At 61.6% G+C, this 55,949-nt stretch carries 56 protein-coding genes, 1 other RNA gene and 1 riboswitch (2 of these 58 cut by a window edge); of the genes, 38 read left to right on the top strand and 19 right to left on the bottom strand.

Annotation, left to right across the window (positions count from 1 at the left end; all coding sequences use genetic code 11):
- On the top strand, positions 1-17 hold the end of the coding sequence (locus tag ACN5AZ_RS02420; RefSeq protein WP_419427247.1) for a class II 3-deoxy-7-phosphoheptulonate synthase. The gene continues 1,354 nt to the left of window position 1, outside the view; only the last 17 of its 1,371 coding nucleotides appear in the window; its start codon lies beyond the left edge, outside the window; its stop codon occupies positions 15-17.
- An 88-nt stretch (positions 18-105) separates the two neighbouring features.
- Here the strand turns inward: ACN5AZ_RS02420 and ACN5AZ_RS02415 are convergent, their stop codons facing one another.
- Positions 106-600 carry a lactoylglutathione lyase family protein gene (locus ACN5AZ_RS02415; protein WP_419427246.1) on the bottom strand — a complete coding sequence of 165 codons (495 nt, stop codon included), beginning with the start codon at positions 598-600 and terminating at the stop codon, positions 106-108.
- A 94-nt stretch (positions 601-694) separates the two neighbouring features.
- Here ACN5AZ_RS02415 and ACN5AZ_RS02410 point away from each other — a divergent pair, with 94 nt between their 5' ends.
- Positions 695-1,597 carry a LysR family transcriptional regulator gene (locus ACN5AZ_RS02410; RefSeq protein WP_419427463.1) on the top strand — a complete coding sequence of 301 codons (903 nt, stop codon included), beginning with the start codon at positions 695-697 and terminating at the stop codon, positions 1,595-1,597.
- Positions 1,598-1,606: 9 nt separating this feature from the next.
- On the opposite strand, the gene ACN5AZ_RS02405 is transcribed toward ACN5AZ_RS02410, so the two are convergent.
- Complete coding sequence (locus ACN5AZ_RS02405) at positions 1,607-2,329, bottom strand: PAS domain-containing protein (protein ID WP_419427245.1); 723 nt, start codon at positions 2,327-2,329, stop codon at positions 1,607-1,609.
- A 242-nt stretch (positions 2,330-2,571) separates the two neighbouring features.
- On the opposite strand from ACN5AZ_RS02405, the gene ACN5AZ_RS02400 reads away from it, so the two are divergent.
- From ACN5AZ_RS02400 to phoB, 11 genes are all read left to right on the top strand, one after another.
- Entirely contained in the window at positions 2,572-3,462 is an 891-nt protein-coding gene (locus ACN5AZ_RS02400; RefSeq protein WP_419427244.1) for a YicC/YloC family endoribonuclease, read from the top strand.
- Between the two features lie 3 nt (positions 3,463-3,465).
- Positions 3,466-4,116 (top strand): guanylate kinase, encoded by a 651-nt coding sequence (gene gmk / locus ACN5AZ_RS02395; RefSeq protein ID WP_419427243.1) that lies wholly within the window; start codon positions 3,466-3,468, stop codon positions 4,114-4,116.
- Entirely contained in the window at positions 4,113-4,634 is a 522-nt protein-coding gene (locus tag ACN5AZ_RS02390; protein WP_419427242.1) for a gamma carbonic anhydrase family protein, read from the top strand. Before gmk ends, ACN5AZ_RS02390 begins: the two co-directional genes overlap by 4 nt.
- Positions 4,635-4,696: 62 nt before the next feature.
- Positions 4,697-5,872, top strand: coding sequence for a trans-sulfuration enzyme family protein (locus tag ACN5AZ_RS02385; protein WP_419427241.1), 1,176 nt, complete (start codon positions 4,697-4,699; stop codon positions 5,870-5,872).
- Positions 5,872-6,909, top strand: a complete 1,038-nt coding sequence (locus ACN5AZ_RS02380) for a sensor histidine kinase (protein ID WP_419427462.1) — start codon at positions 5,872-5,874, stop codon at positions 6,907-6,909. The genes ACN5AZ_RS02385 and ACN5AZ_RS02380 overlap by 1 nt, the downstream gene beginning before the upstream one ends.
- A gap of 338 nt (positions 6,910-7,247) precedes the next feature.
- The gene (locus tag ACN5AZ_RS02375; RefSeq protein ID WP_419427461.1) at positions 7,248-8,288 is read left to right on the top strand and encodes a substrate-binding domain-containing protein; all 1,041 of its coding nucleotides are present in this window, start codon (positions 7,248-7,250) and stop codon (positions 8,286-8,288) included.
- Between the two features lie 115 nt (positions 8,289-8,403).
- Positions 8,404-9,867, top strand: coding sequence for a phosphate ABC transporter permease subunit PstC (pstC, locus tag ACN5AZ_RS02370; protein ID WP_419427240.1), 1,464 nt, complete (start codon positions 8,404-8,406; stop codon positions 9,865-9,867).
- A complete protein-coding gene (gene pstA / locus ACN5AZ_RS02365) occupies positions 9,867-11,219 on the top strand; it encodes a phosphate ABC transporter permease PstA (protein ID WP_419427239.1) in 1,353 nt (450 codons plus the stop codon). The genes pstC and pstA overlap by 1 nt, the downstream gene beginning before the upstream one ends.
- Positions 11,220-11,246: 27 nt before the next feature.
- Positions 11,247-12,047: a phosphate ABC transporter ATP-binding protein PstB gene (pstB, locus tag ACN5AZ_RS02360; RefSeq protein WP_419427460.1), complete on the top strand. Its 801-nt coding sequence runs from the start codon at positions 11,247-11,249 to the stop codon at positions 12,045-12,047.
- Between the two features lie 3 nt (positions 12,048-12,050).
- The gene (phoU, locus tag ACN5AZ_RS02355; RefSeq protein WP_419427238.1) at positions 12,051-12,791 is read left to right on the top strand and encodes a phosphate signaling complex protein PhoU; all 741 of its coding nucleotides are present in this window, start codon (positions 12,051-12,053) and stop codon (positions 12,789-12,791) included.
- Between the two features lie 3 nt (positions 12,792-12,794).
- Complete coding sequence (gene phoB / locus ACN5AZ_RS02350; RefSeq protein WP_419427237.1) at positions 12,795-13,484, top strand: phosphate regulon transcriptional regulator PhoB; 690 nt, start codon at positions 12,795-12,797, stop codon at positions 13,482-13,484.
- Positions 13,485-13,566: 82 nt separating this feature from the next.
- Here phoB and ACN5AZ_RS02345 read toward each other — a convergent pair whose 3' ends face one another.
- Positions 13,567-14,088 carry a GNAT family N-acetyltransferase gene (locus ACN5AZ_RS02345; RefSeq protein ID WP_419427236.1) on the bottom strand — a complete coding sequence of 174 codons (522 nt, stop codon included), beginning with the start codon at positions 14,086-14,088 and terminating at the stop codon, positions 13,567-13,569.
- Positions 14,089-14,285: 197 nt separating this feature from the next.
- On the opposite strand from ACN5AZ_RS02345, the gene aroQ reads away from it, so the two are divergent.
- Both aroQ and ACN5AZ_RS02335 read left to right on the top strand, forming a co-directional pair.
- Positions 14,286-14,723: a type II 3-dehydroquinate dehydratase gene (gene aroQ, locus ACN5AZ_RS02340; protein WP_419427235.1), complete on the top strand. Its 438-nt coding sequence runs from the start codon at positions 14,286-14,288 to the stop codon at positions 14,721-14,723.
- Between the two features lies 1 nt (position 14,724).
- Positions 14,725-15,486 (top strand): helix-turn-helix transcriptional regulator, encoded by a 762-nt coding sequence (locus ACN5AZ_RS02335; RefSeq protein WP_419427234.1) that lies wholly within the window; start codon positions 14,725-14,727, stop codon positions 15,484-15,486.
- A gap of 507 nt (positions 15,487-15,993) precedes the next feature.
- Here the strand turns inward: ACN5AZ_RS02335 and tsf are convergent.
- On the bottom strand, positions 15,994-16,869 hold the full coding sequence (gene tsf / locus ACN5AZ_RS02330) for a translation elongation factor Ts (RefSeq protein ID WP_419427233.1): 876 nt from the start codon (positions 16,867-16,869) through the stop codon (positions 15,994-15,996).
- Between the two features lie 134 nt (positions 16,870-17,003).
- Complete coding sequence (gene rpsB / locus ACN5AZ_RS02325; protein ID WP_419427232.1) at positions 17,004-17,768, bottom strand: 30S ribosomal protein S2; 765 nt, start codon at positions 17,766-17,768, stop codon at positions 17,004-17,006.
- A 279-nt stretch (positions 17,769-18,047) separates the two neighbouring features.
- Between rpsB and ACN5AZ_RS02320 the strand changes: the two genes are divergently transcribed.
- Positions 18,048-18,590, top strand: coding sequence for a helix-hairpin-helix domain-containing protein (locus ACN5AZ_RS02320; protein WP_419427231.1), 543 nt, complete (start codon positions 18,048-18,050; stop codon positions 18,588-18,590).
- 34 nt (positions 18,591-18,624) lie between these two features.
- On the opposite strand, the gene ACN5AZ_RS02315 is transcribed toward ACN5AZ_RS02320, so the two are convergent.
- Both ACN5AZ_RS02315 and ACN5AZ_RS02310 read right to left on the bottom strand, forming a co-directional pair.
- The gene (locus ACN5AZ_RS02315) at positions 18,625-19,935 is read right to left on the bottom strand and encodes a HupE/UreJ family protein (protein WP_419427230.1); all 1,311 of its coding nucleotides are present in this window, start codon (positions 19,933-19,935) and stop codon (positions 18,625-18,627) included.
- Between the two features lie 102 nt (positions 19,936-20,037).
- Positions 20,038-21,258: an acyl-CoA dehydrogenase gene (locus tag ACN5AZ_RS02310; protein WP_419427229.1), complete on the bottom strand. Its 1,221-nt coding sequence runs from the start codon at positions 21,256-21,258 to the stop codon at positions 20,038-20,040.
- Positions 21,259-21,343: 85 nt separating this feature from the next.
- Here ACN5AZ_RS02310 and ACN5AZ_RS02305 point away from each other — a divergent pair, with 85 nt between their 5' ends.
- The 4 genes from ACN5AZ_RS02305 (at position 21,344) to ACN5AZ_RS02290 (ending at position 24,966) form a co-directional block, all read left to right on the top strand.
- Positions 21,344-22,225: a LysR substrate-binding domain-containing protein gene (locus ACN5AZ_RS02305; protein WP_419427228.1), complete on the top strand. Its 882-nt coding sequence runs from the start codon at positions 21,344-21,346 to the stop codon at positions 22,223-22,225.
- 40 nt (positions 22,226-22,265) lie between these two features.
- Positions 22,266-23,159, top strand: a complete 894-nt coding sequence (locus ACN5AZ_RS02300) for a PfkB family carbohydrate kinase (RefSeq protein WP_419427227.1) — start codon at positions 22,266-22,268, stop codon at positions 23,157-23,159.
- Entirely contained in the window at positions 23,156-24,064 is a 909-nt protein-coding gene (locus tag ACN5AZ_RS02295) for a pseudouridine-5'-phosphate glycosidase (protein ID WP_419427226.1), read from the top strand. The genes ACN5AZ_RS02300 and ACN5AZ_RS02295 overlap by 4 nt, the downstream gene beginning before the upstream one ends.
- A gap of 119 nt (positions 24,065-24,183) precedes the next feature.
- Positions 24,184-24,966 carry a DUF502 domain-containing protein gene (locus ACN5AZ_RS02290; protein ID WP_419427225.1) on the top strand — a complete coding sequence of 261 codons (783 nt, stop codon included), beginning with the start codon at positions 24,184-24,186 and terminating at the stop codon, positions 24,964-24,966.
- A gap of 4 nt (positions 24,967-24,970) precedes the next feature.
- Here ACN5AZ_RS02290 and ACN5AZ_RS02285 read toward each other — a convergent pair whose 3' ends face one another.
- Positions 24,971-26,005 (bottom strand): patatin-like phospholipase family protein, encoded by a 1,035-nt coding sequence (locus tag ACN5AZ_RS02285; RefSeq protein ID WP_419427224.1) that lies wholly within the window; start codon positions 26,003-26,005, stop codon positions 24,971-24,973.
- 80 nt (positions 26,006-26,085) lie between these two features.
- A complete protein-coding gene (locus ACN5AZ_RS02280) occupies positions 26,086-26,859 on the bottom strand; it encodes a 3-hydroxybutyrate dehydrogenase (RefSeq protein WP_419427223.1) in 774 nt (257 codons plus the stop codon).
- 509 nt (positions 26,860-27,368) lie between these two features.
- Between ACN5AZ_RS02280 and ACN5AZ_RS02275 the strand changes: the two genes are divergently transcribed.
- From ACN5AZ_RS02275 to ACN5AZ_RS02255, 5 genes are all read left to right on the top strand, one after another.
- The gene (locus tag ACN5AZ_RS02275; RefSeq protein ID WP_419427222.1) at positions 27,369-29,186 is read left to right on the top strand and encodes an extracellular solute-binding protein; all 1,818 of its coding nucleotides are present in this window, start codon (positions 27,369-27,371) and stop codon (positions 29,184-29,186) included.
- 82 nt (positions 29,187-29,268) lie between these two features.
- Positions 29,269-29,385: an entericidin EcnA/B family protein gene (locus ACN5AZ_RS02270; protein ID WP_419427221.1), complete on the top strand. Its 117-nt coding sequence runs from the start codon at positions 29,269-29,271 to the stop codon at positions 29,383-29,385.
- Between the two features lie 97 nt (positions 29,386-29,482).
- Positions 29,483-30,157, top strand: coding sequence for a response regulator (locus ACN5AZ_RS02265; RefSeq protein WP_419427220.1), 675 nt, complete (start codon positions 29,483-29,485; stop codon positions 30,155-30,157).
- An 85-nt stretch (positions 30,158-30,242) separates the two neighbouring features.
- Positions 30,243-31,394 (top strand): FIST N-terminal domain-containing protein, encoded by a 1,152-nt coding sequence (locus ACN5AZ_RS02260; protein WP_419427219.1) that lies wholly within the window; start codon positions 30,243-30,245, stop codon positions 31,392-31,394.
- A 10-nt stretch (positions 31,395-31,404) separates the two neighbouring features.
- Positions 31,405-33,612: a PAS-domain containing protein gene (locus ACN5AZ_RS02255; protein ID WP_419427218.1), complete on the top strand. Its 2,208-nt coding sequence runs from the start codon at positions 31,405-31,407 to the stop codon at positions 33,610-33,612.
- Here the strand turns inward: ACN5AZ_RS02255 and ACN5AZ_RS02250 are convergent.
- Positions 33,609-34,484: a MurR/RpiR family transcriptional regulator gene (locus ACN5AZ_RS02250; protein ID WP_419427217.1), complete on the bottom strand. Its 876-nt coding sequence runs from the start codon at positions 34,482-34,484 to the stop codon at positions 33,609-33,611. The genes ACN5AZ_RS02255 and ACN5AZ_RS02250 overlap by 4 nt on opposite strands.
- A 147-nt stretch (positions 34,485-34,631) precedes the next feature.
- On the opposite strand from ACN5AZ_RS02250, the gene ACN5AZ_RS02245 reads away from it, so the two are divergent.
- From ACN5AZ_RS02245 to ACN5AZ_RS02215, 7 genes are all read left to right on the top strand, one after another.
- Entirely contained in the window at positions 34,632-35,387 is a 756-nt protein-coding gene (locus ACN5AZ_RS02245; protein ID WP_419427216.1) for an N-formylglutamate amidohydrolase, read from the top strand.
- Entirely contained in the window at positions 35,380-35,976 is a 597-nt protein-coding gene (locus ACN5AZ_RS02240; protein ID WP_419427215.1) for a TRAP transporter small permease subunit, read from the top strand. The genes ACN5AZ_RS02245 and ACN5AZ_RS02240 overlap by 8 nt, the downstream gene beginning before the upstream one ends.
- On the top strand, positions 35,976-37,298 hold the full coding sequence (locus ACN5AZ_RS02235) for a TRAP transporter large permease (protein WP_419427214.1): 1,323 nt from the start codon (positions 35,976-35,978) through the stop codon (positions 37,296-37,298). Before ACN5AZ_RS02240 ends, ACN5AZ_RS02235 begins: the two co-directional genes overlap by 1 nt.
- A gap of 49 nt (positions 37,299-37,347) precedes the next feature.
- The gene (locus tag ACN5AZ_RS02230; protein WP_419427213.1) at positions 37,348-38,382 is read left to right on the top strand and encodes a TRAP transporter substrate-binding protein; all 1,035 of its coding nucleotides are present in this window, start codon (positions 37,348-37,350) and stop codon (positions 38,380-38,382) included.
- Between the two features lie 70 nt (positions 38,383-38,452).
- Positions 38,453-39,814 carry a glutamine synthetase family protein gene (locus ACN5AZ_RS02225; protein ID WP_419427212.1) on the top strand — a complete coding sequence of 454 codons (1,362 nt, stop codon included), beginning with the start codon at positions 38,453-38,455 and terminating at the stop codon, positions 39,812-39,814.
- A gap of 28 nt (positions 39,815-39,842) precedes the next feature.
- On the top strand, positions 39,843-41,225 hold the full coding sequence (locus ACN5AZ_RS02220) for an aldehyde dehydrogenase family protein (protein ID WP_419427211.1): 1,383 nt from the start codon (positions 39,843-39,845) through the stop codon (positions 41,223-41,225).
- Positions 41,222-42,367, top strand: coding sequence for an iron-containing alcohol dehydrogenase (locus ACN5AZ_RS02215; protein ID WP_419427210.1), 1,146 nt, complete (start codon positions 41,222-41,224; stop codon positions 42,365-42,367). The genes ACN5AZ_RS02220 and ACN5AZ_RS02215 overlap by 4 nt, the downstream gene beginning before the upstream one ends.
- A gap of 93 nt (positions 42,368-42,460) precedes the next feature.
- On the opposite strand, the gene ACN5AZ_RS02210 is transcribed toward ACN5AZ_RS02215, so the two are convergent.
- The 7 genes from ACN5AZ_RS02210 to ACN5AZ_RS02180 all read right to left on the bottom strand — a co-directional run bounded on the left by ACN5AZ_RS02210 (position 42,461) and on the right by ACN5AZ_RS02180 (position 48,930).
- Positions 42,461-45,250 (bottom strand): bifunctional aconitate hydratase 2/2-methylisocitrate dehydratase, encoded by a 2,790-nt coding sequence (locus tag ACN5AZ_RS02210; RefSeq protein WP_419427209.1) that lies wholly within the window; start codon positions 45,248-45,250, stop codon positions 42,461-42,463.
- Between the two features lie 299 nt (positions 45,251-45,549).
- A complete protein-coding gene (locus ACN5AZ_RS02205) occupies positions 45,550-45,939 on the bottom strand; it encodes a DUF983 domain-containing protein (RefSeq protein ID WP_419427208.1) in 390 nt (129 codons plus the stop codon).
- A gap of 122 nt (positions 45,940-46,061) precedes the next feature.
- Positions 46,062-47,114 (bottom strand): TonB family protein, encoded by a 1,053-nt coding sequence (locus ACN5AZ_RS02200; protein WP_419427207.1) that lies wholly within the window; start codon positions 47,112-47,114, stop codon positions 46,062-46,064.
- Positions 47,111-47,497, bottom strand: a complete 387-nt coding sequence (locus ACN5AZ_RS02195; protein WP_419427206.1) for an ExbD/TolR family protein — start codon at positions 47,495-47,497, stop codon at positions 47,111-47,113. The genes ACN5AZ_RS02200 and ACN5AZ_RS02195 overlap by 4 nt, the downstream gene beginning before the upstream one ends.
- Positions 47,497-47,871 carry an ExbD/TolR family protein gene (locus ACN5AZ_RS02190; protein ID WP_419427205.1) on the bottom strand — a complete coding sequence of 125 codons (375 nt, stop codon included), beginning with the start codon at positions 47,869-47,871 and terminating at the stop codon, positions 47,497-47,499. Before ACN5AZ_RS02190 ends, ACN5AZ_RS02195 begins: the two co-directional genes overlap by 1 nt.
- On the bottom strand, positions 47,864-48,514 hold the full coding sequence (locus ACN5AZ_RS02185; protein WP_419427204.1) for a MotA/TolQ/ExbB proton channel family protein: 651 nt from the start codon (positions 48,512-48,514) through the stop codon (positions 47,864-47,866). Before ACN5AZ_RS02185 ends, ACN5AZ_RS02190 begins: the two co-directional genes overlap by 8 nt.
- Positions 48,511-48,930 (bottom strand): hypothetical protein, encoded by a 420-nt coding sequence (locus tag ACN5AZ_RS02180; RefSeq protein WP_419427203.1) that lies wholly within the window; start codon positions 48,928-48,930, stop codon positions 48,511-48,513. Before ACN5AZ_RS02180 ends, ACN5AZ_RS02185 begins: the two co-directional genes overlap by 4 nt.
- A gap of 144 nt (positions 48,931-49,074) precedes the next feature.
- Positions 49,075-49,279, top strand: a riboswitch (cobalamin riboswitch).
- Between the two features lie 122 nt (positions 49,280-49,401).
- Between ACN5AZ_RS02180 and ACN5AZ_RS02175 the strand changes: the two genes are divergently transcribed.
- Positions 49,402-49,704, top strand: coding sequence for a hypothetical protein (locus ACN5AZ_RS02175; protein WP_419427202.1), 303 nt, complete (start codon positions 49,402-49,404; stop codon positions 49,702-49,704).
- Here the strand turns inward: ACN5AZ_RS02175 and ACN5AZ_RS02170 are convergent.
- Positions 49,701-50,996, bottom strand: coding sequence for a replication-associated recombination protein A (locus ACN5AZ_RS02170; protein WP_419427201.1), 1,296 nt, complete (start codon positions 50,994-50,996; stop codon positions 49,701-49,703). The two genes, ACN5AZ_RS02175 and ACN5AZ_RS02170, sit on opposite strands and share 4 nt — an antisense overlap.
- Positions 50,997-51,063: 67 nt before the next feature.
- On the bottom strand, positions 51,064-51,888 hold the full coding sequence (locus ACN5AZ_RS02165) for a hypothetical protein (RefSeq protein WP_419427200.1): 825 nt from the start codon (positions 51,886-51,888) through the stop codon (positions 51,064-51,066).
- 210 nt (positions 51,889-52,098) lie between these two features.
- Here ACN5AZ_RS02165 and ssrA point away from each other — a divergent pair.
- The 5 genes from ssrA to fumC all read left to right on the top strand — a co-directional run.
- Positions 52,099-52,451: a transfer-messenger RNA gene (gene ssrA, locus ACN5AZ_RS02160) on the top strand.
- An 88-nt stretch (positions 52,452-52,539) separates the two neighbouring features.
- Positions 52,540-52,896: a DUF4345 family protein gene (locus tag ACN5AZ_RS02155; protein ID WP_419427199.1), complete on the top strand. Its 357-nt coding sequence runs from the start codon at positions 52,540-52,542 to the stop codon at positions 52,894-52,896.
- Between the two features lie 90 nt (positions 52,897-52,986).
- Entirely contained in the window at positions 52,987-53,460 is a 474-nt protein-coding gene (locus ACN5AZ_RS02150; RefSeq protein WP_419427198.1) for an SspB family protein, read from the top strand.
- Positions 53,461-53,513: 53 nt separating this feature from the next.
- The gene (locus ACN5AZ_RS02145) at positions 53,514-54,575 is read left to right on the top strand and encodes an ATP-binding protein (RefSeq protein ID WP_419427197.1); all 1,062 of its coding nucleotides are present in this window, start codon (positions 53,514-53,516) and stop codon (positions 54,573-54,575) included.
- Between the two features lie 111 nt (positions 54,576-54,686).
- Positions 54,687-55,949, top strand: the 5' portion of a protein-coding gene (gene fumC, locus ACN5AZ_RS02140; RefSeq protein ID WP_419427196.1) for a class II fumarate hydratase. 135 nt of this gene lie beyond the right edge of the window; only the first 1,263 of its 1,398 coding nucleotides appear in the window; the start codon lies at positions 54,687-54,689; its stop codon lies off the right edge, out of view.

Below are 55,949 nucleotides of genomic sequence, written 5' to 3'. Positions count from 1 at the left end.
CAGTCGCCAACGGCTAAGATCCGGGTCCAGACCTGCGAGACACAGAAAACCGGCCCCTTGAGGGGGCCGGTTTTTTCGTTAACGGTGCAAGATCTGCGTTAAGACTTACGAATAAGCCCCTGCAGAATAAGTCAATTCATAGCTGTGGGAGTACAGTTCGAACACATTGCCAAAGGGATCCTCGACGTAGACCATGCGGTAGGGTTTTTCGCCGGGGAAGTATTCGCGCACGGGCATCCGTTGCTTGCCACCGGCGGCCACGATTTTGGCCAGCAGCCCTTCGAGATCGGGGTCCTGAATGGCAAAGTGGAACGTGCCGTGGCGGCGGTAGTCCAGATTGTCCTCGGGGGCATAGTTACCGGCAAATTCGAACAGCTCGATCCCTGTGCCGTCACCGGTGGACAGGTGCGCGATGCGCAGGCTTTGCCAGCCGGGGCCGAAAACATCCGTACACATCAAGCCGATCGCGCTGTCGTCCTCGACAACTTCGCTTGGCGGCATAAGTGTGTAGAAACCCAACACGTCAGAGTAGAATTTGACGGCGGCTTCGAGATCCGGAACGGACAGGCCGATATGAGAAAAAGTGCGGGGAGTTGTCATGTCTAACCTCATTGCTTGTGGCTTTGAGATAGGCGGAAAACTTGTGAACTATAAATTATCATTTAAGATAATTTTGATAACGTTTGGTATGAATATGCTGCACGCCACTTGGCTAGAGACTTTTACGACCCTCGCAGAGGAGGGGCATTTCACCCGCGCCGCCGCAAAGCTGAACATGACACAGCCCGGCGTGTCGCAACACCTGCGCAAGTTGGAAAATCAGGTCGGACGGCCGTTGATCGCACAGGACGGCAAGCGCTTTGCCCTGACAGAGGCGGGCGAAGCCGTCCGTGATCTGGGCCTGCGCCGCCGCCGCGAAGAATACAATCTGCTCGACCAGCTGTCCGAGGATCGCCCCGACAAGGGCTGTGTGCGCATCGCCTGTTCGGGCAGTTTCGCCACACTGATCCTGCCGCGTTTGATAGAGGTCATGAAAGACGCGCCGCAACTGGTCATCCATGTAGAGGCCGCCCCGCGTGGCTCGGTGCAACAAGGTGTGCTGGATGGCTCATACGACATCGGGATTTTGCAAGACGACCCCGGGCATCCGCGACTGGTGGCCCAGCATATCGCGAGAGAGGAGCTGTGCCTGATCCTGCCCACCGGTTTGCGCAACCAATCGGTCGATTTCGCCATGTTGCAGGAGCTCGGGCAAGTCGCGCATCCCGATGGTGCGGCCTATGCCGATGATCTGATGGGGGCTAATTTCCCCGAGGAATACACCGGCGCAGATCGTCTAAGACAGCGCTTTTTCGTCAACCAGATCAACCAGATACCGGCGCCGGTTGCTGCGGGTGCGGGATACGCCATTCTGCCGCGTAGTGGCATTGCCGCCTTTGTCGACCGCGATAAGCTCTGGAGCCCGCAACTGCCGCAACGCAGGTTCCATGACCTGTGGTGCATCGCGCGCAAAACGCGGCCACAGACGGCACGTTTTGCGCGGGTCGAGGCGATCTTGATGCAGGCCGCCAGCGAGCTGGAGCAGATGGCCTGCTAAGACGCGCGTTCAACCGTTGTCGACGACCAGTTTCAGATGGCCCCGTTCCGGCGCGCTGAGCGTGGGCGTGCTTGCGTCCCCTTCGACGGTTTTCGGGGTGAAGGCGGCAGGGCGTTCGCCAAAGCTGCGCACCGGCGCGTCATCGGTCAGCTTAATCGGGGTGCGGGCCGTGATGCCTGCATCGCCGCTCAGCGCCTTGGTGATCTGAAGCTCGGACACTTTGAACCGGCGCGGCGTGCGTCCGATGCGACCATGGGTGATCAGAACACCCAAGCCCCGTGTCAGGTCGCCAAAGTCCGACCGCAGTGGCAGCAGGATCAGCGAGGCGGAGATGTCCGGCTTACCAAAGCCGCTTTCGGCCTTCAGTTCCATGCGGATAATGGCGGGTTCAGCAAACAGCGCGGCCACACCTTCGCCAAATTTCTCGCGGTCTGCGGGGGTGATGATCGACGACAGCGGCATGCCGCCCACCTGCATTCCCATCAGATCGTTCAGATGCGATCCTGCGACACGGATCTTGGCCATGGTCGGCGCGATGCGTTCGATCAGGAATGCGTTTTCCAGCGATTGTTCGATCCCGCGCGGGTCAATCTGGCTGCGCAGGGGCACCGAAACCCCGTCGCACAGACCTTTCCAATAGGCTTCGACCTGCCGCAACGACGCCTCTCTGCGTGCTTTTTCGCGCTCGGTCATCGATACGATACCCTGTCCGTTTCCACCCTTGCCAAACATGCGTTCCGCTCCTTGATTGTCGGATGCGGCGTGACGGGCCCCCAGCCACCATGCCGTGAATGATAACACTTCTTATGAAATTATTACTATCAGAACTGCGTCCCAATTTCGCCCCAATTCGGGCGCAAGGGTTAACGCTGTGCAAAATCGAGCCACCAAGTCCGATGTCTCACGCGGGCGTGATGGCTTGCTTTGGGGGCGTCCAGCCGCTAGGCGAGTGCCAAAGCGGACAGGAGAGACAGATGCGCCAATCCATGACAGGTTTCGCCAGCGCCCAAGGGGCCGGTCTTGGGCTTGTATGGATGTGGGAGCTGCGCGGCGTCAACGGCAAGGGGCTGGATCTGCGGCTGCGGCTGCCCGATTGGGTCGAGGGGCTCGACCCTTTGGTGCGCGCGGAGATCAGTCGCCTTGTCAGCCGCGGGAACATCCAGATCAGCCTGAAACTCAACGCAGACGGGGCCGAAGGGGCGCTGCGCGTCGATGACCGGCAGCTGGCCGCGGTGCTGGACGCTATGGTGCAGATTGAACAGGAGGCGATGGATCGCGGCCTGTCGCTGGCCCCGTCGACCGCATCGGATATTGTCGCCCTGCGGGGCGTTCTGACGACCGAGAACGCAGAGGTCGACCAGAGCGCACTGCGCGCGCTCTTGCAGGCGGACCTGTCCCGCGCCGTCGCGGACTTCGTAGACATGCGTCAGACCGAAGGAGCGGCTTTGGCGGAGATCGTTAACCGTCAACTGTCAGAGATTGAGGCATTGATGGGGCAGGCCGAGGGCATCATTGCCCAGCGGTCTGACGCGCAGGCCAGCCGTCTGGCCGCCCAACTGGCGCGCGTGACCGACAACGCCGATGGCATCGACCCCGAGCGCATCGCGCAAGAGCTTGCCCTGATTGCGGTCAAATCCGACGTCACCGAAGAGATTGACCGCCTGCGCGCGCATATCACTGCGGCGCGCGATCTGCTGGCCAAACCCGAACCCGTTGGCCGCAAGTTGGATTTCCTGTGTCAGGAATTCAACCGCGAGGCCAATACATTGTGTTCCAAATCCGGTGACGCGGATCTGACGCGCATCGGGCTCGACCTCAAGACGCTCATCGACCAGATGCGCGAACAGATCCAGAATGTGGAGTAACCCATGACCGAACCCACACGCCGTGGCCTTTTGATCATCCTGTCCTCGCCGTCGGGCGCCGGTAAATCCACATTGGCCAAACGGCTGCGCGCCTGGGACCCGTCGGTGATGTTCTCTGTCTCGGCCACCACCCGCGCGCCCCGTCCGGGCGAGGTCGACGGCGAAGACTACCACTTTATGACCGAGAGCGATTTCAAAAAGGCTGTGGTCAACGGCGAGATGCTGGAGCACGCCCATGTGTTCGGCAATTTCTACGGCTCGCCCAAGGGACCTGTGCGTGATGCGATCATCTCGGGGAAGGATGTGCTGTTCGACATCGACTGGCAGGGCGCCCAGCAGATGACCAATTCCGAGCTGGCGCTGCACACGCTGTCGATCTTCTTGCTGCCGCCGTCGATTGCGGAACTGAAACGGCGTCTGGAATCGCGCGGTCAGGACGGGGCGGAGGTGATCTCCAAACGTATGCAGAAAAGCTGGGACGAGATTTCGCATTGGGGGTCTTATGACTTTGTGCTGGTGAACGATGATCTCGACGCCACCGAGGAACGTCTGAAAAGCATCATCACCGCGACCCGTCTGCGCCGCACCCAGCAGCCCGGCCTGCTGGACCATGTGCGCGGTCTGCAAGCGGAATTCGAGGAGGGCGAGGGATGACGCTCTACGCGCTTGACGGGTTCGCCCCGCAGCTGGGCGACAATGTCTGGGTCGCACCGGATGCCAATGTGATCGGGCGCATTGTGCTGGAGGCCGACAGCTCTGTCTGGTTTGGCTGCACCCTGCGCGGCGACAACGAGGAAATCCGCATAGGCCGCGGCAGCAACCTTCAGGAAAATGTGGTCTGCCATACGGATATGGGCTTTCCCATGGTGATCGGGGCAGGGTGCACCATTGGCCATAAGGCGATGCTGCATGGTTGCACCATTGGCGACAACAGCTTGATCGGCATGGGGGCGACGGTTCTCAACGGGGCGAAAATCGGGGCGAACTGCCTGATCGGGGCTGGCGCGCTGATCCCCGAAGGCAAGGAAATCCCCGACGGATCGCTGGTCATGGGCATGCCGGGCAAAGTGGTGCGCCCCTTGACGCAACAGCAGATCGACGGGCTCAAATTGTCCGCACTCGGCTATCAGCAGAACGCAAAGCGTTTCGCTGCCGGATTGCGCGCATTGTAAAGCGTTCCGAACCTCGTTAACCAAACGGTCAAATTCGTTGAAAACGACCAACAGGACATACCATGCGCCCCACCATCCAACGCCCCGTAGCCTTGCCCGACAGCCTGTCGACGCCGGTGATCACGCCGATCATGCCGTCGGTGGTCTATGCCTCCACCACGCCTGACGAGCTGGACAGCCAATACGAAGGCCGCGCCTCTGGCTACACCTACGCGCGTGAGGGGCACCCCAACGCCACCGTTCTGGCCCGTCGGATCGACGCGTTGGAAGGGGCGGAAAACGGGATTGTGCTGGGCTCTGGCATGGCGGCTGTGACGGCTGTGCTGATGGGGCTGACCAAGGCGGGCGATCACGTGGTGGGCGGCGACCAGCTGTATGGCCGGTCCTTGCGTCTGCTGGCCGAGGATCTGCCGCGCCTCGGGATCGAGACCTCGCTTGCGAATGTGTCCGATGTCGCGTCGGTCGAGGCAGCGTTGCGCCCGGAAACCCGCATGGTCCTGATCGAGGTGGTGTCGAACCCGACGCTGCGACTGGCGGATCTGGATGGCATCGCGGCGCTGTGCAAATCGCGCGGGGTGCTGCTGGTGGTGGACAATACATTCACCACGCCGCTGACGGTCAAACCCTTTGAGCACGGCGCAGACATCGTGCTGCATTCGGTGACCAAGCTGCTGGCTGGACACTCTGACGCGACGCTGGGCTGGGTTGCCGCCAAGGACCCCGAGCTTATGCAGCGGATGAACGTCTTCGCGGTGACCACCGGCATGACGGCCAGCCCGTTTGATTGCTGGCTGGCAGAGCGCGGCCTTGCGACCTTCCCGATCCGCTTTGAGCGCGCCCAAGAGACCGCGCGCCGTCTGGCGGATCATCTCGCCACGCAGTCCGGTGTGGCCAAGGTTCTGTACCCCACGCGGACCGATCATCCCGACATGGCGCGCGCACAGGCGCTTCTGCAAGGGCAGGGCGGTAACATGGTGTCCTTTATCCTTGAAGGCGGGCGCGCGCAGGCGAATGCCTTTGCCGAGGCGGCCAAGGGCATCGCATTCGCACCCACGCTGGGTGATGTGGGCACAACGCTGTCGCATCCCGCCTCAAGCTCGCACCGTGCGCTGACCGCCGAAGGACGGGCGGATCTGGGCATCACCGAAGGCTTCTTTCGCGTCTCTGTCGGTCTCGAAGACCCCGAGGCGCTGATCGCCTGCTTTGACGATGGCCTTGCCGCCGCACGAGGTGCATGATGCAGGTGGCCGCGGCAGAGATCATTGCGGCTCTGCCGTTGCCCTGCATTCTGATCCGCCGCGACGAGCGGATCGAAGCGGCCAATGCCCCCGCGCTGAGCCTTTTGGGGCAGGGGATCGTTGGCCGCCATTTCATCACCGCTTTGCGTGCGCCGACCCTGCTGGATGCGATTGAAAGCTGCCTGCGGGATGGCACGGCGCGAAGGCTGGAATTCCACAGCAGCGATGGCCGGCAAGAGACCAGCTATCAGACCAGTGTGGCAAGCATCACGCTGGATGGCGCGCCGGGCGTTCTGGTCACCTTCGAGGATTTCACCGAAAAGGCGCAGGCCGGACAGATGCGGCGCGATTTCGTGGCCAATGTCAGCCACGAGCTGCGCACACCGCTGACCGCCCTGATCGGCTTTATCGAAACGCTCAAAGGGCCTGCGCGCAATGACCCCGTCGGTCAGGAACGCTTTCTGACGATTATGGAGGCTGAGGCCGCCCGCATGAACCGGCTGATCGGTGATCTGCTGTCGCTCAGCCGGGTCGAGGCCGAGGAACGCGTGCGCCCCACGGACCGCATTGATCCCAGCGATATCATTCGGTCGGTTCTGGGCCGGTTGGAGACGCTGGCCGAACAGGCGGACGTGCGGCTGCAGGCGGTACTGCCGTCCGATCCGCTGACTATGATGGGCGACGAGGACCAGCTGCGGCAGGTGCTGACCAATCTGGTGGAGAACGGGATCAAATATGCCGGTCGCGGGGCCGAGGTCACGGTCAGCCTGACCGCCATCGACAACGAACCACGGCTGCGCGGGCCCGCGGTGCGCATCGTGGTGGCCGACACTGGCCCCGGGATCGATCCCTATCATCTGCCGCGCCTGACGGAACGCTTCTACCGCATCGACAACCACCGCTCGCGCGAGAAGGGCGGCACAGGGCTGGGGCTGGCGATCGTCAAACATATCGTCAATCGCCACCGTGGCCGCTTGCGCATCGACAGCACTCTGGGCGAGGGCACGCAGTTCATCATCTCGCTGCCGCGTGCCTGAGCATCCCTAACAGCCTGTCACATTCGCGGGTTTTCTGCGGCTGGTCGCGGCCTGACACCGCGCAGCGCGCCATCGAATCCCTGTGGACGAATCCGTTTCGTAACGGAAGCTGTCATAAAACTGGTAAAATGCCGCGCCACCGGCGCAGATGCGCTGAATTCACCATTCCGATTTCGACATTTGACCCCCTGTAATCCTTGCAAAATTTACCGAATTTCAACAAATGTGCAGACCTTCATAAAACCGTTACATAGCTGTCACAAAAGCATCGTGTAGCCCGCATAGGTCAGGGCGCAAGATCATCACGTCGATGATCGCATCCTAAAATCAGGGAGCACATTATGACCGTTAAATTGACCGCCTCCGCTCTGGCGATTGCCGCCGTGGCCGCATCCTCTGCCGCTGCACGTGACAACGTTCAGGTTGCAGGGTCCTCGACCGTTCTGCCCTACGCCTCGATCGTGGCCGAAGCGTTCGGCGAAAACTTCGACTTCCCGACACCGGTTGTCGAATCCGGCGGCTCCTCTGCTGGCCTGAAGCGCTTCTGCGAAGGCGTGGGCGAGAACACCATCGACGTGGCAAACGCATCGCGCGCCATCCGCGAAAAAGAGATCCAGGCCTGTGCCGAAGCCGGCGTGACCGACATCATCGAAGTCCGCATCGGCTATGACGGCATCGTGTTCGCGTCGCAGATCGACGGCCCCGACTACACCGCTTTCACCCAGTCCGACATCTTCAACGCTCTGGCCCCCAAGGTCATGGTTGACGGCGAACTGGTCGACAACCCGCACACCATGTGGTCCGACTTCAACGCCGATCTGCCCGAAGCAGAGATCATGGCGTTCATCCCGGGCACCAAGCACGGCACCCGCGAAGTGTTCGAAGAAAAGGTTCTGCTGACCGGCTGTGAAGAAACCGGCGCCATGGAAGCCATGGTTGCAGGCGGCATGTCCGAAGACGACGCAGAAGACGCCTGCCTGCACGTGCGCGCAGACGGCCGTTCCGTGGACATCGACGGTGACTACACCGAGACGCTGGCCTCCATCGACAGCAACCCCAACGGCATCGGCGTGTTCGGTCTGGCGTTCTACGAGAACAACACCGACAAGCTGAAAGTGGCAACGATGGCAGGCGTCGAGCCGACCACCGAATCCATCTCGACCGGTGAATACCCCGTGTCCCGCCCGCTGTTCTTCTACGTCAAGAAAGCGCACATCGGCGTGATCCCGGGCCTGAAGGAATACGCATCCTTCTTCGTTGCTGACGAGATCGCAGGCCCCGATGGCCCGCTGGCAGAGTACGGTCTGGTTTCCGACCCCGAGCTGGCAGACACCCAAGCCAAGATCGAGAACGAAACAACAATGGGCGAAGGCATGTAAGCCTTCTGCGATCATCCCGCACAGGGACCGATCGCACCCCGACGGGGCGGCATATTCCGCCGCCCCGTTTTCCTTTTAGGTTATTTCTTGACGGAACAACGACTTCGGGGGGCTCATGCCACTTCTTTGGATCATCGCGATTGTGCTGGTGCTGGCCGTCATCGGCTATGTGCTGGCGCGTCAGCGCGCGCTGGCCAGCGCGGAGGGCGACAGCCGCCATTTGCACAGCCTGCCGGTCTATTACGGATCGAATGCGGCCATCAAAACGGCGGTGCCTGCGCTGCTGGTTCTGATTTTGTGGCTGATTGCCCAGCCGCTGGTGATAAACAGCCAGATCGCCGGAATGATCCCCGAAAGCGAGATCGCCGAAGGATCGAGCATGAACCTTGTGATGTCCGAGGTGCGCCGCACCGCGACGGGCATTGAAAACGCCATCGCGGCGGGTACGCTGACCGAGGATCAGGTCGCAACCGCGGGGGATGATCTGACGGGCTTCACGCAAAGCCTGTCCGACGCCGGACAGATCGTGACCGGAGAGATCACCCAGACCACGCTGGACGCCGCGCAAAGCTACCGGCTGAAGACGGCTTTGGGCAAACTGCTGATGGGCGCTGTGGTGCTGGTGCTGGCGCTGGCGGGGCTGATCATGGCGCTGCGCGAGACCGACAAGGAATTCCGCGCCCGCAACACCGTTGAGAGCACCATCAAGATCCTGCTGATTGCAGCAGCCTCCATCGCGATCCTGACGACGCTGGGTATTGTGCTGTCGCTGATCGGGAACACGATCCGCTTTTTCAGCCTGTACCCCGCGTCTGACTTCTTTGCCTCGCTCACGTGGCAGCCGTCCTTTGGCGGGGGCTCCTCGCTGGGCATCTGGCCGCTGCTTTGGGGCACGCTGTATATCTCGGTCGTGGCGCTGCTGGTGGCGGTGCCCATCGGCCTGTTCGCGGCGATCTATCTGTCGGAATACGCAGGGCCGAAACTGCGCGCCTACGCCAAGCCCGCGCTTGAGGTGCTCGCCGGTATTCCGACCATCGTCTACGGTCTGTTTGCATTGCTGACCATCGGGCCGCTGCTGATGGAAGTCTTTGGCCCCGGTGGCACCGACTGGATGACGGGCACACGGTCGGTGATGACCGCAGGCATCGCCATGGGCATTATGCTGATCCCCTTCGTGTCCTCGCTGTCCGATGACATCATCAACGCGGTGCCGCAGGCGATGCGTGACGGGTCTTATGGTCTGGGCGCGACCAAATCCGAAACCGTGAAACAGGTGGTGCTGCCCGCCGCATTGCCGGGGATCGTTGGTGCGATCCTGCTGGCCGCCAGCCGCGCCATCGGGGAAACCATGATCGTGGTGCTGGGGGCAGGGGCCGCGGCCAAGCTGTCGCTCAACCCGTTCGAAGCCATGACCACCGTGACCACACGGATCGTGTCACAGCTGACAGGCGACGCCGACTTTGCCTCGCCCGAGGCGCTGGTGGCCTTTGCCCTTGGCATGACCCTGTTCATCCTGACGCTCGGGCTGAATGTCTTCGCCCTTTATATCGTGCGCAAATACCGGGAGCAGTACGACTAATGACCGACGCATCCATGCACGGCGCAACGCCGAAGGGCTCGAACTCCATCATGGTGGCCGATGCCCGCACGAAAAAGCGCAACGCTGCCGAAAAACGCTTCCAGTGGTACGGGCTCGGCGCGATCGGGGTTGGCGTGTTCTTCCTGATCGTCCTGCTGGTCTCGATCCTGTCCAACGGGCTGAGCGCGTTTCAGCAGACCTTTATCGAGGTGCCTGTCTATCTGGACGAAAGCAAACTGGACAAGAACGGCAACCGCGACATCGACGATATCAAAAAGGTCTCGACATTCGGGTACAATCCGTTGATCCAGAACGCCATTCTGGAGCAGGTGCAGGCCGCCGGGATCGACACCCCGCTGGAGAAAGCCAGCGAGATGAAGGCGCTGATCTCTGCCTCTGCGGCGGCGCAGTTGCGTGATTACGTGATCGCGAACCCCGACCGGATCGGCGAGACCATCGAATTCAAGGTGCTGGCGGCCTCGCGCGTGGACGGCTACCTCAAGGGCCGTGTGCAGCGCGAAGATCTGGCTCGCGACAAGAACATCGACGCCGAACACCTTGATATTGTGGACGGTCTGCGCGACGCGGGCATTCTGGCCAAGACCTTTAACAAGGACTTCATCTTTGGCGCGGATGCCTCTGAAAGCCGCCCTGAGCAGGCCGGTATCGGGATTTCCATGCTGGGGTCGTTTTTCATGATGCTGGTGGTGCTGGCGCTGGCGCTGCCCATCGGGGTCGCCGCGTCGATCTACCTTGAGGAATTCGCCCCCCAGAACTGGATCACCGACATGATCGAGGTGAACATCTCGAACCTTGCAGCAGTCCCGTCCATCGTCTTCGGTATCCTTGGCCTTGCGGTGTTCATCCAGTTCATGGGCCTGCCACAGTCCGCGCCGCTGGTGGGTGGTCTGGTGCTGACGCTGATGACCCTGCCGACGATCATCATCTCGACCCGCGCCGCGCTGAAGGCCGTGCCGCCGTCGATCCGTGATGCGGCCTTGGGCATTGGCGCCTCCAAGATGCAGTCGGTGTTCCACCATGTGCTGCCGCTGGCCGCACCGGGCATCCTGACCGGCACCATCATCGGTCTGGCACAGGCGCTGGGGGAAACCGCACCGCTGCTGCTGATCGGCATGGTGGGCTACATCGCCACCAACGCCCCCGATGGTATCGTCGAAGGCTTCATGTCGCCGAACTCTGCCATGCCGGCGCAGATCTACGAATGGGCGAAACGCGCCGATCCGGCCTATTACGAACGGGCCTGGGGCGGCATCATCATCCTGCTGGTGTTCCTGTTGAGCATGAACATCATCGCCATCCTCCTGCGCCGCCGCTTTGAGCGCCGCTGGTAATCCGCTGCGGAAAAAGGGAACATGAACATGTACGACGCACCGCACAGCACGGAGAGACACGTGACGCAGCAAGACATCAAGATCACCGCCCGCAATGTGCAGGTCTATTACGGTGACACCCACGCCATCAAAGACGTTGACGTCGATATCGAATCCAAGACGGTCACCGCCTTTATCGGCCCGTCGGGCTGTGGCAAATCCACCTTCCTGCGCACGCTGAACCGGATGAACGACACCATCGACATCTGCCGCGTCGAAGGCGACATCCAGCTTGATGGTGAAAACATCTACGACAAGCGGGTCGATCCGGTGCAATTGCGCGCCAAGGTGGGGATGGTGTTCCAGAAACCCAATCCCTTCCCGAAATCGATCTATGACAACGTGGCCTACGGTCCGCGCATCCACGGTCTGGCCAAAAACAAGGCCGATCTGGACGAGATCGTGGAACGCGCGCTGCGCCGTGGCGCCATCTGGGACGAGGTCAAGGACCGCCTGCACGCGCCCGGCACCGGCCTGTCCGGCGGCCAGCAGCAGCGTCTGTGCATCGCACGTGCGGTTGCCACCGAACCCGAAGTGCTGCTGATGGACGAGCCGTGCTCGGCGCTCGACCCCATCGCCACAAGCCAGGTCGAAGAGCTGATCGACGAGCTGCGCTCGCAGTATTCGGTTGTGATCGTGACACACTCGATGCAGCAGGCCGCGCGCGTCAGCCAGAAAACCGCGTTCTTCCACCTCGGCAACCTCGTGGAATTTGGCGAGACGGGAAAGATCTTTACCAACCCCGAAGACCCGCGCACCGAAAGCTACATCACCGGACGGATCGGATAAGTTATGAACGATACGGAAAGACATATCGCATCGGCCTTTGACCGCGATCTCGAAGGGATTCAGGCCCAGATCATGAAGATGGGCGGGCTGGTCGAACAGGCTATCATGGGCGCTGCCGTGTCGCTGGAAACCCGCGACGACGAGCTGGCCACCAAGGTTCGTGAAAACGACCGCGCCATCGACAAGATGGAAGAGCTGCTGAACGAAGAGGCGGCCCGCGTGATCGCGCTGCGTGCGCCGACGGCCTCTGACTTGCGGATCGTGCTGTCGGTCATGCGCATGTCCGCCAATCTTGAACGCATCGGCGATCTGTCGAAAAACATGGCAAAGCGCACCACGGTTCTGGTGCAGATGCAGCCCATCGGCAGCACCGCATCCTCGCTGCGGCGCATGGCGCGCGAGGTCGAGCTGATGCTCAAAGACGCGCTCGACGCCTATATCCAGCGCGATGCCGCGCTGGCGCAGGACGTGATCGAACGCGACGCCGATGTGGACCAGATGTACAACACGCTGTTCCGCGAATTCCTGACCTTCATGCTGGAAGATCCGCGCAACATCACCGCCTGCATGCACCTGCATTTCATCGCCAAGAACATCGAACGCATGGGCGATCACGTCACATCGATCTGTGAACAGGTGGTGTTCCTGACCACGGGCCAGCTGCCTGAGGAAACGCGCGCCAAGCTGGACAACACCTCGACCGATATGGGGCCGCGTCCCGATCTGGTCAAAGACGAGGGTTAAGCCATGGCCGCAGATCAGCCAACCGTTCTGGTGGTCGAGGATGAGGCCGCGCAGCGCGAGGTCCTGTCCTACAACCTCGAAGCTGAAGGGTTCCGTGTCGCCCGCGCCGAAAACGGCGAGGAAGCCCTGATCATGGTGGAGGAAGAGAACCCCGACATCATCGTTCTGGACTGGATGCTGCCAAATGTGTCCGGGATCGAGGTCTGTCGCCAGATCAAGACCCGTCCGGAAACCCGTGGCACGCCTGTGATCATGCTGTCGGCCCGCTCGGAAGAGGTGGACCGCGTGCGGGGGTTGGAAACCGGTGCGGATGATTACGTGGTCAAACCCTATTCGCTGATCGAATTGATGGCACGGGTGCGCGCGCAACTGCGCCGTGCGCGTCCATCGGCGGCCGGTCTGCGGTTGGAATACGAGGATATCATCCTCGATTCCGAGACCCATCGCGTGACCCGCTCGGGCAAGGCGCTGAAACTGGGGCCGACCGAATTCCGTCTGCTGTCGACCTTCATGGAAAAGCCCGGCCGCGTCTGGTCGCGCGAACAGCTTCTGGATCGGGTCTGGGGCCGCGACATCTATGTCGACACGCGCACTGTGGACGTGCACATCGGCCGGCTTCGCAAGGCTTTGGCCCAGCACGGCGGTGGTGATCCTTTGCGCACCGTGCGTGGCGCAGGCTACGCCTTGGGGTGATATGGTTGATGGGGTAGGGCGCTTGCCCCATTTTTGTTTATTAACACATTGTTAATCGCTCATCTTCACGTTTCAGATCTATTCACCACATATCCGGATTTCGGAACGGCGGCACGCACTCCGGTGTACCCTCTGCCGCCAATTCACGGCCATCCAGCGCCACCGCTTGCCACCCCATCGGCATCGACAACGTATAAGGCGCCGCGATCTGGTCGGCAGTGATCGGCTGAAACCCGAGACGTCCATAATAGGCCGGATCGCCATAGGTCACCACAAGCCCGATGTCCTGTTTCGCCAAGGTTTCCAAAGCGTTGCGGATCATCGTGCTGCCATGGCCAAGGCGCTGAACCTCCGGATGGACGGCCACAGGCGACAGCAACATCACGCGCCGCGACGCATCGGGAAACGTAAGCGGCGTGAACACACAGCCCGCAACCGGCGCGTCATCAACCCGAGAGGTGAACACATGCCGCAGGTCCACAGGCAATGCCAGCAGCGCGCGCACCAGTTGTTCGATCATGCGAGCCTCGTCCGGGCCTTCGCTTGCGCTGAAACTGTCGCGGAACAGCGCGGTAATCTGGGCAGCTTCGCTTTCGGGGATCATCTTAGCGTCCTGAACATTGTGAACCAGACGTTGATATCTAGTGCATAACCGCGTCGGGGGCGAGCTGGAAACCAGCATGCAGAATTCTGATAATCATGATTATGTTAATAGAAGATCCATAGAGGCGTTGTAATGCTGGACAATTGGCCCGTGCTGTCGGTAACTCGGCTGAAATCAATACCACGGAGCTTTTGCCGATGACCTCTATTCTCGTTCTGAACGGTCCCAACCTTAATCTGCTCGGGACACGCCAGCCAGAGGTCTATGGCCACACCACCTTGGCCGATGTCGAACAGATGTGCATTGACCACGGCAAGACCCGCGGCGCCGCTGTTACATGTCGCCAATCAAACCACGAAGGACAGCTGGTCGACTGGATCCACGAGGCCCGCGGACAGTTCGATGGCATCGTCTTTAACGCTGGTGCCTACACCCACACATCGATCGCCCTGCAGGACGCGATCAAAGGCACGGACGCCAAAATGGTCGAGCTGCATATCTCGAACACCCACGCCCGCGAAAACTTTCGGCATCATTCCTATCTGAGCGCCGTCGCTCTGGGCATCATCGCGGGCTTTGGCGTGCGTGGATATACTTTGGCGATTGATGCGCTGCTGGACACATTGGAGAGCTGACATGACGCCGTCGTTGCGCGATGCCATGATTGAATTGACCCATGTCGATCATGTCGAGGACCTGTGGCAACGGCATTGTGCGCGCATGGCGGAGTTCGGGTTTGACCGGCTGATCTACGGCTTTACCCGGTTTCTGACGCCGACCTCTATGGGCGATCCCAATGATTTCATCGTCTTGTCGAACCATTCTGCGGACTACCGCAAAGGGTTCGTCGAAGGCGGTTTGTATCGCCACGCGCCGATGGTTCGCTGGGCGCTGGCCAACGAAGGCCATTGTTCCTGGCGCGTACTGGCGGAACAGATCAGCAGCGGCGCGCTGGACAAGGAGGCGCAAAAGGTCGTGGCGTTCAACCTGACGCATAAGGTGCACGCAGGCTACACGATCAGTTTCAAATCCGTCTCTCGGCGGGCCAAGGGTGCGATTTCACTGACGGCGCGCGCGGACATGACGCAGGACGCTGTGGACGCGCTTTGGCAGAGCCATGGCAAGGACATCGTGCTGTTGAACAATCTCGTCCATCTCAAGCTGCTCACCCTGCCCGTTTCGCTGCAAAACCAGACACTCACACCACGCCAGCGCGAGGCCTTGGAATGGGTCGGTGACGGAAAAACGATGCAAGATATCGCGCAGATCATGGGGCTGACGCAGGCCACGATTGAAAAGCACCTGCGTCTGGCGCGCGAAACCCTGAACGTAGAGACCACAGCACAGGCCGTGGCCAAGGCGGCCTTTCACAACCAGATGTATATTCTGGAAGCGTGATTCGCGCAGGTATCGATTCGAGTGACTGAGCCCCAACACCCGAGTGCCGGATACAGATAGACCGAAAATCCACCTAAAGGTGTCTATGTCTGCTTGACACTATACGTTTGCGCCGGTCATCCGCTGCAAATACCAGATTGCGTTTCCCGATAGCGATATATAAGCGCCACAGTTCCGTGAATTTTCCGTTTTTGCATGATTACAGCATAATCTTCTCTTCCTTAACCGGCGGTAAATTGCCATCTTGGTGATGTTCCGTGAGTGGTGGCTTTGGCCATGGGACGAGGGAAAGGCACAGTCCGGTCGATTTAACGGGCGACGTCGTTTCTTGCTGGTGGATGCGGAAATTACCGCCGTGGACCCCAGCGCTTTTCAGACCCCTGAACCTGTTACGGGTTCAGGGGTCTTTTCATATCTGCCCCCTGCCCCGTCTCCGTCACGCCAAACATACGAAAAAGGCCGCTCCGAAGAGCGGCCTTACCGGCAAACCGGAGATGTCGCGCGGGCTTAGCCCTGAGCGGCCTTGGCCACTTCTGCTGCGAAATCTTCTTTTTCCTTTTCGATGCCTTCACCGACCTGCATGCGGACAAAGCCCACAACCTCGGCACCGTGATCAGCTGCGGCCTGCGCCACGGTCTTGTCGGTGTCCAGAGCGAACTGCTGGTTAACGAGGGTCACTTCGGCCATGAATTTCTTCATGCGGCCAACGATCATCTTTTCGATCACGGCGTCGGGCTTGCCGGATTCCTTGGCGATGTCGATCTGGACCTGCTTTTCCTTCTCGACGACGGCCGGGTCCAGCTCTGCTTCGTTCAGCGCCTGCGGGTTCATGGCTGCGATGTGCATGCCGACTTGCTTGCCGAACTCTTCGTTGCCACCCTTCAGGGCGACCAGAACACCGATCTGGCCCATGCCGTCTGCGGCTGCGTTGTGCACATATGCGGCCACAACGTCACCCTCGACGGACGCCATGCGGCGGAGGGACATGTTCTCGCCGATGGTGGCGATCTTGTCGGTGATCAGAGCGTCAACCGATTTGCCAGCAACCTCTGCGGTTTTCAGCGCTTCGACGTCAGACACGGTCAAAGCCGCTTTTGCGATACCGGCAACCATGGACTGGAAGTCAGCGTTTTTCGCAACAAAGTCGGTTTCCGAGTTCACTTCGACGGCCACGCCTTTACCGCCGTTGACTTCGACAGCCACCAGACCTTCGGCGGCGGTGCGGCCTGCCTTTTTGGCCGCTTTGGCCAGGCCCTTGGTGCGCAGCCAGTCAATAGCCGCTTCCATGTCGCCATCGGTTTCAACCAATGCCTTCTTGGCATCCATCATGCCCGCGCCAGTGGTTTCGCGCAGTTCTTTCACCTGTGCAGCAGTGATCGCCATCTCTTGGCTCTCCTATCTTCGAAAAACGGGTCCGAGTGGCCCTGTCAGCCACCCGCTTTTGTCACGGCTGTGTGTCGGGTTGACGACAGCCCAAAGACGGCCACGCGCGGGATCACCCGCACGTGGCGGAGCACTTACTGCTCTGCGCCTTCCAGCGCTTCTTCGGCGGGCGCATCTTCGAGCGCGCCGAGGTCGACACCGGCAGCTTCCATCTGGCCGGTCATACCGTCCAGAGCGGCGCGGGACACCAGATCGGTGTACAGAGCAATGGCGCGCGCGGCGTCATCGTTGCCCGGGATGATGTAGTCGATGCCGTCGGGCGAGCAGTTGGTGTCGACGACAGCCACAACCGGGATACCCAGCTTGTTGGCTTCGGCCACGGCCAGCGCTTCTTTCTTCACGTCGATGACGAACAGCATGTCCGGCACGCCGCCCATTTCACGGATCCCGCCAAGCGAAGCCTGCAGCTTCTCCTGGTCACGTTCCATGTTCAGGCGCTCTTTCTTGGTGAGGCCTTCTGCACCGGCTTCCATCTGCTCGTCGATCTGCTTGAGACGGTTGATGGACTGGGACACGGTCTGCCAGTTGGTCAGCGTGCCGCCCAGCCAGCGGTGGTTCATGTAGTACTGTGCGCATTTTTCTGCGGCTTCGGCGATCGGCTGAGCTGCCTGACGCTTGGTGCCGACGAACAGAACGCGGCCGCCCTTGGCGACGCAGTCACGGATTGCCTGCAGCGCCTGGTCCAGCATCGGAACGGTCTGCGTCAGGTCCATGATGTGGATGCCGTTGCGCGAGCCGTAGATGAACTCGCCCATGCGGGGGTTCCAGCGCTGTGTCTGGTGGCCAAAGTGAACGCCAGCTTCCAGCAGCTGACGCATGGTGAACTCGGGAAGAGCCATGCTTCTTATCCTTTCCGGTTTAATCCTCGGCGGGGGTTTTGAGCCGGATCATCCGGGCCAACCGGTGGACCTGAAGGGATGTCTCCCCCTCGAGGCCCGCCCCCACCTGCGGGTTCGTGCCGCGCGCATTACAGTGCCACAGCGCAAAGCGCAAGCGTTTTGTGGTCAAAACCGCCCTATTGGCGGTTGCGTCGGGGGCACACGTACCGTCTTTGTATATACAAAACTGGACAGGCTGATAGCAGTTTGGTTAACTCCCGCCAGCAAGGAGACATATATATGAGCGATTTGATCTTGGTACGCGGTGTTGGTCCCGCGATGGAACAGCAGATGCGGGCCATGGGGCTGTCATCGGCGCGTGATCTGGCGCAGGCAGAGCCAGAGGCGCTTTGTGCCCTGCCCCGCGTTCAACTGGTGCGCGCGCGTCTGTTGATCCTCGCCGCCGCGGAACTGCTGGGCGACGTGGCGGACGCGGAACAGGCCGCGACGATCCCCAGCGCCGACCCGTCTGTTGACCGTGACGTGCTGGCAGAGGTCAAGCAAGCGACCGGCAAGAAGAGCAAGTCCAAGAAAGACAAGACGGCGAAACCGGCCAAGGACAAAAAGAAGAAGAAAAAACCCTCGACCAAATCTGCAAGCGAGAGCGCCAAGGCCAAGATGAAAAAGGCGGGCAAGGCGACCTCTGCCCGCAGCAAAGACAAGAAAGCCGAGAAGAAGGCCGCCAAGAAAGCTGAGAAGGCGGCTAAACAGAAAGACGCGAAAAAGGCCAAGGCCGACAAGTCGAAGAAGTCCGACAAAAAGAAAGCGCGCAAGGGGAAGTGACCCCTCGCGCGCCGCGTACAGCCTTTGGCGTGTCTTACAGGAAGACGCGTTCGATGAACCAATAGGCCCCGACACAGGCAATCGCCGCAGAGGCCGGCATCGCGACAAAGCGGCGATAGGCGTGCAGGTGATCGACGAAATGCGCCGACAGCAGGCAGGCCAGTGCCAAAGCCGCCAAGGGCCACAGGAACACGGGCGCGCTGGCCCCCATTGTGTCCACAAACGCAGGCCCATTCAGCAGCCAGCCTGCGGCGACCAACACCAACGTCAACACGCCATAGACCACCTGCGCCGTGCGTTGGTCCGCCTTCATCCGGTCGACGCGCTGCGCCAGCACCACAATCAGGAAGGCAATCGCAATCACCGTCAGCTGGCCGAATTCGACGCCCAGGTTAAAGCCGATCAGCGCCGGGATGAACTGTCCCTGCGGCAGGCCGAATTCCTGCAGCACGCTGGCAAAGCCAAGGCCATGCAGCAGACCAAAGACAAAGATCACCAGCGGACGCCAGCGGTGCAGCCGGTCGGACAGGATGTTTTCCACTGCCACATAAACGATAGATGCGGCGATGATCGGTTCCACAATGGAGCCGGGGATATTGACCACACCCAGCGCCCCCATGGCCAGCGTCACCGTATGCGCCAGCGTGAAGGCGGTGACCTGCCACAACAGAGGCGTCAGACGCGTGGACAGGAAGAACAGGCCCAGCACAAACAGGATATGATCCAGACCCATGGGCAGGATGTGCTCAAAGCCTACGGGGATGTATTCCGCAAACGTGCCAAGCGCGCCTTTGGCCTGCGGCGCGGTCAGCGAGATCGGGTCGCTCGTCCCACCGGACAGATAAGCGGTATAGCCGTCTTCAACTCCGATCTGGCGCAGGATGACATTGCCGTATTCTGAAGGCCAGGTGACGGTCAGGCTGTCGGCCCCTTCCGGCAAGGCGCCGGACAAAAACAGCTGTGTCTCGCGCGGCAGGTCAAGGTTCTCGACCTCTTCGATGTTCATCGCATCCAGTTGCAGGGCGATGTCGCTACCGCCTGCGGTGAAGGCGATGGGCGCCAGAATGTTTTCGATCTCGTCGCGGATCTGCGCCCCAAGCAATTCGGGCGACAGTGCGCGTAGGCCATCGACGACTTCGGCCTTATCGGTGGCATTGGTGTCGTCGACCCCTTCAAGGTCGACACCGGCGAGGATCGGCTCTGCGGTCAGGCGCAGCACAACCGACAGGCTGTCGCCCTCGGCCTCAAGCTCGGCGATTGTCGGTCGGACCTCGTGGGCCTGTGCGGACAGGCCGCCGAATAGGCTGACGGCGCAAACCATCAGCATGAAACACAATTGGCGCATAACCATCCCTTTACGTTGTTTACGCTCAAGGTGCGCTATGCGCCGCAAGTGTCAAGCGACTAAGGACCGGCCAAGCCCCGCAAGACAGGCCGGTCAAGGCGATCAGGCAAAGGCCTGCAGCCCCGTCTGCGCGCGGCCAAGGATCAACGCATGCACATCATGGGTGCCCTCGTAGGTGTTCACCGTCTCGAGGTTGACCATATGGCGGATGACGCCGAATTCGGCAGAGATGCCATTGCCGCCGTGCATGTCACGCGACATCCGCGCAATGTCCAAAGCCTTGCCACAGTTGTTGCGCTTGAGGATGGAAATCATCTCCGGCGCACCCTTGGCGTCATCCATCAGACGGCCCACCTGCAAACAGCCCTGAAGCCCCAGCGCAATTTCCGTCTGCATGTCCGCCAGTTTCTTCTGGAACAGCTGCGTCTGCGCCAGCGGTCGGCCAAACTGCTTGCGGTCCAGACCGTATTGACGCGCAGCGTGCCAGCAGAACTCTGCCGCGCCCATCACACCCCATGCGATGCCGTAACGCGCGCGGTTCAGACAGCCGAACGGGCCTTTGAGCCCTTGCACATGCGGCAACAGCGCGTCCTCGCCCACTTCGACGCCGTCCAGCACGATTTCTCCGGTGACCGAGGCGCGCAACGAGATCTTGTTCTCGATCTTCGGCGCGCTCAGCCCCTTGGTGCCCTTGTCCAGAACAAAGCCACGGATCTTGCCATCATGGGCATCGGATTTCGCCCAGACCACAAAGACATCCGCGATGGGGCTGTTGGAAATCCACATCTTCGAGCCGGTCAGGCGATAGCCGCCGTCGATCTTTTGTGCGCGGGTTTTCATGCCGCCGGGGTCCGACCCCGCGTCAGGTTCGGTCAGGCCAAAGCAGCCGATCCATTCACCCGACGACAGTTTCGGCAGGTATTTCTTACGCTGTTCCTCTGACCCATAGGCGTAGATCGGATACATCACGAGGCTCGATTGCACGGACATCATGCTGCGGTAGCCGGAATCGATGCGTTCGATTTCCCGCGCCACCAGCCCGTAGGACACATAACCCGCGCCAAGGCCGCCGTATTCCTCGGGAACCGTAACGCCCAACAGGCCCATCTGACCCATCTCCGAGAAGATCTCGGGCGTGACTTCCTCATTCAGGAACGCCTTGGTCACGCGCGGGGCCAGCTTTTCGTCTGCAAAGGCGCGCGCGCCTTCGGCCAGCATGCGTTCCTCCTCGCTCAACTGGTCGTTCAGGTGGAACGGGTCTTCCCAGTTGAACTGGCCCAGCTCGGGGGCGTCTTTGGCTTTGAGCGTCGGTCTGTCGGTCATGGTGTCCTCCATCTTTGCGCTGCTTATAACTTGCGCTTTCCGCACATAAAAACGAAACTATTGCAGGAATCCATGAGGAATAGTCATGCATCGACCACTGCCGCCCCTGACAGCCCTGCGCGCGCTCGAGGCGCTGGACCGGCTGGGATCGGCCACCGAGGTGGCCGAGGAGATGAACCTGACGCAAAGCGCTGTGTCGCGGCAGCTCAAGACGTTGGAGGCGCAACTGGATGCGCCTCTGTTTTTGCGCGACCGCCGTGCCCTGCGCCTGACCCCGCAAGCCGAAGGGTTCGCCGCCGTGGTGCGCGAGGCGCTCGACAAGTTGACCGAAGGTGCGCTTGCCCTGCGGCTGGACCCATCCGCTGGCGCGCTGCGTCTGGCCATCCTGCCCAGTTTCGGAATGCACTGGCTGGTGCCGCGTCTTCCAGAGTTTGCCCGCCGCCATCCCGATGTGACCATCAATATGACCACGCGGCTGAAGCCGTTTAACTTCGCCAGTGAACCCTTTGATGCGGCGATACATTTCGGCACGCGCGCTTGGGCGGGCACACAATCCCTGCCGCTGATGGACGAGGCGGTGCAGCCGCTGGCCAGCCACGATCTGATCCCCACACCCGTTTCGCCGCAGGACCTGACAGCCCTGCCGCTGCTGCACATCCAAAGCCGCCCGCGTGCCTGGCAGCACTGGTTTGAAACCCAAAGCGTGACTCCGCCGCGAAGCCCCGGCACCAGCTTTGACCAATTCCCCACCATCGCCCAAGCTGCAGCCCACGGTCTTGGCGTAGCGCTGTTGCCGGATTTTCTGTCCCAAGCGGACCGCGACGCCGGGCGATTGGTGCCCGCCACCCCCTGCCCGCCGGTCTGTCTGGGGCAATACGCGCTGGTCTGGCCCAATGACCGGCCCGTGCCTACGGCGTTGCAATTGTTCAAAGACTGGCTTGCAGAAGTGGTCGATGCCACGGCTTGAGGACTTGCCCCCGCGACGGGCTCCGGCCTATAGGGTCCGCATGACCCATCAGCCTGACATCCTTTGTATCGGCTCCGTCCTGTGGGACGTGATCGGGCGCGCGACATTGCACATGCAGCGCGGATCCGACGTGCCGGGCCGCATCACCCGCTTGCCCGGTGGTGTGGCGTTGAACATCGCCATGACCCTTGCGCGCTTTGGTCTGCGGCCTGCCCTGCTGTCCTCGGTCGGGCGCGATGCCCAAGGGGATGAGCTGGTCGCCGAATGCCGTGCGCTGGGGTTGGACACCGATTACCTGTACCGCTCCGAAGACCTGCCAACCGACCGCTACATGGCCGTCGAAGGTGCCAACGGGCTGATCGCCGCCATCGCCGACGCCCATTCGCTGGAAGCGGCCGGCTCCAAGATCCTGCGCCCGCTGACCGATGGGCCGCTCGGGACCGCCGATGCGCCTTATGACGGGGCCATTGCGCTGGACGGCAACCTGACCGAGACGCTGCTGTCCGAGATCGCCGAACACCCCGCGTTTGCCCGTGCCGATCTGCGCATCGCGCCTGCCAGCCCCGGCAAGGCCCTGCGTCTTGCGCCGTTTTTGCGCGCCGCGCGTGGCACGTTGTACGTCAACCTCGAAGAGGCCGGTCTGCTGTGCCAGTGCACCTTTGACGACGCGCCCCAAGCCGCGCAGGCCCTGCTGGACCGTGGCGCGGCCCGTGCCATCGTCACCAACGGTGGCCAGCCCTGTGCGGATGCCGGGCCGGACGGTTTGATCGACGCCTGCCCGCCGCAGGTTCTGGTGACACGGATCACCGGCGCGGGCGACACTTTCATGGCGGCGCATATCGCCGCCGAACGCGCGGGGGCCACCCGAGAGGACGCCCTGTCCCGCGCTCTCACGGCCGCCGCGGCCTACGTCTCCGGAGACATGCCTGTATGATCACCCTATCCCCCGAAGTGCAAAACGCCATGGACGCAAACCAGCCCGTCGTCGCGCTGGAATCGACCATTATCACGCACGGGATGCCCTATCCGCAGAACCTTGAAACCGCGCGGCTGGTGGAACAAGAGGTCCGCGACCACGGCGCCGTGCCCGCCACCATTGCGATTCTTGACGGGCAGATCCAGGTCGGACTGACGGATGCGCAGCTGGAACAGCTGGCTCAAGCGAAAGGCGTGGCCAAACTGTCGCGCGCCGATCTGGCCGCCTGTCTGGCCACCGGCGGCACCGGCGCGACCACGGTGGCGGCCACCATGATCTGCGCACAGCGCGCAGGCGTTGCGGTCTTTGCCACCGGCGGGATCGGCGGCGTGCATCAGGGTGCCGAGGAAAGCTTTGACATCTCCGCCGACCTTCAGGAGCTGGCCCAAACCGCTGTGACCGTGGTCGCCGCCGGGGCCAAGGCCATTCTGGACCTGCCCAAAACCTGGGAAGTGCTCGAAACCCTTGGCGTGCCGGTCATCGCCTACGGACAGGATCAACTGCCCGCCTTCTGGTCGCGCGCCTCGGGGATCAAAGCGCCCTTGCGCATGGATGACGCCGCCACCATCGCGCGTGGCCATCACCTGCGCGGCGCCTTGGGCCTGCCCGGTGGCCAGCTGATCGCCAACCCGATTCCGGTGGATGCCGAAATTCCCGCAGCCACGCTTGCGCCGATCATCGCGCAGGCCACCGCAGATGCGGCCAAACACGGGATCTCCGGCAAGGGCGTCACCCCCTACCTGCTGCAGCGTATCTTCGAGCTGACAGAGGGCCGCTCGCTTGACGCCAATATCGCGCTGGTTCTCAACAATGCGCGTCTGGCCGCAGGGATCGCCGCAGAACTGCGCAAGCTGGCCCAATAATTCATCATTCGGGCGCGCGGCCCATTGTGAAGCCGCGCGTCCCTCCCTAGTTTATCTGCAACATTGACCGCCCCGCGCCGACCCTTCGGGACCCTGCGCCGGCCCGCACCGGATAGACGATGAACGCCCCCTTCGAGCCTGAGCCCAAGAAACGCGGCCACCTGCTGACCAACCTGCGCAACTCTTTCCTGACGGGCATCGTGGTGATTGCCCCGGTCGGTCTGACGGTATGGTTGATCTGGACGGTGGTGGGCTGGGTCGACAGCTTTGTCTGGCCCTTCGTGCCGGACATGTACCAGCCCAACGCCCTGCTCAACCGGCTGCTGATCGACCAATCCACCGGAGAGGCGCATCTGCCCTGGCTCTATGACCTGCTGGCCAGCGCGGACACCGGACGGATCGAAATCAACGTACGCGGCCTTGGCGTGCTGGTGTTCTTGCTGTTCACCATCTTCGTGGGCTGGATCGCCAAGGGTATCATTGGCCGGTCCATGATCACCTTTGCCGAACGCATGGTAGACCGGACGCCTGTTGTCCGCTCCATCTACTCCGGGATCAAACAGCTGGCTGAGACAGTTTTCGCCCAGTCCGAGCGGTCTTTTGAAAAGGCCTGCCTGATCGAATATCCGCGTAAAGGCATCTGGGCGATCGGCTTTATCTCCACCGATGCAAAGGGCGAGATCCTCGCCCGCGCCCCGAATATGAGCGGGCTGACCTCGGTCTTTGTGCCCACAACGCCCAACCCCACATCGGGCTTTTTGCTGTTCTTTCCCAAAGAAGACGTGATCGAACTGGACATGACGATCGAGGACGCCGCCAAACTGGTGATCTCCGCCGGGCTGGTCTACCCCAATAGTCAGGACGCCAAGGCCGCTGTGGAAAGCCTCGCCCGGGCGTCCTGAAGCATCAGTCGAACATGGATCGCAGATCGGCGGTCTGGCGCACCCCGATCGAATCCTTATGCTCCGCAAGAAACGCGCCGGCAGCACGGCGGCCCGCGTCCTTCATCTGGACCAACAGCGATGGCACCGCCACCACCTTGGTGGCCACAGACAGCGCATTCATCAAGGCATCATCGCCGATCATATGCACGCGCATGTCTTTCATCTGTCCGGGCTGCAATGTTCCATTCGCCAAAAGTCGCTGCACAAAATTGATCGCGCGCAATTCCCGCATCAATGACGCGTTAAAGCTGATCTCGTTGATCCGGTTCTGGATTTCCGGCGGCGTCACCGGCACCTTCTCGCGCAGGATCGGGTTGATGTTCACGACCACCACGTCTTCCGGCAGGCTTGATTTAAAGAACGGCCACAATGCCGGGTTCCCGGTATAGCCACCATCCCAGAATGCCTCGACCACGCCCGTTTCGGGATCTTCCAGCTCAACCGCCTGATACAGCGTCGGCAAACAGGCCGATGCCATGATCGCCTGCGTGTTGATCCGGTCCCCGGTAAACACCCGGATCTTGCCGGTCCGCACAAGCGTCGCGCAGACAAAGAACTCCGGTCCCTTCGACGCACAAACCTTGTCGAAATCCAAGGCGTCAACGATGGCCTCCAACGGGTTCTTGTACAGCGCTCCCCAGGCATAGGGCGATACCATCCGGCTCACCGCATCGGTCCACATATAGGCCCAGGAATATTCGATCCCCTTGGACACAAACCCCGGATCGGGGAAAAACGCCTGCGCCCATTCCGGCACCGCCGCCATATCGAGCGTGCTGACCTTGCCCCAAACCTGATCCAGGGCCGCGCGCGCCCCCTCGCGCCCGCCCTTCACCAACCCGGCCTTCAGCGCAGCCCCGTTCAACGCCCCCGCCGAGGTGCCGGAGATCGCCGCAATCTCGATATCCTCGTCTTCCAGAATGCGGTCCAACACCCCCCAGGTGAATGCGCCATGCGCCCCGCCGCCCTGAAGCGCAAGGTTGATCGATTTAGCCATGCCAGTCTCTTTTCCTTGGACAAATACCTCGGGGTGAGGCCCGTCAGGGCCGAGGGGCAGCGCCCCTCACCCCCGTCAGATCACAGTGCGGTCCAGCCGCCGTCGACGGAAATCGTGGTGCCGGTGATCTGCGCTGCCGCGTCCGAGCACAGGAACACAGCCGTCCCGCCGATCTGTTCTGTCGTGGCGAATTCCTTGGAGGGTTGCCGCTCCAGCAGGACTTTTTCCACCGCTTCCTCTTCGCTCATGCCGTATTTCTTGGCCGTGTCGGGGATCTGCTTTTCCACCAACGGCGTCAGGACATAGCCCGGGCAGATCGCATTCGCAGTGATCGGCTCTTTTGCGGTCTCGAGTGCGACCACCTTGGTCATGCCCACAACCCCGTGTTTTGCCGCCACATAAGCGGATTTGAAGGGCGAGGCGGTCAACCCGTGGGCGGAGGCCACATTGATCACCCGCCCCCATCCTGCCTTGCGCATCAAAGGCAGGGCCGCCGCGGTGGTGTGAAAGGCCGAGGACATGTTGATCGCGATGATCGCGTCCCATTTGCCTTCAGGGAATTCGTCGATTGGGGCCACATGCTGGATGCCCGCATTGTTGACGAGGATATCACAGACCCCCGCCTTTTCGATCAACGCGCGGCACTGGTCGGCCTTGGACATATCCGCCTGAATGTAGCGGCAGTTCACCCCGTGGGTGTCTGCGATGTCCTTGGCGATGGCGTGGTCTTCGTCGGTGTCGGTAAAGGAATTGATCACGATGTCCGCGCCAGCCTTGGCCAGCTCATGCGCGACGCCCAACCCGATGCCGGAGTTCGATCCGGTGATGACGGCGGTTTTGCCCTTCAGTGTCATGCTGTAACTCCCGTTTTCTGCTTTGCAGCAATCTTTAACGCAGCGCGCCCAAAAAGGAAGCCGCCTGCGCTTAGCACAGTTGCGTGAGATCGGATGCCGCAGCCTTCTTTGACGATACAAAAACAGGCTGCCGCAAGGTCAACGGCAGTCCCCCGCCAATGAGGCAAAAATGTGTCTTGCACTCGGACGCCCAAAAATTCATTAGGGGGATCACTGCCAGATTTATCCACAGCCAGAACCGGCACTTAGCGGCCTCGCCTCATATGCGGGGCTGTTGCGAATCTTGGCACTCTTAGATGCCGCGCGCCCTGACAATTGGCCAAAAAAAACCCCAGCCGAAGCTGGGGTTAAGTCATTGAGGCAGGTTTCATACAGGCAAGAAACCTATCGAGCAGTGAGTTCTGTATAAGCATTTCACTGCAGGAGTCCAAGCTAAAAGTTTGAAAAGGCGTAAAAGCACCGATAGGTTAAAGCCAAGAAAACAAGGGCAGACGGGGATTGTTGCCAAAATGAACGTGAATATTTTCTCAAAAGCAGGCCGCGCAGGCATCAGTTTGATCGCGATTCTGGCAGCGGGAATCACCCATGCCGAACCGCAGCATGGAATCGCCATGTATGGTGAGCCGGAGTTGCCGGCGGATTTCACCGCCCTGCCCTATGCCAACGCCGATGCGCCCACGGGCGGCAAAATCGTTCTGGGCGAGGTGGGCAGCTTCGACAGTCTCAACCCGCATGTGGTCAAGGGCACGGCCCCCTGGCAGCTGCGCTTTCTGGCCTATGAAAGCCTGATGGGCCGCAGCTACGATGAACCCTTCACGCTCTATGGCCTGCTCGCCGAAAGCATCGAGGTGGGCGAGAACCGCGAATGGGCGGAATTCACCCTCCGTCCGGAGGCCAAATTCTCTGACGGCAGCCCTGTCACGGTCGAAGACGTCATGTGGAGCTACGAGGTCTTGGGCACCGAAGGCCATGGGCGCTATCGCGGGCTGTGGACGCAGATCGAAAGCATGGAGCAGACCGGCGAACGCTCCATCCGCTTCACCTTTAACGAAGACAACCGCGAGCTGGCCCTTGTCGTGGGCATGCGCCCGATCCTGAAGAAAGCCCAGTGGGAGGGCGTCGATTTCGCCGCAGCCACGCTGGACGTGGTGCCGATCACATCCGCGCCTTATGTGATCTCGGATTTCGAGCCGGGCCGCTTTGTCGAACTCAGCCGCAATCCCGATTACTGGGGGGCAGATGTGCCGTTCCGCCGGGGCACCAATGTGCTCGACACCATCCGCATGGAATTCTTCGCCGACAGCACCGCCCATTTCGAGGCCTTCAAAGGTGGGTTGCTGAATTCGATCCGCGAAACCAACGTCGAGAAATGGCGCACGCAGTATGACTTCCCGCGCGCCACATCCGGCGAGGTGGTGAAATCCGAGATCGGGCATGAGCGGCCCACGGGCCTCTATGGCTTTGTGATGAACACACGTCGCCCGGAGTTCGCGGATTGGCGCGTCCGCGAGGCGCTGATGCTGGCGTTCAATTTCGAATACATCAACGATGTGCAGACCGGCGGCAGCCAGCCGCGCATCTCGTCGTATTTCTCGAATTCTGTTCTAGGCAAACTGGACGGCCCCGCCGAGGGGCGTGTTCTGGAACTGTTGGAGCCCTTCCGCGACGAGCTGTTGCCGGGCACGATCGAGGGCTACAGCCTGCCGGTGTCCGATGGCACACCACGCAACCGCAAGAACCTTGCCGCTGCGATAGATCTTCTGGCAGAGGCCGGTTGGACCGTTCAGGACGGGGTCCTGAAAAACAACGCGGGAGAGCCATTCGATTTCGACATCCTGATCCGACAGGGCCAAAGCGACAACGCGGCGATTGCCGACATCTATGTCACCGCGCTGCAGCGTCTGGGGATCACAGCAACCGTGCAAGAAATCGACAGCGCCCAATATGAGGACCGCACCAACAGCTACGATTTCGATATGACCTATTTCGAGCGTGGCGCATCGCTGAGTCCGGGCAACGAACAGCGGCTTTACTGGGGTGCCGATGGGGTAGAAACCCCCGGCACGCGCAACCTGATGGGCATGGACAGCCCCGCCGCCGATGCCATGATCGACACCATGCTGGCCGCCGAAAGCCGCGAGGATTTTGTCGCCGCCGCCCGCGCGCTGGACCGTATCCTGACGGCTGGTCGCTATGTTATCCCGATCATGTATCGCTATGATGTCAGCCGCATCGCCCATGTCAAAGAGCTGAAATTCGCCGATGACCTGCCGGTTTATGGCGATTGGCTGGGTTTCCAGCCCGATGTCTGGTGGTGGGAAGACTAATTGACCTATATTCGGGATCGGGGCCTGCGACAGGCCCTGATCCATCAACCGGGCGCAAGACCCGAAACTTATGGCAGAGCATATGAAAAACCTGATTTTGATCCTGACCGCCGCTGCGGCGCTGGCTGCATGTGGCACCGTCGAAGGCTTCGGCAATGATGTGTCCTCCGGCGCGCGCACTGTTCAAGGCTGGCTGTAAGCGCGCCGCGCGTGGCATATAGGACCAAAGCGTTACAGCCCTGTGCCACGCGCTCGGTTAAGGTGATCCCGAAGCAACCCAAAGGTGTGCCACCCCGATGACCCCTGCCCCAGCGACAGACATCACCCTGCCCGCGCGGGCCTTGGTCGTTGATGACCACCCGCTGTTTTGCGACGCCCTGACGCTGACGCTGCAATCGATCAGCGATTTCGACGCGATCCACACGGCAGGCAGCCTGCAAGAGGCGCTGGACCAGTTGGACGCGGACAGCGAGATCGGGTTGATCGTGCTGGATCTGAACCTGCCGGATGTGAACGGTCTGGACGGGCTTGTCCGCCTGCGGGTCAAGGCGCCGCGCGCGCTGGTTCTGGTGGCGTCATCCATGGCGGAAAATGCCATGATTGCCCATGCGCTCAAGGCCGGGGCCAACGGCTTTGTGCCCAAACATGCGCAGAGCGGTGTGTTCCGGCGCGCGGTCGAAACCGTGGCCTCGGGGCAGTCCTTTGTGCCCGATGGCTATATCGCGCCGGTGTCGGACCAGCAGGGCGATTGCGAAGACGCGCTGACCCGTCTGGCCACGTTGACCAACCAGCAGGCGCGCATTCTGCAGCTTGTTTGCGAGGGCAAGTTGAACAAGCAGATCGCCTTTGATCTGTCGATTGCCGAAACCACGGTCAAGGCGCATGTGACCGCCATAATGCGCAAGCTCGGTGTGCACAGCCGGACCCAAGCGGTGCTGGTCGCCCAAGAAGCGCGATTCGCCTCCGGTTGAATTCTCGCCACAAGGCTTGCCAAATCCGACGTGCTCTTTCATCCTGATCCGCACTTGAACAACCGGCGGACCACAGGGGAGCAGATTGGACGGGCGCTACGATCAATACAGCGGTGCAACCTTGCGGACGGCTCAGGTGGCCAGTACCGATCCCGATGCGATGGCTCGTATTGGCCAAGCGCTGGGGGATGATCTGGCGCTGGTCTGCCTGTTCGCCGCCCCCGATGCGGATTTTACCAAGCTGACCCGTGATGCCGCCATCTGGTTCCCCTCCAGCGATGTGCTGGCCTGCACCACCGCCGGTGAGCTGGGCGCGCAAGGGTATGAGACCGGCCAGATCGTCGCGGTCGGCTTTCCGTCGATGCTGTTCGAAGCCGCCACCTTGGTCATTGAAGGGCTTGATCAGCTCAATGAACCGGCGCTGATCGACCGCCTGATCGCGCAGCGTATGGACCTGACCCGCCGCGCCCCTGCGATGACCTCCGAATTTGCCTTTACGCTGATCGACGGGCTGTCGCAGCGCGAGGAATACCTGACGGCGGTGTTGTCCTCTGCCTTGGGGCCGGTGCCGCTGTTTGGCGGGTCTTCGGGCGACGGGCAGGATTTCGGCCGCACGCTGTTGTCGCGCAATGGCGAGGTGTTCCAGAATGCCGCCTTGGTCGCCACCCTGCGCAGCCATTGCCCGGTCGAGGTCTTCAGCCTTGACCATCTCGAACCGATCGACACGCGGATGGTTGTCACCAAGGCCGATCCCGCCACGCGCACTGTGCTGGAAATCAACGCCGCACCGGCGGCGCAGGAATATGCCCGTCTGTTGGGGCTGAACCCCGTCGATCTGGACCCCTACACCTTTGCCGCACATCCGGTCGCTGTGCGTCTGGGGCAAAGCCACCACGTCCGCGCCATCCAGCATGTCGAGGCAGGTGGCGCGCTGCGCTTCTTCTCGGCCATTGACGAGGGGATGGTGCTGTCGCTGACCCGTCCGCAGGATATTGTCGAGCATCTTGATCGTAGTTTGACACATTTGGCCCGCAACGCCGCGCCGGATTATATTCTGGGGTTCGACTGCTTGCTGCGGCGCATGGATGCGGGGCGCGGCCAGCAGGAGCGCGCGGTCTCGGCGGTGTTGCGCGCACATAACGTGGTGGGGTTTTCCACCTACGGCGAACAGATCGGCGGACTGCATGTGAACCAGACCCTGACAGGTGTGGCGATCTTTCCGCCCGTCGGGCCATGAGGCGCCGCTGATGTCCCTTGTTGATCCCGCCGACAGCCTTGAGCGGCAGAACCACAAGCTGCTGCAGATTGCGCAGGCGCTGATGCGCCGCGTCGAACTGGGGCCAGAGCAGACCGGCGCGGCCTATGCCCAGTTTGAACGCAACGCCCTGCTGGAACAGCGGGTGCGGGAACGCACGTTAGAGCTGGAACGCACACTGAACCTGTTGCACGACAGCAATGCGCAGCTTTCGGTCGCCAATGCCCAGATCGAAACCGCGCGCGGCAACCTTGCCGGCGCGATCGAGGCGGTCTCCGAAGGGTTCGCGCTGTTTGATGCGGACGATTATCTGGTGATGGCGAATGCGCGGTTTTGCCAGCAATTCGTGGATGTGCGCAAAGCCTTGCTGCCCGGCCTGCCCTTTACCGAATATGTGCAGATGATCAGCCAATCGGGCCACTTGATGCTGCCCAAAGGCGACCGTCCGCAGGATTGGGCCGCGCGGCGCATCCGGCGGCATCTGGACCATCACGTGATGTTCAAGGTGCAGGTGCGTCCCGACCGTTGGCTGCAAGTGTCCGAGCATCGCACCCGCGGCGGCGGCACTGTTATTCTGCAAACAGATGTCACCGACCTGATCCGAATCGAACGCGCCGAACGCGAACGGCTGCGGGACCGGCAGACGGCGATGGTGCGCGCGACGCTGGACCACCTGAACCAAGGCGTCGGCATTTTCGACAGCAGCGGCCAGCTTTTGGGTTGGAACGAAAAGCTGGCCGATCTGATGGCCGTGGATGCGCGACGGTTGCGTCTGGGCGCGTCTTTTACCGGGCTGATGCAGTTTCTTGCCCCCGAGGTCACATTCGCCAATGGCACCGACCGGGCGGGCTTTTTGAACTGGGCCACCACCCACAACCGCGAGCCGGTCTCCTTCGAGATCCGGCGCGGCCCCCACATGATCCTGCAGGTCTTTGGCCAAGGCATCCCGGACGAAGGCTTTGTGGTGTCCGTCACCGATGTCACCGCCGAACGGGACGCCGCGCGCCGCCTGTCAGAGCTGAACGAGGCCTTGGAGCAGCGCGTGGTGGAACGCACGTTGGAGCTTGAGGATGCGCTATCGGCGGCGGAGCGGGCCAATGCCTCCAAGTCGCGATTTGTGGCGGCGGCCTCGCATGATCTGTTGCAACCGCTGTCTGCGGCCAAGCTGTATTTGTCGTCCCTCTCCGATCAGCCCCGCGATCCCGGCGAGCGTGCTGTTCTGGAAAAGGCGGAATCGGCGCTTACCTCGGCGGCGCAGATGATCGATGCCTTGCTGGATATCTCGCGGCTCGATGGCGAGGGGCTGCATTTTGACATCCGGCCTGTGCGGCTGGACGATGTGTTGCAGCCCTTGGCCGCTGAAATGAGCGTGATGGCCGAACGCAAGGGGCTGGATCTGCGGCTGGTGTCCTCGGACCATGTGGTCGAAAGCGATCCCGCCTACTTGCGACGGATCGTCCAGAACCTTCTGGCCAACGCCATCCGCTATACCGAGCACGGCAAGGTGCTGGTCGGCGTGCGACATACAGGCAACAGCCTGCGCGTCGAGGTCCACGATACAGGTCCGGGCATCGCCGAAGAGGACCAGAACGCCATTTTCGAGGAATTCCGCAGGCTCGACACCCGTGCATCGCGCAATGAGGGCTTGGGACTGGGGCTGGCCATCGTGGAACGCGCCTGTGCGCGGTTGGGCCATCCCCTTGGGGTGCAATCCACGCCGGGTCGCGGGTCGTGTTTCATGGTCACCCTGCCTTTGGCCGATCAGCCCAGCCAATCTGAGCCACGCCGCATCACAGCACCGGTGCAGATCAGCCAAAGCGGCCTGATCGTTTTGCTGGTGGAAAACGATGCCAACCTGCGGCGCGCGCTGACCATCATGCTTGAAAGCTGGGATGTGCATGTGCTCGAGGCCTGCAATGCGGCTGAGGCCCATGCGTTATTGATGGATCTGCAACTGGTACCTGACGCGCTGCTGGCGGATTATAAACTGGGTGACGGCAGCGACGGGCTTGCGCTGATGGCGGAGCTGACCGGCGACAGCGCGATCCCGTTGCCTGCGGCCATTATCACCGCTGACCGCTCTCATGACCTGCAACGCCGCTGTAAGCAGGCGGGCGCCACCCTGCTTGCGAAACCACTGGACCGGCACAAGCTGGCGCAGTTCCTGCAAGAGGCCGCGCGCCAGATGCCGCGCCCTTAGGGCGTGGTCTTGCGAAACAGGCGGGTTTGTTCAAACAGGTGATCAAGCCGTTCGTAGCGGTCTTTTGTGGTGGGCCATGCCTCTTCCTGCGCGGCAGCAATCAAAGCCTCCAGAAGCATCAGGGTCGACACGTTCGAATCCCAGGCTGACGGGATCTCCACCCAGCAATTGAAGCTGTGGCTCGCGATTTCGGCCACGGGGCTGGACCATTGATCGGTGATGACGATGACCTCCACCCCGCGCTCCCGCGCCAGTTCCGCCAGCCGCAAAAGGTTCGATTCATAGCGCCGGATGTCAAACATCAGCAGCGTGTCACCGGCCACCATATCCAGCAGGTAATGCGGCCATGTGGCCGAGGACGAGGTAACCTGCACCACCTTGGGCCGCACCGCCTGCAGGTGGGTAAAGGCATAATCGGCAAGCGCATGGGTGATCCGCCCGCCCACAACGTAAAGCGTCCGCTCCGTGTCGGCCAACAGATGCGCGGCAGCGTCGAACACCTCGCTTGGAATGTTTTCAAAGGTGGTCTGGATGTTCTGGGTCACAGCCTTGGCGAAGCGATTCAGCAGATGCGATTCAGGGGCTTCGCTGGCCCAGTTCGCGCGTCGTTCCGTGGGGCCGCTGACCTTGGCCTGCAGCTCTTTCAGCAGGGCCTGATGGAACTGCGGAAAGCCTTTGAAGCCCAGTTTCTGCACCATGCGCGCGATTGTGGGCGTCGACACCCCCGCCTGCGCCGCGACGATCGTGATCGAGGCCAGCCCAGCCGCAGGATAGTTTTCCAACAGCGCATTGGCGAATTTCCGTTCCGACTGGGTCAGATCGTTATAGCTGGTCCGGATCAATTCACGCACCGTGGCGGCGGGTTGGCTCACATCACACTCCTTACGACTGCGCCCCGAATGATCGAAGCTTTGGCAGTTTACTCTGACGGTCCGGAAACTTCGAACCGCTTGCGTGAAGAAATATTGACACAACGCTGACTGATGTGGAGAGTTTTTTACACAAGCGGGGAGTGTGAGATGTCGAAAAGACACCACGATGACAAAAACGAGGCGGTCGCGCTGTTCAATGCGGCAGCGCGGGGCGGTGTTTTGCTGCTGTGTGAACATGCCTCGCACCATATTCCACAGCGCTATGGCGATCTGGGGCTGCGTCCTGAATGGCGCGACAGCCACGCCGCTTGGGACCCCGGCGCGCGCCCCTTGGCGGAACGTCTGGCGGTGCTGCTCGATTCGCCCATGGTTGCAGGCGGCGTGTCGCGGCTGGTCTATGACCTGAACCGCCCGCCCGAATCGCCCTCTGCCATGCCCGCCAAATCCGAAGTGGTCGAGGTGCCCGGCAACGCGTCCTTGACCGCTGGAGATCGCCAAGAACGCGTCGACAGCATCTACGCCCCGTTTTGCGACACAGTATCCGCCATGCTGGATCAACGCCCCCGCGCCATTGTGACGGTTCACAGCTTTACGCCGGTCTTCAACGGAGCGCCGCGCGATACGGAAATCGGCATTCTGCACGACACGGATGCGCGGCTGGCGGATGTCATGCTGGAGCACGCGCCCGCCACACGGATCACCCGCCGCAATGATCCCTACGGCCCGCAGGACGGGGTGACCCATTCGCTCCAGCTGCACGGGATCGCGCGCGGCCTGCCCAATGTGATGATCGAGGTGCGCAATGACTTGCTGAGCACGGACCATGACATCGACACCATCGCGGCCGATCTGATGGCCATGCTGCGCCCTGCTTTGAACGCGGTCGAGGTATCCGATGCCTAAGCTGATCTGCGCCTTTGTTCACGGGGTCGATGCGATGAACCGCTTTATCGGGCGGATCGCGATGTACCTGATCTTTGTCCTTGTGGGCGTTCTGCTGTGGTCGTCGATCTCGAAAACCGTGTTCCTGCCCTCGCTGTGGACGCTGGAGACCGCGCAATTCGTCATGGTCGGCTATTATATTCTGGGCGGCCCTTATTCGATCCAGTTGGGATCGAACGTGCGGATGGATCTGTTCTATGGCGGCTGGTCGCCCAAGACCAAGGCCTGGGTCGATGCCTTTACCGTGCTGTTTTTGATGTTCTACCTCGGGGTGCTTTTGTACGGCGCTCTGGGATCGCTGGCCTATGCGATGGGGTATTTCGGCGTGCAACCGCTGGAGTATTTCGCCGAATTCTTCGGGGCGCTGATGACCGGCGGCTTTGAGGCCGCGGGCGCAAAGCTGGGCTATCTCGAACGATCCTCCACCGCGTGGCGACCCTTTCTTTGGCCGGTCAAACTGTTGCTCGCCTTCGGGATCCTTTTGATGCTGCTGCAAACCCTTGCCGAATTTTTCCGCGACCTTGGCCGCATTCGCGGGGTGGAGATCTGATGTCCTACGAAATGATCGCCATTTTGATGTTCTCCGGCATGATGCTGATGCTGCTGACAGGTCAGCGGGTGTTCGGCGCCATAGGCTTTGTGGGCGCTGCGGCGGGGATGCTGTTGTGGGGCACCGGCGGTGTGGATGTGCCGTTCTCTGCAGCGATGAAGCTGATGAAATGGTATCCGCTGCTGACGCTGCCGATGTTCATTTTCATGGGCTACGTGCTGTCGGAATCCAAGATTGCCGACGATCTGTACAAGATGTTCCACGTCTGGATGGGGCCTGTGCGCGGCGGGCTGGCCATCGGCACCATCGGGTTGATGGTTCTGGTCTCCGCCATGAACGGTCTGTCCGTCGCGGGCATGGCCATTGGCGCGACCATCGCGCTGCCCGAACTGCTCAAACGCGGCTATAACAAGATCATGGTGACCGGCGTGATCCAAGCGGGGTCCAGTCTTGGCATTCTGGTGCCGCCCTCTGTGGTGCTGGTGCTGTATGCGATGATCGCGCGCCAACCTGTGGGCCAGCTTTGGCTGGCGGGCGCTGTGCCCGGTCTGATGATGGCCGCGATGTTCATCATCTATATCTACGTGCGCTGCCGCATGAACCCCGAACTGGGGCCACCCCTGCCCGAGGCGGACCGCGACGTGACCCGCGCGGAAAAGCTGCGTCTGCTGCGTGCGGGCCTGCTGCCGCTGGGGATCTTCTTTGTGATGATGTTCCCCTTTGTCAAAGGCTGGACCTCGCTGGTCGAAAGCTCTGCCATCGGGGCCATGGCCGCCTTTGTCGCGGCCATCGTCAAGGGGCGCATGACCCGCGAGGTGTTCGAGAACTCGGTACGCAACACGCTGGCGATTTCGTGCATGTTCATGTGGATCATCCTTGCGGCGCTGGGCTTTGGCGCGATCTTTGACGGGCTTGGTGCGGTGCGGGCGATTGAATCGCTGTTCACCGAACAACTGGGGTTGAGCCCGTGGATGATCCTGATCCTGATGCAGCTGTCATTCCTGATCATGGGCACCTTCCTTGATGACACCGCGATGCTGGTGATCGTCGCACCGCTTTATGTGCCGCTCGTTGGTGCGCTGGGCTTTGATCTGATCTGGTACGGGGTGCTTTATACGATCACCACGCAGATCGCCTATATGACGCCGCCCTTTGGCTACAACCTGTTCCTGATGCGCGCCATGGCCCCGCCAGAGATCGGGCTGATGGACATCTACCGCTCTATTATTCCCTTTGCGCTGGTGATGGTGCTGGCGCTGGCTTTGGTGATGATCTTTCCGCAGATCGCGCTGTGGCTGCCGCAACAGGTGTACGGACAATAATCCCGCAAGAGCCCCGACAGGGGGCCGCATTTCAACAAGGAGAGAAGACATGACCACCAGAAGAAAGTTCTTAAAAACCGCCGGTGTCGGCGTGGCCGCGGCCCCGCTGGCGGCCCCTGCCCTTGCGCAATCCACCATCAAGTGGCGCATGCAGACCTACGCCGGTGCGGCACTGGCCGAACATGTGGTGAAACCCGCCATCGACCGGTTCAACGCCATCGCAGGCGACCGCATGCAGATCGAACTGTTCTATGCCGACCAGCTTGTGCCCACGGGCGAGCTGTTCCGCGCCATGCAGCGCGGCACCATCGACTGCGTCCAGTCCGACGACGATTCCATGGCCTCGCCCACCGAAGTCACCGTGTTTGGCGGCTACTTCCCCTTTGCCTCGCGCTACAGCCTTGATGTGCCGGTGCTGTTCAACCAGTACGGGCTGAATGAAATCTGGGCCGAGGAATACGCCAAGGTCGGTGTCAAACACATCAGCGCAGGATCGTGGGACCCGTGCCACTTTGCCACCAAGGACCCGATCAATTCGCTCGAAGACCTCAAAGGCAAGCGCGTCTTCACCTTCCCGACGGCGGGCCGCTTCCTGTCGCAATTCGGCGTGGTGCCGGTCACCCTGCCGTGGGAAGACATCGAAGTCGCGGTCCAGACCGGCGAGCTTGACGGCATCGCGTGGTCCGGCATCACCGAGGATTACACCGTCGGCTGGGCGGATGTGACCAACTACTTCCTGACCAACAACATCTCGGGCGCGTGGATCGGGCATTTCTTTGCCAACATGGGCCGCTATGAAGAACTGCCCGAGGATCTCAAACTGCTGCTTGCCACTTGCATGGAACAATCGCACTACTACCGCCAGTGGTGGTATTGGGGCGGCGAGGCATCCCTGCGCGTCGGTGGCGACAAGATGCAGCTGACCTCGATCCCCGATGCCGAATGGGAGCAGGTGGAACAGGCGGCGATGACCTTCTGGGACGAAATCGCAGCCGAGTCCGAGACCAAGGCAAAGGTCGTCGAGATCTTCAAGAAGTACAACGCCGACATGGCCAAGGCGGGTCGCCCCTACCGCTACGGTTGATGCATTCCGGTCTGGCGCGGCAAGGGTCGCGCCAGCCCCCCCACGATACAATAATTCAAAGGACCGCCCCATGCCCGGCACCCTGACATTCGATGACCTCAAGGCCCGCGTCACCTCTGGCGAGGTCGACACCGTTCTGGCCTGCATCGTGGACATGCAAGGCCGCCTGATGGGCAAACGCTTTCACGCGGCCCATTTTGTGGACAGCGCATGGGAAGAAACCCATTGCTGCAACTACCTGCTGGCCACCGATCTGGTCATGTCCACCCCCGAAGGCTATGCCTCCACCTCTTGGGAGAAGGGGTATGGCGACTATGTGATGAAGCCGGACCTGTCGACGCTGCGCCCGATGCCGTGGCTCGAGGACACCGTCATGGTCCTGTGTGACGTGATCGACCACCACACCCATCAGGACATCCCCCATTCGCCGCGCGCCATGCTGAAAAAGATGGTGGCCAAGGCCGCTGACATGGGCTTCACCCCCATGATGGCAACCGAGCTGGAGTTCTTCTTGTTCGAGAAGAGCTTTGACGAGATCCGCAAAAGCGGCTTTCGCGATCTGGCGACCTTTTCGGGCTATAACGAGGATTACAACATCCTGCTGACCTCGCGCGAGGAACATGTGATGCGCCCCGTGCGCAACCATCTGTACACCGCAGGTCTGCCTATTGAATGCACCAAGGGCGAGGCCGAAACCGGTCAGGAAGAGCTTAACATCAAATACGCCCCCGCGCTGGACACCGCCGAATACCACACCATCGCCAAACATGCGGTCAAGGAAATCGCCCACCAGCAGGGCCACGCCGCCAGCTTTCTGCCCAAGTGGAGCCATGACAAGGTCGGCTCCAGCAGCCATGTGCACCAATCGCTTTGGGCCGATGGTACGCCTGCGTTCTATGACGCGGACGATACGCTGGGCATGTCGGGGCTGATGAAATCCTATGTGGCGGGTCTGTTGAAATACGCCCCCGATTTCATGATTTTCCTCGCCCCCTACATCAACAGCTACAAGCGCTTTCAGGTGGGCACCTTTGCCCCCACGCGCATCATTTGGTCCATCGACAACCGCACCGCAGGCTTCCGCCTGTGTGGCGACGGGTCCAAGGCGGTGCGCATCGAATGTCGGGTTGGCGGATCGGATCTGAACCCCTATCTGGCGATGGCGGGCATGTTGGCTGCAGGGCTCAAAGGCATCGAAGAAGGGCTGGAGCTGCAGCCCGCCTTCTCGGGCGATGCCTACGCAGGGGATGCGCCGGAACTGCCCACCTCCCTGCCCGCCGCCCGCGCGGCGCTGTTGGGATCGCAGCTGATGCGCGACACCTTTGGCGAGGATGTGGTCACCCACTATGCCCGCGCCGCCGAAGTGGAAATCGAGGACTTCAACCGCGTTGTGACCGACTACGAGATCGCGCGCGGATTTGAGCTGGCATAAGGACTGCGCGCCCGCACAAGAGGATAAGATGAGCGAAACCCTGACTTGTATTTCACCGATCGATGGATCGGTCTTCGCCGAACGCCCCACGGCCACCCTGCAACAGGCCAAAGACGCGGCCGACCGCGCGCGCAAGGCGCAGGCTGCATGGGCCGCGCGGCCCCTGCAAGAGCGGATCGATCTGGTCATGGCCGGTGTCGCCGCCGTGGGCGAGATGAACGACGAGATCGTGCCGGAACTGGCGCGGATGATGGGCCGCCCCGTGCGCTTTGGCGGTGAATTCGGCGGTTTCAACGAACGCGCCAGCCACATGGCGCAGATCGCCGCCGAAGGCCTTGCCCCCATCGAGGTAGGCGAAGACGCAACCTTCAAACGCTACATCAAGCGCGTGCCGCTGGGCGTGGTCTTTGTCGTGGCGCCTTGGAACTACCCCTATATGACGGCCATCAACACCGTGGCCCCCGCGCTGATTGCTGGCAACACGGTGATGCTGAAACACGCAACACAGACGCTGTTGGTGGGTGAACGTATGGCGCAGGCGTTCCATAGCGCAGGTGTGCCCGAAGACGTTTTCCAGAACATCTTCCTCAGCCATGACACCACATCGGCGCTGATTGCCGATAACGCCTTTGATTTCGTGAACTTCACCGGCTCTGTTGGCGGTGGGCAGGCGATGGAACGTGCCGCCGCTGGCACCTTTACCGGCACCGGTCTGGAACTGGGCGGCAAGGACCCCGGCTATGTCATGGACGACGCCGATCTGGATGCCGCCGTGGACACGCTGATCGACGGGGCGATGTTCAACTCCGGCCAGTGCTGCTGTGGGATCGAACGGATCTACGTGCATGAATCGCTTTATGATGCCTTTGTCGAAAAGGCTTTGGCCGTTGTGCGCGGCTACAAACTGGGCGATCCGCTGGACCCTGACACCACCATCGGCCCCATGGCCAACGTCCGCTTTGCCAAGATCGTGCGCGACCAGATCGCCGAGGCTGTGGAAGCTGGCGCCACCGCCCATATCGACACCTTCGCCGAAGACGATGGCGGGGCCTATCTGACGCCGCAGATCCTGACAGAGGTCACCCACGACATGCGCGTCATGCGCGAGGAAAGCTTTGGTCCCGTGGTCGGCATCATGAAAGTGACCAGCGACGAGGAAGCCATCGCCCTGATGAACGACAGCGATTTTGGCCTGACCGCGTCGCTGTGGACGCAGGATCTGGACCGTGCGGCGCGTGTGGGCGACCAGATCGAAACCGGCACCGTGTTCATGAACCGCGCCGATTACCTTGACCCCGGTCTGTGCTGGACCGGCTGCAAACAAACCGGACGCGGCGGCGGTCTGTCCGTCATCGGCTACCACAACCTGACCCGTCCGAAATCCTACCACATGAAAAAGGTGACAAAATGAGCCTCACCGGCAATTGGTCCTATCCGACCGCTATCAAGTTCGGCGCGGGCCGCATCAGCGAACTGCCCGGCGCCTGTGCGCAGGCGGGCATCACACGGCCCCTGTTGGTCACCGATCGCGGGCTGGCCGATCTGCCGATCACGCAGCAGACGCTGGACATTCTCGAACAGGCGGGTCTTGGTCGTGGGCTGTTCGCAGACGTCGATCCCAACCCCAACGAGATCAACCTTGCCGCCGGTGTCGCGGCCTATAACGACGGTGGACACGACGGTGTGATCGCCTTTGGCGGTGGGTCGGGTCTGGATCTGGGCAAGATGGTCGCCTTTATGGCCGGTCAAACGCGACCTGTCTGGGATTTCGAGGATATCGGCGACTGGTGGACCCGCGCGGATGCCAGCGTCATTGCGCCCATTGTGGCTGTGCCCACGACCGCTGGCACCGGCTCCGAAGTGGGCCGCGCTTCGGTCATCACCAATTCGCAAACCCATGAGAAAAAGATCATTTTCCACCCCAAGGTGCTGCCAGAGGTGGTGATCTGCGATCCTGAACTGACCGTGGGCATGCCCGGCTTTATCACCGCAGGCACGGGGCTGGATGCCTTCGCCCATTGTGTGGAGGCATTCAGCAGCCCGCACTATCACCCGATGTCGCAGGGCATCGCGTTGGAGGGCATGCGTCTGGTGAAGGACTACCTCCCCCGCGCCTTTGCCGATGGCACCGATATCGAGGCCCGCGCCCAGATGATGTCCGCCGCCATGATGGGGGCGACTGCCTTTCAAAAGGGCCTCGGCGCGATCCACGCCATGAGCCACCCGATCGGTGCGCATTTCAACACGCACCACGGCACCACCAATGCTGTCTGCATGCCCGCTGTGCTGGCGTTCAACGCTGATGCGATCCGCGACCGCTTTGACACCGCCGCCGCCTATCTGGGCATCGATGGTGGCTTTGCCGGATTCCAGAGCTTTGTTCAGGGGTTGAACGATGATCTGGGCATTCCGCGCCGCCTGTCCGATCTGGGCGTGACCGAAGACAGCATTCCCGCGCTGGTCAAAGGGGCGATCACGGACCCGTCCTGCGGCGGAAACCCGATCACCCTGACCGAAGACAACCTGACGCAGCTGTTCAAGGCCGCGCTGTAATCACCTGTTAACCAAAGAAAAAGCCCGGTCGCACCGCGCGGCCGGGCTTTTTGCTGTTTTGGTGGCGGGGGCCGACGCCCCCACCGATCTGGATCAGAAGTGGACCGAGTTGCCCGCCAGCGGCGATTGCTGGGGCGGTGCGAATTTGGTCAGGTCGATGCCTTCGACGGCGGATTTGTATTCATCCAGCGTCGGTGTCCGGCCAAGGATCGCGGACAGCACCACAACCGGGGTCGAGCCCAGCAGCGATTCACCCTTCTTGGTTTCCGAATCCGCCACAACACGGCCTTGGAACAGGCGGGTCGAGGTCGCCAGAACCGTGTCGCCCTTGGCCGCCTTTTCCTGGTTGCCCATGCACAGGTTACAGCCCGGACGCTCAAGATACAGGATGTTCTCGTACTCGGTGCGGGCCTTGGCCTTGGGAGCGAAGTCGTCGAACTCAAAGCCCGAATACTTCTGCAGGATTTCCCAATCCCCTTCGGCCTTGAGCTCGTCGATGATGTTGTACGTGGGCGCGGCCACAACCAGCGGCGCCTTGAAGGTCACAGCACCCTGATCTTTCTCAAGGTTGCGCAGCATCTGGGCCACGATCTTGATGTCGCCCTTGTGCACCATGCAGGAGCCGACAAAGCCAAGATCAACCTTCTTCTCGGCCTTGTAGAACGAGATCGGGCGGATCGTGTCGTGGGTGTAGCGCTTGGACACATCGGCGTTGTTCACGTCCGGGTCGGCAATCATCGGCTCGACGATGGCGTCCAGATCAACCACGACCTCGGCGAAGTACTTCGCATTGTCATCGGGCTTCAGCGCGGGCTTCTCGCCGGATTTGATCTGGGCGATGCGCTTGTCCGCAATGTCGACAAGGTTCTGCAGCATGCCATTTTCATGCTCCATGCCCTTTTCGATCATAATCTTGATCCGCGATTTCGCGATTTCGAGCGATTCAATCAGCGTGTCGTCGTTGGAGATACAGATAGACGCCTTGGCCTTCATCTCTGCGGTCCAGTCGGTGAAGGTAAATGCCTGATCGGCCAGCAAGGTGCCGATGTGCACTTCGATCACGCGGCCTTGGAAGACGTTGTCACCGCACTGCTGCAGCATCTGCATCTGCGTGGCGTGCACAACATCGCGGAAGTCCATGTGATCGGCCATCTTGCCCTTGAACGTCACCTTAACCGATTCCGGGATCGGCATAGACGCCTCGCCCGTGGCGAGCGCCAAGGCAACAGTGCCCGAGTCCGCGCCAAAGGCCACGCCTTTGGACATACGCGTGTGGCTGTCGCCGCCGATGATGATGGCGTGATCGTCCACGGTGATGTCGTTGAGCACCTTGTGAATCACATCGGTCATGGCGTGGTATTTGCCCTTGGGGTCACGGGCGGTGACCAGACCGAATTTGTTCATGAAGGCCATCAGTCGCGGCGTGTTGGCCTGTGCCTTTGCGTCCCAGACCGACGCGGTGTGACAGCCCGACTGATAGGCACCGTCCAGCGAGGGCGACAGAACCGTGGCGGCCATCGCCTCCAGCTCTTGCGAGGTCATCAGACCGGTGGTGTCTTGCGAGCCCACGATGTTGACCTGCACCCGCACGTCCGATCCGGCGTGCAGCACCTTGCCCGGGGTTGCGCCGCGCGCATTGGCGTTAAAGATCTTCTCGACCGCGGTCATGCCCTGACCCTCGTGCGAGATCTCCTTGGACGGGGCAAAGACCTGCGGCGCCTCGATGCCCAGCGTCTCGGCGGCGAATGTCTGCAGCATCTTGCCAAAGACGATGGCGTAAGAGCTGCCCGCCTTCATGAATTCCATCTTCTGCGGCGTGAAGGACCCGGCCATGTCCACCAGTTCGCCGCCGTCTTCAGAGTACAGCTTTTTCGACTTGGTGTTGATGGTCAGAACGGTGCCGGTGTCGACAGAATACTTCTGTTCCAAAATAGGGTTGCCGTCGTTGTTGAGGATGGGCTTGCCGTCCTCGTCAACCTTTTTAACCCAGTTCTTCAGGTCGACGCCGATGCCACCGGTCACGCCGACGGTGGTCAAAAAGATCGGCGAGATGCCATTGGTGCCCGCCACGATGGGCGCGTAGTTCACAAACGGCACATAGGGCGATGCCTGCTTGCCGGTCCACAGCGCCACGTTGTTCACGCCGGACATGCGCGACGAGCCCACGCCCATGGTGCCCTTTTCCGCGATCAGCATGACGCGCTTGTCGGGGTGCTGCAGTTTCAGCGCCTCGATTTCCTTTTGCGCCTCTTCCGAGATCATGCATTTGCCGTGCAGTTCCCGGTCCGAGCGCGAGTGCGCCTGATTGCCCGGCGACAGCAGGTCGGTGGAAATATCGCCCTCTGCGGCGATATAGGTGACGACTTTGATCTCTTCGTCGATCTCGGGAAGCTTGGTGAAAAATTCCGCCTGCGCGTAGCTGTTGAGCAGCTCGGTCGCGATCGGGTTGCCCGCCTTATGGGCGTCGGCAATGCGGCTGGTGTCCGCCTCGTACAGGAACACTTGGGTTTTCAGAACCTCTGCCGCCTGTTTGGCGATCTCCGCGTCATCGCCCAGTGCCAGATCCAGCAGCACCGCGACGGAAGGCCCGCCCTTCATGTGCGACAGCAGTTCAAAAGCGAATTCGACCGAGATCTCAGAAACCGCGACCTCGCCCAGAATGATCTGCTTGAGGAACGCAGCCTTCACACCGGCGGCTGAGGTGGTGCCGGGCAGCGTGTTGTAGATGAAGAAATTCAGCGATTCATCGCGGAATTCGTGGCTGGCGTCCTTGATCTGTTCGATGATCTCGGCGGTCAGCGCACCATCGTCGATGGGCTTTGGGTGAAGCCCCTGCTCTTTGCGGGCTTCGATCTCGGCGCGGTATTCGGTGTAGAGTCCCATGACGTTGGCTTACCTGTACAGTTTGCTGTAGATGGAGCACGGCGTGGCGTTTTGACAGCCCGCCGCAATTGTATGCCGATGTATACAGATCGCTTTCAAACCGCAACCGATTTTCGCATGCCTCGTTGTCGACGCATACTTCTACCACGGTTTTGCGCAGCCGTGGTTGAGGTTTCTTACATCAATTTGAGATAAGTTCCGGGTAGCCAGCCTACTGGGTGCGGGCGTCTGAATTCACGCATTCTTAAGTCGGCTGCAGTTGAACTGTTGCCGAAGGGAGGGCGACACCGATCAACGCCTCAGGCGGTATCGGTGGCCCCTTTGAAGCCATGCATCCCCTTGGCCCATTGGATACCTACAATCGCCCCCTTGATCGGGGGCAGCATCGCCAGCGACAAGGCCACCGAACCGGCGCTGATGATCAACGCCAGCATCAAGGGATTGTCCGCAAAGGGTTTGTGCATCAGATGCAACGCAACCCCCGCGATATGGCAGACGATCAGAATGGTAATATAGGCGGGCCCGTCATCGGCGCGTTGCGGCGTCAGATCCAGACCGCAGTGATCGCAAGAGGCCGCGACCTTCAGGTAGCTGCGAAACAAATGCCCCTCGCCACAGCGCGGGCAGCGCGACTTGGCGCCATTTTTCATCGCGGCGCGCGTCAGTTCCTTTTCAGCGGCGTCAGTCATCGGATCGCTCCTGTAGCCCATGGGGCGCGATATGCGTCCCACACTTGCACTACATCTGGAGATTTTGCCCCCGCGCGTCAATTCGCGCGAGGTGCGGCACTTTTGCGCCCACCGCGCCCGTTTTAACGGACGTCGATGCGCAGGGAAAAGCTGCGCTGTGCCCCCGCTGGCGGCGCGGGACAACGACGCACCCCGCGCACGGCCTGAACCGCCGCACGATCGGCCGAGCCGTTGCCCGAGGACCGGCTGACGCCAACACCGCCGATGCTGCCATTGCCAGAGACGGTAAAGGACACATGCACCGTGCCCGACCCGCTTGACCCGCGCACCCGCGCCTTGCCAAAGACACAAGAGCGGACCACGCCGGGATAGTTGCTGGCCGCCGCATTGCCTTGGGCCTGCTGTTGGCGTCCGCCCGATCCGCTCGACCGCGACGTGGCCTGCTGTGACCCGCTCGACGCGCCCGCACGCGCATTGCGGTCGCTGTTGCCCTGACGGGCTGGTGTGGGTTTGGCGCGCGGTGCCGGGGCCTTCGCCCGCTGTTGTGCCTGTTTGGCGTCCTCGAAGGCCTCTGCCTTCGGTTTCGCCGCCTGTTCGAAGGCTTTGCTGCGCGCGGTGGGCGGGCGCAACGAACGTTCAACCGATGCCGCATCTGGCGCCGCGCCGCTGACCACCGTGTCGGGCGTTGCAGCCTCTGGCGTGACGGGCTTGGCAGTCTGCGCCGTGACGGTTTCGGGCGGCGTCGGCGCGATGGGCACCACGCCCTGCGGGTCGACGGGCACCAACAGTGCTGCAACCGGCGGCGTTTCCACCGGCTGGACCGGCTGCGCCTGCTCTGCGGGGGCCGGAGGTGTCGGTTCCGGCGTCACGGGATCTGTCGGCTGCGCGGTCTCGGGTGGCGTGGGCTGCGCTGTGTTCGGCTCTGCCAAAGGTGCGACCGGCGTGGCGGTCACAGGCTCAGCGGTGCTCTCTGTCGGCTCTGCCGTGGTGGTGCCGGCCACCAGATCCTCAAAGGCGCTGCCCAGCCGCACTTCGCTGCTGCCGGGGGCGCCCTCTTCCAACACGGCGGGTTCGCGCAGCAAGGCCACCGCCAGCGCCGCATTCGCGCTGGCCGCCAGTAGCACGGCCGCCAGCTTCATCGGGCGCGAGGTGGCAATCATAGGCGTCTGTCTCATTCCAGCCCCCGTTCGGTGACGACGACGACGGTCTCTGCCCCCGCCTTGCGCAGATCGCGGCCCAGCCGCACCAGATCCGACGCAGGCAGCTCACGGTCCGGCACCAGCCGAACCCGTGCCAGATCGTCGGGGCTGAGCCGCGTGATATAGGCGGCAGCGTCGGCCATATCCTCGCCGCGATAGGTCAGCCGCCCGTCCGCATGAATGACCAAGGCCGTGGCAGGCGGGGTCTGTTCCAGATCGCGCGTGTCCACCAGCGTCAGGTCCTGATCCAGCGGCGCGGCCAAGGTGCCCGCCACCAGAAAAAAGATCAGCATCAGGAACACGATGTTGATCAAGGCGGTGGTCGGCTCGCCCTTGCTGCGTGCAGGTTTGCGTCGCATTACGATTGCTCCAGTACCGTGACGCGCGCGCCCTCGACGCCGCGCAGCGCCACCAAAAGATCGGTCAGCCGCTGGGCCGTGACGCCTTCGCGCAGGGAGACAAGGACCATCGGCTCGGGGTAGTCGGCCAAGCCCTGCGCCAGCTCGTCCAAGGCCACAGCGCGGCCATTGAGATCCAGCGCCTCGGCCCCCAGCCGCAAGAAAACCGGCTTTTGCGTCGGATCGCTAGTCGCAGCCCCCGCGCCGCCCGCTGCCAGCTCGACCTCCGCGAATTTGGAAAAGGTCGAGGACAGCATGAAAAACAGCAGCAGCAAAAAGATGACATCGATCAACGAGGTCATCGACAGCTTGCGGCGGGCCGTGCGCTTACGCATGGACGGCCCCGGTCGGGACATCTGCCGCCACCCGCTGACCCGACGGCGACAGCACCGCCCGCAGCGCCTGCCCGGCCAGAACACGCTCTTTGTCCATACGTGCCTCGAACCAGCTGAGCACAACGGATGTGGGCATGGCCACCGCAAGACCAACCGCAGTGGTCAGCAGTGCGACCCAGATGCCGCCGGCCAGAATGGACGGATCGACCTGGCTTCCGGCCTCTTGCAATGCCTGAAAGGCCGAGATCATGCCCAGAACGGTCCCGAACAGACCCAGCAGCGGGGCCAACTGCGCCACGCTGTCCAACAGGCGAAAGCCGCGCTCCAACCGCGCAAAGCGGGTTTCGGCCTCGGCCTCCAGCCGTGCGCCATCGGTCTGCCCTGTCATGGCCATATCGACCACAGGGGCCAGATAGCTGCGCGAGCGGCCCAGATGCGCGCGCGCGGCGGTGCAGTCGCCCTGATCCCAAGCGGCCACCGCCGCGCCCAATTCGCGGTGACGGCCCACGCCTGCGGACGCAAACTGCCACAGTTTATACAGAACAACCGCCAGCACCACGACCGACAGCGCGCAGAGCAAAACCACAACCGGCCCGCCCAGATCAGCGATCCGCGTGTAGGTATTCACCACCAGATCCATCATCCCAACACCTCGATCCCGATGCGTGACGACACGGACAGGCCATCGGTGCACAGATCCGCGTCGCCTTCGGCGCTGCAGGTTTGCGCCCCGTTGAACAGCACTTGCCCCAGATCCTCGCAGCTGGTCTGGCCCACCACGAATTGACGCACGCGCGGGCGCAGCGGCGGCAATGCGCCGAAATCGAACAGCGTCAGACGGTCAACGCCGCCCTCGGCGTCAAACAGCACGGTTTCGAACACCGCCTGATCGATGGCCGTGTCATGGCCGTTGAGAATGAGAAAGCTCATCTTGCAGCCCGCCTCCTCAGAGGTGGCGGCGTTCAGTTCAATGGTCAGCTTGCCTGTGGCGTCCTCTTGGGCGGCCAGCGAAGTGGCGCAAAGACAGGCAAACCCAGCAAGCGTCATGCGCAGGGCCATGGCGTCCTCCGGTCGGAATATTGATGAGGTGGCTGGCATTGCATGCTTGCTACATGGATACGCGCATACCAGCCCTGTGGCGGGCGTCAAGGTTAGTTTATTAAAACGCTCGGATATGCGGCGCTGGACAGGTTTGTGCGACCGTGGCAGAGTTGCCGCGATGGTGCCTTGCCCTTCAGGGGCGGGCTGAAAAGGGAATGTGGTGCGGCCCAACGGGCCAATGCCGCAACTGCCCCCGCAACTGTAAGCGGCGAGCGCCCCGAGACAACCACTGGACCATCGGTCCGGGAAGGTTCGGACGCGCAACGACCCGCAAGTCAGGAGACCTGCCATCTCCACCTCATGCGTCGCATCGGGTGCAGCAATTTTGATGTTCGGGCGGGTGGCCCAACGGATTGCGACGGTGGCTGACCACGGTTCGGCTTGCCTGAAGCATCTTCGTGGCCCCCCGTTCTTGGCGCGGAGGGCGCGATGCAGTTGGAACAAACATTGACGAAACTCGATGTGGGGGTGCTGCCTCCGGATCAGGCGCGTGATCTGGGGCAGATGGGGTATATGCAATGGCTGGGCGCCCTGCCCGCCTGCGCCGACTACCTTGCCGAGGCACGGCGCGCGCGGGCAGTTGCGCGTCCATTGGCCCCGGCCTCGCCAGCGGTGGCTGTGTTTTGCCGCCTGCTGTCGCTGTCGATTCAGCAGCCGCTCCGCCCGTTGCCTATGGTCAAAACCGCGCCCAAACGGCGTGGCGGGGCGCGGGCACGGCGGCTGCAGCTTTAGTCGTCAAAGGTGCGCGGCGCGGGCTGGCCTGTGACGCTTTCCCAATGGGCATCGGCGCGTTTTTCAAAGGTTGCCGCATCGCGGGCATCGCTTTGGTAGAACGCGCCGCGCGGCACGCCCTCCACATAGGTCTGCTCGACCCAGCCACGCGGGTCCTTATGCGGAAAGCGGTATCCGCTGTGCCCCAAGGCCTTGGCCCCCGCATAATGGGCGTCGCGCAGATGCAAGGGCACCGACAGTTGCGGGTGGCTGCGCACATAGGACAGCGCAGCCCCGATCCCGCGACAGGCGGCGTTTGATTTGGGCGCGCGGGCAATATGTAGCGCCGCATGGGCCAGAATGATCTGCGCCTCCGGATAGCCCACACGCTCCACCGCCTCGGCGGCGGCAACGGCGGTTTGCAGCGCGGTGTTGTCGGCCAGCCCGATGTCCTCCGACGCGTGGATCATGATGCGCCGCGCGATAAAGCGCGGGTCTTCCCCTGCATGCACCAGCACCGCCAGCCAGTACAAAGTGGCATCGGGATCAGAGCCGCGCATGGATTTGATAAAGGCCGAGGTGATGTCGTAATGCTGATCCCCCGTGCGGTCGAAATTGACCGGCGCTGCGGCATAGACCTCTTCGATCATCGCCTCTGTGACCGCACCCGTATGACCGATGGACAGGCTTTCCAAGGTGGTCAGCGCGCGTCGCGCGTCGCCGCCCGACCGTCCGGCGATCAGGGTGATCTGCGCCTCGGTCAGCGCGATATCAATGCCTTGCGCGGACAGATGCGCCAAACCGCGCCGCACCACCTGCACCATATCCTCCAGCGTCAGCGGTTCGAGCTTGAGCACCTGAGACCGCGAAATCAACGCCTTGGGAATGGCGTGATAGGGATTTTCCGTGGTCGCGCCTATGAAATCCGTGGTGCCTTCCTCGCAAATGGTCAGCAGGTCGTCGGCTTGGGTGGCGGACAGGCGGTGCACCTCGTCGACGAACATCAGGATCGGGCGAATGCGCGCCTCGTCCGCGATCTTGCGAATGTCCTGCACACGGACACCGGCGGCGTGCAACACGCGGAACTCCTTGCCCAGCATATTGCCGATGGCGCGCGCGATCGAGGTCTTGCCAATGCCCGGCGGGCCGTACAGCAGCACGCTGCCCACCGCATCCGCCGCCACACGCCGCCGCAGGATCGACCCTTCGGCCACCAGCGCGGTCTGCCCGATCACCTCGTCCAATGTGGTCGGGCGCAGCACATCCGCCAAAGGTCGGCGACGGTCCGACGGTGCGGCATCGAAAAGATCCATTCAGCGGCTCCTGTGGTTGTGCCGCCTGTCTATCGCAAAGCGGCCGTGGCCCACAATGGGAAGCGGATCAGCGGTGATACCGCATATAGGCGAAGGCGTGACCATCAGGTGCCCAGCACGGCACGTTCAGGCTGCCCTGCCCACCATACAGTTTTTCTATTGTCACGGGGGCACCGCCCTGCGCCGGCATCAGCCGCAGTTCGACGTCCATGCCGAACGGGTGACCTTGGGTCCCTTCGGGATAGCTGAGGTACAGCACATGAGCGCCATCGGGGCTTGGATGGGGAAACCATTCGACGCGGTCGCTGTGCGTCATCTGTTGCAGGCCAGTCCCGTCAGTGCGGATGCGCCACAGGTCCGAGGCGGGCCCGCCGCGCGCGCTGTTGAACCAGATCCACGCCCCATCGGGGGTGTAATCCGGTCCGTCATAGTGATGGGCCGATGTGACGAGACAGCGCTCGTCCCGTCCATCGGCGGCGCAAGTGAAGATCCCGAACTGCCCGTCACGCACGGCGGTATAGGTCATGCGGCGCCCATCCGGCGACCAGGCGTGAAACCAGCTTGGAACATTCGGCGTGATCCGGTCCACGGAGCCTTTGTCCAGCGTCAATGTGTAGATGCAGGATTTGCCGGTATCCACCTTGTCACAAAAGGCAATTTTTGTCCCGTCCGGCGACGGGCCGTGGTCATTGTTCAACCGGTCATGCCGTCCGGTATCGATCTGTGTCAGCGCTTCGGTGTCTAGATCGAAACGGTAAAGCCGCCCGTCCCCGTTCACAATCAGGCTGCGGCCATCCGGCGACCAGTTCGGTGCTTCAAGATGCAGATCGCCTTGCCACAGGCTCCGAGATATCCCCGTAGACAAAGTGTGAATGCAAAGCTCTGCGACCATGACGTGACCTCTGGCGTGAAATTTGATGAATAAACATGTAAATTAGGCGGTTACAGGGGGAAGCTGAGCTGTGCGCACAGAAAAAGTCTCCCCCAGTCGCCTCGCCGCCCGCGACCTCACTGCATTCTTATTCGTTAACAATTGGTTACAACTCTCAGCAAAGCTAGCACATCAACCAGACCTTCATTGCGCAATAAAATCCCCATGCACCCCCTTGGCATTCCCGCTGCCCCCGCCTATATCAATCCTGTCCCTTCGGGGACTATGGGCATAAACGCGCATGTAATAAACGGATCGGACCCGGGGGCGGTACCCGGCGGCTCCACCATATATCTCGTCGTTTGCGGGATCATGGGGCCGAAATAGGATCGACGAACGCGTAAAGATGTAGCTTTGCTTCGGTGAGATACCACCGTTATCGGTTCAAAAAGTACAATTGCAAACGACAATCGTGCTCCGGTTGCTCTGGCTGCGTAAGCAGTTCGAGGAATCGAAATCTTAAGTCCTTGCGCCTAGCCGCGTAAGGCGGGGTTCGCAGGTACCTGGCAACAGAAACCTGCACTTCCCCCCTCATCGTGATGAACCAACCCGCTCTGGCCGCGTTGATCTGCGCGACCGGCCCGCTATCTGCTGGTCAAAGCGGAGAGCCACATGACCGAGATCATCAACATTTTAATCGCCCTGATGACCATTGCCTTTGGGGCCATCGGGTTCATTGCGCCACGCTATGCCGCAGATGCGCTGGACCTAAAGGTCGGTGATACCACCATGGGCCTGTCCGAGCTGCGCGCCTCCGCCGGTGGGTTGTTTGTCGCTGTGGGCGTGGTCTGTCTGGTCACCGGCGCGGGCTGGGCCTACGCCATGCTCGGCGTGGCCTATGCGGGTGCGGCGACCGGTCGGACGCTGTCGATGCTGCGCGACGCACCGCCCCAGCCCAAAGCGCTGGCGTGGTTCGCACTGGAAGCACTGCCCGCAATCTGGCTGATCTGGGCAAACTGGCCCGCGTGATCACCCTTTCCCGCCGCGAGCCTTGCGTTTCGGGCCTTTTGTTCTGTGTCAAATCCAATATGGTGACGCCAAGCAATTAAAGGTCCGAACATGTCCGACAGTATCGATTACGGCAAACTGATGCACCGCGCCATGCGCGGTCTGATCCACGAAGTGCTCACCGATGTGGCGCAGAATGGATTGCCGGGCGATCACCACTTCTTCATCACTTTCGACACCCACCACCCGGAGGTCGATATCGCAGACTGGCTCACCGACCGCTATCCCGGCGAGATGACGGTGGTCATGCAGAACTGGTATGATGATCTTGACGTGCGCGAGGACGGGTTTTCGGTCACGCTGAACTTTGGCGATGCGCCGGAGCGGCTGAACATTCCTTTTGATTCGATCCGCACCTTTGTCGATCCGTCCGTCGAATTCGGCTTGCGCTTTGAAAGCCAGGATGACGAGGATGGCGATGACGATCCCACCTCGCCCGACGATGGGCCCGAGGCGGATTTCGAGGACGCCCCCGAAGAGCAGCATGACGCCGAAGTGGTCAGCCTCGACCGCTTTAGGAAGTAACCTGTCGTCAATACTTTCCTGATTGTGTGGCTGCGTTCTTTGACGGAATTGCAATGCCGCACGATTTTGCCATCCTCGATCATATTGCGCAGCCGGTTTTTGTGCTGCGCATCAAGGATGATGGCACCCCGGTCTATTGCTTTTGGAATCGCGCCTGCGAGACCCACGGTCATCGCGCGCGTGCCGATGTGATCGGGCGCAGCGCGCTGGAGGTTTACGCAGGCCCCATGGGCGAGGCTGCCTATGCCCGCCATCTGGAGGCGATGCAATCGGACCGACCACTGCATTACGATGTGTTGCTGGATCTGGCGGAGACGCCCACAGAAATCCACACCATCCTGTCGCCCCTACGCGATGATGACGGCGCGCTGACCCATATCATCGGGACGTCTGTTTTGCTGGCCTCCCTGCGCGCGCTTCAGAAACGCGAGGTCGAAACGCTGGGTCTGGTCGAACGCGCGCGCTCTGAGATGGAACAATATCTGGCCTTTGCGGCCCATGATCTGCGCGCGCCCATGCGCCGGATCGAAGGTCTGGCGGAAATGCTACGCGAGGATCTGCCGGAAAATGCCAAGGATGCGATGGAAATTGCCCAGCTGATGCAGCAGGTCAGCAACAAAGCCCAGCTTCTGATCAACGAGGTCCTGAAATTCACAGAGGCCAGTAACGCCTCGCAATTGCATGAAACTTTTGATGTCGGGCTGCTGGCGCGCGACATTTTTCTGGTGCTGGATCCGATGCGCCTGCACGATCTGAAAGCCCCGTCCGTCATGATCCACGGTGACCGGGTCGCCATCCAGATCATCCTGCGCAATCTGGTGGACAACGCCATCAAACACGCCAATCGCGACGTGGTCAAAGTGCGCATCGGGGCCGAGACCGCCCCCAACGGTGATGTAATTTTGACTGTGACAGACAACGGCCCCGGCCTGCCCGATGGCAGTCTGGATTTCCTGACGGGGTGGTCAGTGGATTACGGCAAGGGCTTTGGCCTGCTGGGGCTGCGCCGTATGATCCGTCTGCGCGGGGGTAGCATCGCCGCGGAAAACGCGCCCGACGGCGGCACATGTTTTCGCATAACATTGCCCGCAGTTCCTGTGCCCGCCGAGGAATGAAAGGCTTTGCCTGCAGGGGCTGACGCAGTATCCACGGGGCAAAGGCCGATTGCCCAAAGGAAGGCTTTGCGCTATTCGGCATGCAATCGCATACAAATGCAGGAGCCAGCCATGACCGCCACCCGCACCGAGACCGACAGCTTCGGCCCTCTCGAAGTCCCCACCGACAAATATTGGGGCGCGCAAACCCAGCGTTCGATCATGAACTTCCCCATTGGTTGGGAAAAACAGCCCGTGGCCATCGTGCGCGCGCTGGGGGTGATCAAGAAAGCCTGCGCCATGGAAAACAAGGCCAATGGCAAGCTGGACGCGACCATCGGTGACGCGATCATTCAGGCCGCTGGCGAAGTGATCGACGGCAAATTCGACGACAACTTTCCGCTGGTGGTGTGGCAGACCGGCTCCGGAACACAAAGCAACATGAACTCTAACGAGGTGATCGCAAACCGCGCAATCGAGATTCTCGGCGGCGTGATCGGGTCCAAGGATCCCGTGCACCCCAACGATCACTGCAATATGGGCCAGTCGTCCAACGACACCTTCCCCACCGCCATGCATATCGCCAGCGCCATGATGGTGCGCGACACGCTGATGCCCGGTCTGGTCAAGCTGGCCGAAGGTCTGGAAGCGAAGGCCGAAGAATTCAAAGACATCATCAAGATCGGCCGGACGCATACGCAGGATGCGACGCCGCTGACCCTTGGTCAGGAGTTCTCGGGCTATGCGATGCAGATCCGCAATGGCATCAAACGCATCGAAGCGGCGCTGCCCGGCATCTACGAGCTGGCACAGGGCGGCACCGCCGTGGGCACCGGTCTGAACACCGACGACGGCTGGGGCGAGGCTGTCGCAGGCCATATGGCCGAGATCACCGGCCTGCCTTTTGTCACCGCGCCCAACAAGTTCGAGGCGCTGGCCGCCCATGACGCCATGGTGTTCATGTCGGGCGCTTTGGCGACCGTCGCAGGTGCCATGTACAAGATCGCCAATGACATCCGTTTTCTGGGCTCTGGCCCGCGCTCCGGTCTGGGTGAGCTGATCCTGCCGGAGAACGAGCCGGGCTCCTCGATCATGCCGGGCAAGGTCAACCCGACACAGGCCGAAGCGATGACACAGGTTGCCGCGCATGTGATGGGCAATGACGCGGCGATCAAGTTTGCAGGCTCGCAAGGGCATTTCGAGCTGAACGTCTACAACCCGATGATGTCCTACAACCTGCTGCAGTCCATGCAGCTGTTGGGCGATGTGGCCGACAGCTTTACCGAGCGGATGCTGATGGGCATTCAGGCCAACGCGCCGCGCATCGATAAGCTGATGAAAGAATCGTTGATGCTGGTCACCGCACTGGCGCCGACCATCGGCTATGACAATGCC

It is taken from the genome of Sagittula sp. SSi028 (genome assembly GCF_048553715.1).
Classification (GTDB): Bacteria; Pseudomonadota; Alphaproteobacteria; order Rhodobacterales; family Rhodobacteraceae; genus Sagittula.
The sequence above is the reverse complement of the archived record's forward strand: the minus strand, read 5'-3'. Positions and strand labels throughout refer to the sequence as shown.

Bases quoted from the DNA above. Each gene is read 5' to 3' on its own strand.
- ACN5AZ_RS02415 (WP_419427246.1), bottom strand. From the start codon at position 600: ATGACAACTCCCCGCACTTTTTCTCATATCGGCCTGTCCGTTCCGGAT.
- ACN5AZ_RS02410 (WP_419427463.1), top strand. From the start codon at position 695: ATGCTGCACGCCACTTGGCTAGAGACTTTTACGACCCTCGCAGAGGAG.
- ACN5AZ_RS02405 (WP_419427245.1), bottom strand. From the start codon at position 2,329: ATGTTTGGCAAGGGTGGAAACGGACAGGGTATCGTATCGATGACCGAG.
- ACN5AZ_RS02400 (WP_419427244.1), top strand. From the start codon at position 2,572: ATGCGCCAATCCATGACAGGTTTCGCCAGCGCCCAAGGGGCCGGTCTT.
- gmk (WP_419427243.1), top strand. From the start codon at position 3,466: ATGACCGAACCCACACGCCGTGGCCTTTTGATCATCCTGTCCTCGCCG.
- ACN5AZ_RS02390 (WP_419427242.1), top strand. From the start codon at position 4,113: ATGACGCTCTACGCGCTTGACGGGTTCGCCCCGCAGCTGGGCGACAAT.
- ACN5AZ_RS02385 (WP_419427241.1), top strand. From the start codon at position 4,697: ATGCGCCCCACCATCCAACGCCCCGTAGCCTTGCCCGACAGCCTGTCG.
- ACN5AZ_RS02380 (WP_419427462.1), top strand. From the start codon at position 5,872: ATGCAGGTGGCCGCGGCAGAGATCATTGCGGCTCTGCCGTTGCCCTGC.
- pstC (WP_419427240.1), top strand. From the start codon at position 8,404: ATGCCACTTCTTTGGATCATCGCGATTGTGCTGGTGCTGGCCGTCATC.
- pstA (WP_419427239.1), top strand. From the start codon at position 9,867: ATGACCGACGCATCCATGCACGGCGCAACGCCGAAGGGCTCGAACTCC.
- pstB (WP_419427460.1), top strand. From the start codon at position 11,247: ATGTACGACGCACCGCACAGCACGGAGAGACACGTGACGCAGCAAGAC.
- phoU (WP_419427238.1), top strand. From the start codon at position 12,051: ATGAACGATACGGAAAGACATATCGCATCGGCCTTTGACCGCGATCTC.
- phoB (WP_419427237.1), top strand. From the start codon at position 12,795: ATGGCCGCAGATCAGCCAACCGTTCTGGTGGTCGAGGATGAGGCCGCG.
- ACN5AZ_RS02345 (WP_419427236.1), bottom strand. From the start codon at position 14,088: ATGATCCCCGAAAGCGAAGCTGCCCAGATTACCGCGCTGTTCCGCGAC.
- aroQ (WP_419427235.1), top strand. From the start codon at position 14,286: ATGACCTCTATTCTCGTTCTGAACGGTCCCAACCTTAATCTGCTCGGG.
- ACN5AZ_RS02335 (WP_419427234.1), top strand. From the start codon at position 14,725: ATGACGCCGTCGTTGCGCGATGCCATGATTGAATTGACCCATGTCGAT.
- tsf (WP_419427233.1), bottom strand. From the start codon at position 16,869: ATGGCGATCACTGCTGCACAGGTGAAAGAACTGCGCGAAACCACTGGC.
- rpsB (WP_419427232.1), bottom strand. From the start codon at position 17,768: ATGGCTCTTCCCGAGTTCACCATGCGTCAGCTGCTGGAAGCTGGCGTT.
- ACN5AZ_RS02320 (WP_419427231.1), top strand. From the start codon at position 18,048: ATGAGCGATTTGATCTTGGTACGCGGTGTTGGTCCCGCGATGGAACAG.
- ACN5AZ_RS02315 (WP_419427230.1), bottom strand. From the start codon at position 19,935: ATGCGCCAATTGTGTTTCATGCTGATGGTTTGCGCCGTCAGCCTATTC.
- ACN5AZ_RS02310 (WP_419427229.1), bottom strand. From the start codon at position 21,258: ATGACCGACAGACCGACGCTCAAAGCCAAAGACGCCCCCGAGCTGGGC.
- ACN5AZ_RS02305 (WP_419427228.1), top strand. From the start codon at position 21,344: ATGCATCGACCACTGCCGCCCCTGACAGCCCTGCGCGCGCTCGAGGCG.
- ACN5AZ_RS02300 (WP_419427227.1), top strand. From the start codon at position 22,266: ATGACCCATCAGCCTGACATCCTTTGTATCGGCTCCGTCCTGTGGGAC.
- ACN5AZ_RS02295 (WP_419427226.1), top strand. From the start codon at position 23,156: ATGATCACCCTATCCCCCGAAGTGCAAAACGCCATGGACGCAAACCAG.
- ACN5AZ_RS02290 (WP_419427225.1), top strand. From the start codon at position 24,184: ATGAACGCCCCCTTCGAGCCTGAGCCCAAGAAACGCGGCCACCTGCTG.
- ACN5AZ_RS02285 (WP_419427224.1), bottom strand. From the start codon at position 26,005: ATGGCTAAATCGATCAACCTTGCGCTTCAGGGCGGCGGGGCGCATGGC.
- ACN5AZ_RS02280 (WP_419427223.1), bottom strand. From the start codon at position 26,859: ATGACACTGAAGGGCAAAACCGCCGTCATCACCGGATCGAACTCCGGC.
- ACN5AZ_RS02275 (WP_419427222.1), top strand. From the start codon at position 27,369: ATGAACGTGAATATTTTCTCAAAAGCAGGCCGCGCAGGCATCAGTTTG.
- ACN5AZ_RS02270 (WP_419427221.1), top strand. From the start codon at position 29,269: ATGAAAAACCTGATTTTGATCCTGACCGCCGCTGCGGCGCTGGCTGCA.
- ACN5AZ_RS02265 (WP_419427220.1), top strand. From the start codon at position 29,483: ATGACCCCTGCCCCAGCGACAGACATCACCCTGCCCGCGCGGGCCTTG.
- ACN5AZ_RS02255 (WP_419427218.1), top strand. From the start codon at position 31,405: ATGTCCCTTGTTGATCCCGCCGACAGCCTTGAGCGGCAGAACCACAAG.
- ACN5AZ_RS02245 (WP_419427216.1), top strand. From the start codon at position 34,632: ATGTCGAAAAGACACCACGATGACAAAAACGAGGCGGTCGCGCTGTTC.
- ACN5AZ_RS02240 (WP_419427215.1), top strand. From the start codon at position 35,380: ATGCCTAAGCTGATCTGCGCCTTTGTTCACGGGGTCGATGCGATGAAC.
- ACN5AZ_RS02235 (WP_419427214.1), top strand. From the start codon at position 35,976: ATGTCCTACGAAATGATCGCCATTTTGATGTTCTCCGGCATGATGCTG.
- ACN5AZ_RS02230 (WP_419427213.1), top strand. From the start codon at position 37,348: ATGACCACCAGAAGAAAGTTCTTAAAAACCGCCGGTGTCGGCGTGGCC.
- ACN5AZ_RS02225 (WP_419427212.1), top strand. From the start codon at position 38,453: ATGCCCGGCACCCTGACATTCGATGACCTCAAGGCCCGCGTCACCTCT.
- ACN5AZ_RS02220 (WP_419427211.1), top strand. From the start codon at position 39,843: ATGAGCGAAACCCTGACTTGTATTTCACCGATCGATGGATCGGTCTTC.
- ACN5AZ_RS02215 (WP_419427210.1), top strand. From the start codon at position 41,222: ATGAGCCTCACCGGCAATTGGTCCTATCCGACCGCTATCAAGTTCGGC.
- ACN5AZ_RS02210 (WP_419427209.1), bottom strand. From the start codon at position 45,250: ATGGGACTCTACACCGAATACCGCGCCGAGATCGAAGCCCGCAAAGAG.
- ACN5AZ_RS02205 (WP_419427208.1), bottom strand. From the start codon at position 45,939: ATGACTGACGCCGCTGAAAAGGAACTGACGCGCGCCGCGATGAAAAAT.
- ACN5AZ_RS02200 (WP_419427207.1), bottom strand. From the start codon at position 47,114: ATGAGACAGACGCCTATGATTGCCACCTCGCGCCCGATGAAGCTGGCG.
- ACN5AZ_RS02195 (WP_419427206.1), bottom strand. From the start codon at position 47,497: ATGCGACGCAAACCTGCACGCAGCAAGGGCGAGCCGACCACCGCCTTG.
- ACN5AZ_RS02190 (WP_419427205.1), bottom strand. From the start codon at position 47,871: ATGCGTAAGCGCACGGCCCGCCGCAAGCTGTCGATGACCTCGTTGATC.
- ACN5AZ_RS02185 (WP_419427204.1), bottom strand. From the start codon at position 48,514: ATGATGGATCTGGTGGTGAATACCTACACGCGGATCGCTGATCTGGGC.
- ACN5AZ_RS02180 (WP_419427203.1), bottom strand. From the start codon at position 48,930: ATGGCCCTGCGCATGACGCTTGCTGGGTTTGCCTGTCTTTGCGCCACT.
- ACN5AZ_RS02175 (WP_419427202.1), top strand. From the start codon at position 49,402: ATGCAGTTGGAACAAACATTGACGAAACTCGATGTGGGGGTGCTGCCT.
- ACN5AZ_RS02170 (WP_419427201.1), bottom strand. From the start codon at position 50,996: ATGGATCTTTTCGATGCCGCACCGTCGGACCGTCGCCGACCTTTGGCG.
- ACN5AZ_RS02165 (WP_419427200.1), bottom strand. From the start codon at position 51,888: ATGGTCGCAGAGCTTTGCATTCACACTTTGTCTACGGGGATATCTCGG.
- ACN5AZ_RS02155 (WP_419427199.1), top strand. From the start codon at position 52,540: ATGACCGAGATCATCAACATTTTAATCGCCCTGATGACCATTGCCTTT.
- ACN5AZ_RS02150 (WP_419427198.1), top strand. From the start codon at position 52,987: ATGTCCGACAGTATCGATTACGGCAAACTGATGCACCGCGCCATGCGC.
- ACN5AZ_RS02145 (WP_419427197.1), top strand. From the start codon at position 53,514: ATGCCGCACGATTTTGCCATCCTCGATCATATTGCGCAGCCGGTTTTT.